Annotated in this window: 52 protein-coding genes and 2 pseudogenes (2 of these 54 cut by a window edge); 38 read left to right on the forward strand and 16 right to left on the reverse strand. The window is 37.6% G+C overall.

Features of this window, described 5'->3' with window-relative positions; all coding sequences use genetic code 11:
• On the reverse strand, nt 1-692 hold the 5' portion of the coding sequence (locus JOC86_RS09705; protein ID WP_205171389.1) for a hypothetical protein. The gene continues 58 nt to the left of window position 1, outside the view; 692 of the gene's 750 nt are visible here — the first part of the coding sequence; its start codon is at nt 690-692; the stop codon falls past the left edge of the window.
• Between the two features lie 916 nt (nt 693-1,608).
• Here JOC86_RS09705 and JOC86_RS09710 point away from each other — a divergent pair.
• Nucleotides 1,609-5,460 carry an endo-alpha-N-acetylgalactosaminidase family protein gene (locus tag JOC86_RS09710; protein WP_205171391.1) on the forward strand — a complete coding sequence of 1,284 codons (3,852 nt, stop codon included), beginning with the start codon at nt 1,609-1,611 and terminating at the stop codon, nt 5,458-5,460.
• A 464-nt stretch (nt 5,461-5,924) separates the two neighbouring features.
• Here JOC86_RS09710 and JOC86_RS09715 read toward each other — a convergent pair whose 3' ends face one another.
• The gene (locus JOC86_RS09715) at nt 5,925-6,782 is read right to left on the reverse strand and encodes a helix-turn-helix domain-containing protein (RefSeq protein WP_205173476.1); all 858 of its coding nucleotides are present in this window, start codon (nt 6,780-6,782) and stop codon (nt 5,925-5,927) included.
• Between the two features lie 447 nt (nt 6,783-7,229).
• On the opposite strand from JOC86_RS09715, the gene JOC86_RS09720 reads away from it, so the two are divergent.
• The 4 genes and pseudogenes from JOC86_RS09720 (at nt 7,230) to ppdK (ending at nt 11,911) form a co-directional block, all read left to right on the forward strand.
• On the forward strand, nt 7,230-7,658 hold the full coding sequence (locus JOC86_RS09720; RefSeq protein WP_205173477.1) for an SRPBCC family protein: 429 nt from the start codon (nt 7,230-7,232) through the stop codon (nt 7,656-7,658).
• A gap of 92 nt (nt 7,659-7,750) precedes the next feature.
• Nucleotides 7,751-7,975, forward strand: a pseudogene (locus JOC86_RS09725) (alpha/beta fold hydrolase); the annotation flags it as partial.
• A 452-nt stretch (nt 7,976-8,427) separates the two neighbouring features.
• A complete protein-coding gene (locus tag JOC86_RS09730) occupies nt 8,428-9,249 on the forward strand; it encodes a pyruvate, phosphate dikinase/phosphoenolpyruvate synthase regulator (protein ID WP_205171397.1) in 822 nt (273 codons plus the stop codon).
• Nucleotides 9,242-11,911 (forward strand): pyruvate, phosphate dikinase, encoded by a 2,670-nt coding sequence (gene ppdK, locus JOC86_RS09735; protein ID WP_205171401.1) that lies wholly within the window; start codon nt 9,242-9,244, stop codon nt 11,909-11,911. Before JOC86_RS09730 ends, ppdK begins: the two co-directional genes overlap by 8 nt.
• A 198-nt stretch (nt 11,912-12,109) precedes the next feature.
• Here the strand turns inward: ppdK and cysI are convergent, their stop codons facing one another.
• Nucleotides 12,110-13,834: an assimilatory sulfite reductase (NADPH) hemoprotein subunit gene (cysI, locus tag JOC86_RS09740; RefSeq protein ID WP_205171418.1), complete on the reverse strand. Its 1,725-nt coding sequence runs from the start codon at nt 13,832-13,834 to the stop codon at nt 12,110-12,112.
• Nucleotides 13,835-13,858: 24 nt separating this feature from the next.
• Nucleotides 13,859-15,706, reverse strand: a complete 1,848-nt coding sequence (locus JOC86_RS09745; RefSeq protein ID WP_205171427.1) for an assimilatory sulfite reductase (NADPH) flavoprotein subunit — start codon at nt 15,704-15,706, stop codon at nt 13,859-13,861.
• Nucleotides 15,707-16,664: 958 nt separating this feature from the next.
• On the opposite strand from JOC86_RS09745, the gene JOC86_RS09750 reads away from it, so the two are divergent.
• Nucleotides 16,665-17,042, forward strand: coding sequence for a YkvA family protein (locus JOC86_RS09750; protein WP_239587510.1), 378 nt, complete (start codon nt 16,665-16,667; stop codon nt 17,040-17,042).
• 105 nt (nt 17,043-17,147) lie between these two features.
• On the opposite strand, the gene tatC is transcribed toward JOC86_RS09750, so the two are convergent.
• From tatC to JOC86_RS09770, 4 genes are all read right to left on the reverse strand, one after another.
• Nucleotides 17,148-17,879, reverse strand: a complete 732-nt coding sequence (gene tatC, locus JOC86_RS09755; protein WP_205171444.1) for a twin-arginine translocase subunit TatC — start codon at nt 17,877-17,879, stop codon at nt 17,148-17,150.
• Nucleotides 17,880-18,025: 146 nt separating this feature from the next.
• Nucleotides 18,026-18,202 (reverse strand): twin-arginine translocase TatA/TatE family subunit, encoded by a 177-nt coding sequence (gene tatA, locus JOC86_RS09760; RefSeq protein ID WP_205171447.1) that lies wholly within the window; start codon nt 18,200-18,202, stop codon nt 18,026-18,028.
• Between the two features lie 28 nt (nt 18,203-18,230).
• Nucleotides 18,231-19,601 (reverse strand): peptidoglycan-binding protein, encoded by a 1,371-nt coding sequence (locus tag JOC86_RS09765; protein WP_205171450.1) that lies wholly within the window; start codon nt 19,599-19,601, stop codon nt 18,231-18,233.
• A gap of 22 nt (nt 19,602-19,623) precedes the next feature.
• On the reverse strand, nt 19,624-19,884 hold the full coding sequence (locus JOC86_RS09770) for a twin-arginine translocation signal domain-containing protein (RefSeq protein ID WP_205171458.1): 261 nt from the start codon (nt 19,882-19,884) through the stop codon (nt 19,624-19,626).
• A gap of 774 nt (nt 19,885-20,658) precedes the next feature.
• On the opposite strand from JOC86_RS09770, the gene JOC86_RS09775 reads away from it, so the two are divergent.
• The gene (locus tag JOC86_RS09775; protein ID WP_205171461.1) at nt 20,659-21,312 is read left to right on the forward strand and encodes a YdeI/OmpD-associated family protein; all 654 of its coding nucleotides are present in this window, start codon (nt 20,659-20,661) and stop codon (nt 21,310-21,312) included.
• A 181-nt stretch (nt 21,313-21,493) separates the two neighbouring features.
• Here JOC86_RS09775 and JOC86_RS24975 read toward each other — a convergent pair whose 3' ends face one another.
• Nucleotides 21,494-21,619, reverse strand: a complete 126-nt coding sequence (locus JOC86_RS24975) for a hypothetical protein (RefSeq protein WP_275583390.1) — start codon at nt 21,617-21,619, stop codon at nt 21,494-21,496.
• A gap of 344 nt (nt 21,620-21,963) precedes the next feature.
• On the opposite strand from JOC86_RS24975, the gene JOC86_RS09780 reads away from it, so the two are divergent.
• The 4 genes from JOC86_RS09780 to JOC86_RS09795 all read left to right on the forward strand — a co-directional run bounded on the left by JOC86_RS09780 (nt 21,964) and on the right by JOC86_RS09795 (nt 26,387).
• A complete protein-coding gene (locus JOC86_RS09780; protein WP_472925686.1) occupies nt 21,964-23,598 on the forward strand; it encodes an ABC transporter substrate-binding protein in 1,635 nt (544 codons plus the stop codon).
• A 26-nt stretch (nt 23,599-23,624) separates the two neighbouring features.
• Nucleotides 23,625-24,704: a M42 family metallopeptidase gene (locus JOC86_RS09785; protein ID WP_205171464.1), complete on the forward strand. Its 1,080-nt coding sequence runs from the start codon at nt 23,625-23,627 to the stop codon at nt 24,702-24,704.
• 126 nt (nt 24,705-24,830) lie between these two features.
• Nucleotides 24,831-25,688: a phosphotransferase family protein gene (locus tag JOC86_RS09790; RefSeq protein WP_205171467.1), complete on the forward strand. Its 858-nt coding sequence runs from the start codon at nt 24,831-24,833 to the stop codon at nt 25,686-25,688.
• A 168-nt stretch (nt 25,689-25,856) separates the two neighbouring features.
• Nucleotides 25,857-26,387 (forward strand): GNAT family N-acetyltransferase, encoded by a 531-nt coding sequence (locus JOC86_RS09795; RefSeq protein ID WP_205171470.1) that lies wholly within the window; start codon nt 25,857-25,859, stop codon nt 26,385-26,387.
• Nucleotides 26,388-26,580: 193 nt separating this feature from the next.
• Here JOC86_RS09795 and JOC86_RS09800 read toward each other — a convergent pair whose 3' ends face one another.
• The 4 genes from JOC86_RS09800 to JOC86_RS09815 form a co-directional block, all read right to left on the reverse strand.
• Nucleotides 26,581-27,111 (reverse strand): DinB family protein, encoded by a 531-nt coding sequence (locus JOC86_RS09800; protein ID WP_205171472.1) that lies wholly within the window; start codon nt 27,109-27,111, stop codon nt 26,581-26,583.
• 276 nt (nt 27,112-27,387) lie between these two features.
• Nucleotides 27,388-27,738: a DUF2200 domain-containing protein gene (locus JOC86_RS09805; RefSeq protein WP_205171474.1), complete on the reverse strand. Its 351-nt coding sequence runs from the start codon at nt 27,736-27,738 to the stop codon at nt 27,388-27,390.
• 124 nt (nt 27,739-27,862) lie between these two features.
• Nucleotides 27,863-28,342, reverse strand: a complete 480-nt coding sequence (locus JOC86_RS09810; protein ID WP_205171484.1) for an SRPBCC family protein — start codon at nt 28,340-28,342, stop codon at nt 27,863-27,865.
• 284 nt (nt 28,343-28,626) lie between these two features.
• Nucleotides 28,627-29,121, reverse strand: coding sequence for a DinB family protein (locus JOC86_RS09815; protein ID WP_205171487.1), 495 nt, complete (start codon nt 29,119-29,121; stop codon nt 28,627-28,629).
• A gap of 435 nt (nt 29,122-29,556) precedes the next feature.
• Here JOC86_RS09815 and JOC86_RS09820 point away from each other — a divergent pair, with 435 nt between their 5' ends.
• From JOC86_RS09820 to JOC86_RS09895, 16 genes and pseudogenes are all read left to right on the forward strand, one after another.
• Entirely contained in the window at nt 29,557-30,030 is a 474-nt protein-coding gene (locus tag JOC86_RS09820) for an SRPBCC family protein (RefSeq protein WP_205171490.1), read from the forward strand.
• Nucleotides 30,031-30,258, forward strand: a complete 228-nt coding sequence (locus JOC86_RS09825; RefSeq protein ID WP_205171493.1) for a hypothetical protein — start codon at nt 30,031-30,033, stop codon at nt 30,256-30,258.
• Between the two features lie 203 nt (nt 30,259-30,461).
• On the forward strand, nt 30,462-31,454 hold the full coding sequence (locus tag JOC86_RS09830; RefSeq protein WP_239587511.1) for an alpha/beta fold hydrolase: 993 nt from the start codon (nt 30,462-30,464) through the stop codon (nt 31,452-31,454).
• An 813-nt stretch (nt 31,455-32,267) separates the two neighbouring features.
• Entirely contained in the window at nt 32,268-32,486 is a 219-nt protein-coding gene (locus JOC86_RS09835; RefSeq protein WP_205171496.1) for a DUF1659 domain-containing protein, read from the forward strand.
• A 38-nt stretch (nt 32,487-32,524) separates the two neighbouring features.
• Complete coding sequence (locus JOC86_RS09840; protein WP_205171498.1) at nt 32,525-32,743, forward strand: DUF2922 domain-containing protein; 219 nt, start codon at nt 32,525-32,527, stop codon at nt 32,741-32,743.
• Nucleotides 32,744-32,818: 75 nt separating this feature from the next.
• Entirely contained in the window at nt 32,819-32,956 is a 138-nt protein-coding gene (locus tag JOC86_RS09845; RefSeq protein WP_205171500.1) for a YvrJ family protein, read from the forward strand.
• 834 nt (nt 32,957-33,790) lie between these two features.
• A pseudogene (locus JOC86_RS09850) lies at nt 33,791-34,977 on the forward strand (glycerate kinase family protein).
• Nucleotides 34,974-36,425, forward strand: a complete 1,452-nt coding sequence (locus JOC86_RS09855; protein ID WP_205171503.1) for an SLC13 family permease — start codon at nt 34,974-34,976, stop codon at nt 36,423-36,425. The pseudogene JOC86_RS09850 and the gene JOC86_RS09855 overlap by 4 nt, the downstream one beginning before the upstream one ends.
• A 15-nt stretch (nt 36,426-36,440) precedes the next feature.
• On the forward strand, nt 36,441-37,127 hold the full coding sequence (locus JOC86_RS09860) for a response regulator transcription factor (protein WP_275583391.1): 687 nt from the start codon (nt 36,441-36,443) through the stop codon (nt 37,125-37,127).
• 3 nt (nt 37,128-37,130) lie between these two features.
• The gene (locus tag JOC86_RS09865) at nt 37,131-38,483 is read left to right on the forward strand and encodes a sensor histidine kinase (protein WP_205171512.1); all 1,353 of its coding nucleotides are present in this window, start codon (nt 37,131-37,133) and stop codon (nt 38,481-38,483) included.
• Between the two features lies 1 nt (nt 38,484).
• Nucleotides 38,485-39,258 (forward strand): PepSY domain-containing protein, encoded by a 774-nt coding sequence (locus JOC86_RS09870; protein WP_205171527.1) that lies wholly within the window; start codon nt 38,485-38,487, stop codon nt 39,256-39,258.
• A 517-nt stretch (nt 39,259-39,775) separates the two neighbouring features.
• Nucleotides 39,776-40,531 carry an ABC transporter ATP-binding protein gene (locus JOC86_RS09875; RefSeq protein ID WP_205171529.1) on the forward strand — a complete coding sequence of 252 codons (756 nt, stop codon included), beginning with the start codon at nt 39,776-39,778 and terminating at the stop codon, nt 40,529-40,531.
• The gene (locus tag JOC86_RS09880) at nt 40,532-42,463 is read left to right on the forward strand and encodes an ABC transporter permease (RefSeq protein WP_205171531.1); all 1,932 of its coding nucleotides are present in this window, start codon (nt 40,532-40,534) and stop codon (nt 42,461-42,463) included.
• A 13-nt stretch (nt 42,464-42,476) separates the two neighbouring features.
• The gene (locus tag JOC86_RS09885; RefSeq protein WP_205171533.1) at nt 42,477-42,836 is read left to right on the forward strand and encodes a YxeA family protein; all 360 of its coding nucleotides are present in this window, start codon (nt 42,477-42,479) and stop codon (nt 42,834-42,836) included.
• A 171-nt stretch (nt 42,837-43,007) separates the two neighbouring features.
• Nucleotides 43,008-43,718, forward strand: a complete 711-nt coding sequence (locus JOC86_RS09890; protein WP_205171535.1) for a response regulator transcription factor — start codon at nt 43,008-43,010, stop codon at nt 43,716-43,718.
• A gap of 3 nt (nt 43,719-43,721) precedes the next feature.
• Nucleotides 43,722-45,134: a sensor histidine kinase gene (locus JOC86_RS09895; protein WP_205171537.1), complete on the forward strand. Its 1,413-nt coding sequence runs from the start codon at nt 43,722-43,724 to the stop codon at nt 45,132-45,134.
• A 625-nt stretch (nt 45,135-45,759) separates the two neighbouring features.
• Here the strand turns inward: JOC86_RS09895 and JOC86_RS09900 are convergent.
• Entirely contained in the window at nt 45,760-46,419 is a 660-nt protein-coding gene (locus JOC86_RS09900) for a LysE family transporter (RefSeq protein WP_205171547.1), read from the reverse strand.
• Nucleotides 46,420-46,669: 250 nt separating this feature from the next.
• Here JOC86_RS09900 and JOC86_RS09905 point away from each other — a divergent pair, with 250 nt between their 5' ends.
• From JOC86_RS09905 to JOC86_RS09940, 8 genes are all read left to right on the forward strand, one after another.
• Entirely contained in the window at nt 46,670-47,611 is a 942-nt protein-coding gene (locus JOC86_RS09905) for a nucleoside hydrolase (protein WP_239587512.1), read from the forward strand.
• Nucleotides 47,612-48,099: 488 nt separating this feature from the next.
• Nucleotides 48,100-48,717: a DUF4825 domain-containing protein gene (locus JOC86_RS09910; protein ID WP_205171550.1), complete on the forward strand. Its 618-nt coding sequence runs from the start codon at nt 48,100-48,102 to the stop codon at nt 48,715-48,717.
• Nucleotides 48,718-48,833: 116 nt separating this feature from the next.
• Nucleotides 48,834-49,325: a DinB family protein gene (locus tag JOC86_RS09915; RefSeq protein WP_205171553.1), complete on the forward strand. Its 492-nt coding sequence runs from the start codon at nt 48,834-48,836 to the stop codon at nt 49,323-49,325.
• Between the two features lie 14 nt (nt 49,326-49,339).
• Nucleotides 49,340-49,741: an NUDIX hydrolase gene (locus tag JOC86_RS09920; RefSeq protein WP_205171556.1), complete on the forward strand. Its 402-nt coding sequence runs from the start codon at nt 49,340-49,342 to the stop codon at nt 49,739-49,741.
• Nucleotides 49,742-49,881: 140 nt separating this feature from the next.
• A complete protein-coding gene (locus JOC86_RS09925; RefSeq protein ID WP_205171559.1) occupies nt 49,882-50,238 on the forward strand; it encodes a VOC family protein in 357 nt (118 codons plus the stop codon).
• A 13-nt stretch (nt 50,239-50,251) separates the two neighbouring features.
• Nucleotides 50,252-50,698, forward strand: a complete 447-nt coding sequence (locus JOC86_RS09930) for an SRPBCC domain-containing protein (RefSeq protein WP_205171561.1) — start codon at nt 50,252-50,254, stop codon at nt 50,696-50,698.
• Between the two features lie 13 nt (nt 50,699-50,711).
• A complete protein-coding gene (locus JOC86_RS09935; RefSeq protein ID WP_205171564.1) occupies nt 50,712-51,098 on the forward strand; it encodes a VOC family protein in 387 nt (128 codons plus the stop codon).
• Nucleotides 51,099-51,673: 575 nt separating this feature from the next.
• Nucleotides 51,674-52,783 carry an AI-2E family transporter gene (locus tag JOC86_RS09940; protein WP_205171567.1) on the forward strand — a complete coding sequence of 370 codons (1,110 nt, stop codon included), beginning with the start codon at nt 51,674-51,676 and terminating at the stop codon, nt 52,781-52,783.
• Nucleotides 52,784-52,941: 158 nt separating this feature from the next.
• On the opposite strand, the gene sph is transcribed toward JOC86_RS09940, so the two are convergent.
• Nucleotides 52,942-53,928: a sphingomyelin phosphodiesterase gene (gene sph / locus JOC86_RS09945; RefSeq protein ID WP_239587514.1), complete on the reverse strand. Its 987-nt coding sequence runs from the start codon at nt 53,926-53,928 to the stop codon at nt 52,942-52,944.
• A 513-nt stretch (nt 53,929-54,441) separates the two neighbouring features.
• On the opposite strand from sph, the gene JOC86_RS09950 reads away from it, so the two are divergent.
• Nucleotides 54,442-54,864: a DUF1801 domain-containing protein gene (locus tag JOC86_RS09950; protein ID WP_205171571.1), complete on the forward strand. Its 423-nt coding sequence runs from the start codon at nt 54,442-54,444 to the stop codon at nt 54,862-54,864.
• Between the two features lie 22 nt (nt 54,865-54,886).
• Nucleotides 54,887-55,327, forward strand: a complete 441-nt coding sequence (locus JOC86_RS09955; RefSeq protein ID WP_205171574.1) for an SRPBCC family protein — start codon at nt 54,887-54,889, stop codon at nt 55,325-55,327.
• Nucleotides 55,328-55,491: 164 nt separating this feature from the next.
• Here JOC86_RS09955 and JOC86_RS09960 read toward each other — a convergent pair whose 3' ends face one another.
• Nucleotides 55,492-56,040, reverse strand: coding sequence for a DUF3231 family protein (locus JOC86_RS09960; RefSeq protein ID WP_205171577.1), 549 nt, complete (start codon nt 56,038-56,040; stop codon nt 55,492-55,494).
• Nucleotides 56,041-56,228: 188 nt separating this feature from the next.
• Between JOC86_RS09960 and JOC86_RS09965 the strand changes: the two genes are divergently transcribed.
• Nucleotides 56,229-57,671: the 5' portion of a DUF6044 family protein gene (locus JOC86_RS09965; protein ID WP_205171593.1), read on the forward strand. The gene runs 258 nt beyond the window's last position; the window shows 1,443 of its 1,701 coding nt (coding positions 1-1,443); the start codon lies at nt 56,229-56,231; the stop codon falls past the right edge of the window.

Here is a 57,671-nt window from a genome sequence, read left to right on the forward strand (position 1 = left end):
TCCTCCTCTGTTTTCGGTTTTTCTTCTGATGGTTTTATCTGTTCTTTATCAGTTAGGGGATGCTGTGGTTCTATAGGTTCTTCTGGTTTTTGAGCTGATGGATCTATTGCCGCTTCCTTTTCCTGAACAGGTGGAAGGGAAGGGTCATTTATTGCTTTTTCTGTTTCACTGGCTGTGCTTTCATCCTCTATTGTCTCTGTGTTTGTGTCTGCCTTAGCAGGAGGGGGTGGCTTTACTGTAGCCTTAAGCTTTTCTTGATCCACGGAAAGGATGAAAGGCTCATCGATATAGGAGTTTAAGGCTGTTAAATCGTATTCAATTTGTTTTATAGTACAGTCGTTCTGTCGCTGACTGATTTTATTTGGGGGACTTGTAAAGCTTTCATTAGGATGTAACGTTTTACTGATTACATCTGTTCCGCCATTTTTGCTTATCAGTTCTAGACTAAAAGGAATATCGATCGTCGAGATGTTCTGGATCGTTACCGTGCTGCTTACTTGACAATTTTCCCCGTATTGAATATCCCCTTTCATCCGTAACAAATCAGAAGTCGTTGCATTTGTTATGACACCTGAAGCTGAACTCTCTGATGTGAACCAAGCATACGTACCATTCCTCGCCAAGGTGAAGGTTAAGGAAGTGAGGAAAATTAATCCAGCTATTAACGCGAATCGTAATTTTTTTTGGTTCATCTTAACTAGTCTCCTTTTGCAAGGTATAAGTCCGTTTCCCGTGAAAAGTAGTACGTCTCGATTGTAAGTAACTGAACCACACCTTTTTAGTACATGCTTAACTAAATGGTACATTAGGAACTAAATTCTGTAAATTGGGGTAATTAAAAAAAATCCGATTATTTTCGACAAAGGCACTGCCGAAACCTGTGCGCCATGCTTTTGCTAATAGGGTCTTTAGTTGGGGTTATAAAACAATGAAGAGGACAATAAAATTTCGTTGGGAGGATATATAGGTCCAACTAACTGCAATTGTGAAAGTTATCATCTACTATACATCAGATAATTTGAACTTATTTGCTTTAATACGAGTATAAACCACAACTTGTAAAAAACTCCGTTTGTATTAGGGAAAATTATTTAGTGAAATAAGACTACCAACGACAAAATTAATTCATTCTCTTCACTCTCCTTCTTTTATTAGACTTTCGCTCTTCAGCTTAAAGGTTTCTAGAATTTTCTTGTAGATCTCTCCTGTTTTCAGGGGGGATCTTTTTATGCCTACCTATTTATCGCTCTTAATGATTACTAGTTAATCTTTCAAACCTCAATAAGTCTCTTATTAACTCATATGTTTTATTGCAAAATAAACTAAAGACAATATTTCTAAAAATTATGACAATATTTTGATTGTGAAAGCGTTTTATTCAATATAGTCTTGATTATGTACTAGTACAATAACGTGTGAAAGTCCTTCCAAGGGTGTTCTGCGTGTGAAGGTTACAAGTCAAATAGCATCCAAAGCATTCTTGCTTAATAAATGTGTGACCTACGCTCCATAACCTAAGGGGGGTGGAAAGGTTGTGATTTATTACTCAATGGATTTTGTTTAACTCATGGTTTTTTAGAGTCTATTAAAATTAAAGGAGGTTAAGTCATGGGCAAAGATTATTTAAAAAGAGCATTTTCAGTTTTTCTTGTATTTATGTTAGTACTCCCATTATCACTGCCGAATTTTGTTTCGCCCTTACATGCTAAAGCAACAAAGTCCAATCCTTTGGTTAACATTGCAACAGGGGGAAACAAAATGAATGAAAGCGAAGAACTGCCAGGAAATAACGAACCTTCTGTAGACATTAATGACAATCGTCTTGAAGAAGGTGATTTTGACATTATTCAAGGGGACGGAACCCTCACATATAACGACGATGGCTCCGTCACTTATGGTGTTACTTCTAATGGAAAAAATAAAATCGTCTACAATCAGATGGAAGAGATTAAGAATGGTATTTTTGAAGCTGATATTACTTCAGATACGAACTTGAATCGCTTTGGTTTTATTTATCGTGTTCAAGATTCTTCTGCTTACACTTATGTAGGGACAGGTGATCAGAACGATCAGTATTTTGGAGAAATCTTTGGCCCTAAGAACAGTTGGACATCGATGACAACAGGTGTGCCATTAAAAGCTGATCAAACCTATCATTTACGCGTGAAATTTATTGATGATGGGGCTACATTATACATTGATGATGAAAAAATGGGTTCTTGGACACAGCCTGAAGGAGTTGACGCTCCTGGCTTACTTGGGCTAGAAAAGAGCCGTGGTGCAGCTAACATTACGATTTCAAATGTCAGAATTAATGAATACACTCCACCTGAGCCTCCTAATAAGCAACCAGTTCCAGAAACGTTAAGTTCGGACTATATGGATGTCGTGATTGATGAAGTATTTCCTCGCGTGATGGAATACCGAGTGGGAGACAAAGTCATGAATGGGCAAGTAGCTCCTGTTTACGGTTTAAAAGTAAATGGGATGCTGTACTATCCTGACGTAATCTTTGAAAAGGTTAGTGATCATAAAGCTATTTACGTATTAAGTGTTAAGGATCCATTTGAGGGGCTTGATGCTAAATTTACACTTTCTTTAAAAGTGGATAATAATAAAGTTATTTATAGCTTTGAAAAGATTCATAATGGCGGTAGTGCAACCATTGAAACGGTTGAATTTGCGGACATGAACTTTATTTCTGTAAATTCCAGTCAAACAAACGCGAAAGCCAAATTAACGAATCTTAGCAGTGATGTCACGAAGAAGGGTGATGTCGATGTAACAGTTGACTCGTCTATGGACAAGATCGGAACATCAGATAGCTATTATACGGCTTTCTTGTCAACGGATGAATTGAGTGCCGGTGTATGGTCGAGTTCAGAAGTAAATGGCTACCGTAACTTAGTCGCTAGTCGCTTTGAAAATGAAAATGGCGCGAAAGCAATGGGGATAGGCTCTAGTAAACTCTATTACCATCGGGAATTCATGCCTGAGCCATCCTCTAATCCACCTATTGTAAAAATTGCGATTGCAGAGGATTTGAATAAGGATGATAAGGTTGACTGGCAGGATGGGGCAATTGCATACCGTGATATCATGCAAGATATTCCTGGTTCAGAAGATGTCAATAATAATGTAGCCACACGTATTGCCATGAATTTTGGATCGCAAGTACAACATCCATTCCTTAAAACATTAGATAATGTGAAAAAGGTAGCCCTTGCAACAGATGGATTGGGGCAGGCTGTGTTGTTAAAAGGGTATGCCAATGAAGGTCATGATAGCGGGCACCCGGATTACGGTGATGCGGGTAAACGTATGGGCGGAGCTAAGGGTTTGAATAAGCTTGTGGAATCAGGGCATAAATTCAACGCTGAATTTGGCGTTCACATTAACGCTCAAGAAACGTACCCTGAAGCCGATTCTTTCAGTGAGAACTTAATTAACGGTCCAAATGCGAAAGGATGGGGCTGGTTAGACCAATCTTATACAATCAATAAATTAAAAGATTTATATTCAGGCTCACGTGCTAAAAGATTGGATCAATTAAAAGAAGCAGTACCAAATCTTGATTTCATCTATTTAGACGTATGGTATCAAGATCAATGGGAATCGAATCGAGTGGCAGAGCAATTGATCGATAGAGGCTGGAGAGTGACCACCGAATTTGGTACATCTATTGCCAATTATTCAACATGGCAGCATTGGGCCACAGATAAGAACTATGGGGGACCTACTCATAAAGGAATTAACTCGGAAGTTCTTCGCTTTATTAGTAATCACCAAAAGGATTCGTGGGTATTAAATTGGCCTGAAGCCGGTGGAACGGCAGACCATCCGTTACTTGGCGGATATGAATTAGCTGGTTTTGAAGGCTGGCAATCGGATAAGAATTTTGACAATTTTATCAAAATGACCTTTGATACCAACCTACCAACGAAATTCTTGCAAAAATATTATGTAACCAATTGGAATACGATTGAAGGCGATCCTCAAAAAACTAACCTGGAACAAGAAATTAAATTAGCAGATCCAACTAACGGAGATGTTGTAAAAGTCACACGGAAAAAGAATTCCAGAGAACGGATCATTACTCTTAATGATAACGTTGTCCTTGATGGACGTAAGTATTTGATTCCATGGATAGAACAGGATTTTGAATCGCCAACTCCTGATTCTAAAAAACTGTATCACTGGAATTTGGAAGGTGGAGAATCGACTTGGACCCTTCCAGATGAATACAAAGGTGTCAAAAAAGTTTATGTGTACAAAGTGACTGATCAAGGCAGATCCGATAAGAAGAAAGTGAAGGTTGTCGATAATCAAATAACATTATCAGCTGAGCCTGCAACTCCTTATGTCGTGGAAGCGGAAAAAGAAAAAGGATTGCAAATTGAGAATTGGAGCTCAGGTGCTCATGTTTACGACACTAGTTTCAATGCTGGAACAATAAAAGATAAACATACAAAGGTTAAAGGAGATAAAAAAGCTGTAAGAGTCATCAGAACAGACCAAACTGGAAGCAATCGTGATCTAAGCAGTGGTGACTACTACTTAGATATCAACAAACCATCCAAAGACACAAAAGTTACACGAAAGATTACCGATTTGAAACCAGGAAAAGATTATGTAGCAGAAGTATATGTCGAAAACAATAGCGATGTTAAAGCTTCAATTGAAGTAACCGGCGGCGTTAAGGACGTAAGCAATTACACGCTTCGCAGCCTGCAAAAGAATTATGTACAGGCAGATTCACATGCTACAAATGATGGATACAATAGTAAAATGCAAAGAATGCAAGTATCGTTTACAGCAGAATCGGATACAGCTAAAATCACTTTCAGCCGTGAAGCAGGAGAAGGAAATACGAAATTCGATGATATTCGGGTTATTCAAAAAACGTTGACAAACCATGTTTCTAAACGGGTATTTGAACAAGACTTTGAATCAGTCGTCCAAGGGATATACCCATTTGTTATTGGGAATACAGAAGGTGTATCAGACAACAGAATCCATTTGTCTGAATTGCACGCTCCTTATACACAAAAAGGTTGGGCCGGCAAAAAATTAGTCGACGATGTCCTAGGTGGCAATTGGTCGGTCAAAGTGAATACTGGTAACAAAGGTTTAGTGTATCGCACTATTCCACAACACTATCATTTTGAACCGGGCGTCACCTATAAAGTAACCTTTGACTACCAAACAACAGCCGACTCCTATCGCTTTATATCAGGAGATCAAGAAATTGATGTTCGCGAAATTAGCGATGCCAAAGGATTAAGAGCAAATGAACGACTTCCTGCCTCTAGCAATACCAATACAGCAGAGTTCACGGTAATAGGCTCTGATAACGGGCAAACGTATATTGGGATTTTCAGTGATGGCACTAGTTTGAATGGGGACACAGGCGCAGGCACATTTATATTAGACAATCTTCGGATCGAAAGACTAGATTGATGGTATGGAGTCAGACTCTGGCAGATAATTCCCCAGGAAATGATGTTAATCGACAACGTTGATGCAAAGAACTAGTCTAACATAGAGTTCCCTTTATATAATAAAAGAAAACTCGAAACCTAAGACATTACTGTTTTAGTTTTCGAGTTTTTTGTTTATAGGAAATAAGGGAATAAATGATGTTTGTTGAAACCCTGAAAAAGTGAAGCGGTAAAAATGAGGTCGTGAAAATCCAGAAAAGCGAAAATGAGGTCCTCAAAGGAGTCGTATGAGGTCGCGAAAATCCGGAAAAGAAGGAATGAGGGTCTCAAAAGGCGGTAGGACCCTGAAAAAACACAAAAATAGAACTTTAAGATGATCCAAATCTATTACCAACATTAAAGCTATGAAGGAAGAGAAAGCACCCTACCTTTATGTCCCATCTTGCCTTATGCTAATCGGGAGCATCCGCTTTTTATTCTCTTCTATTTTTTACCTCTAGCCATCAAAATTTTCTTCCTTGCTTCTTTACGGTATTGGGAGGGGGTTTGATTCGTTGTTCGTTTAAAGGCTTGTGTAAAAAAAGATTGCGAAGAGAAACCGGTAATTTCAGCAATGGCGGCAATAGTGTAATCGGTTGTATCTAAGAGAATTTTTGCTTCTTTGATCCGGACTTGGTTCAAATATTCAATAGGTGAAATGCCCATATCCTTTTTAAAGGTGTGAGCTAAGTAATATTTATTGATGTGACCCGCTTCTGCCAATGCATCCAGTGTAATCGCGTCACGATAATTTTGGTTGATATAATATTTGATGAAAGAGACCGCTCGATTAATATTTTTTGGTTCGGTTTTTTCGATGGTAAAGTTTTTTCCACGCCTCAGTTTGACAATTAGGATTTCGATAATGTTTTGGCAGATGATTTCATAATCTTCCTTATTATTCTGAACTTCATCTAGTAATTTATTAAGATAGAAAAAAATATCCTCACGATCTCCTTGGTATGTATACAACCCCATTTGTGATTCTTTTTCTTCTGCAAGCGAGAAAGAAAACCCCTCAATTCCGAGTGCAATGTATTCGAGTGAATCCTGGCTATTCGATCTCTCTGTATGCTCAACATTTGGATTGATCATCACCAAATCATTTTCTTTCACCGGAATTTCATGCGTTGGCAAAATAAATGATCCTTTTCCTTTTACAATATAAAAAAGCTCTGTAAAGTGATGGGTATGCTGTGTGCTGTGCCAGCCTTTATCATATTCTGAACGCGTTATATACAGGAGTTTAAACGGCATCTTTTTAGTAGGAAAATCTTTTACTTTATAGACTTTATAGGATATTTCTTTCACCTCCATTTTTTCAGAATATTCCTATAACAGTTATTTTATCAGGTGTTATACAAAAAGCAATATAGCTAAAAACCTAAACAAGATGTTTATTGTAAAAGCAATTACCCTAAATGTACAAAAAAGAGACATTTCATTATATTGAGTATGGAAGGATCTCTCTTAAAGGGAACCGATATTGCTAGTCTTATTGTTCATAAATTTAATGGATTCCTTTTTCGATAGTTACCTACCTCCATTCAAGCGTTTATAGCTTGAAATGGTGTAACGTAAAACACTGAATTAATCGTGTGAACCAAATCTTTAAATACTGGATTCATAACAGCACCCTTTACTATTTTCACTAACCTTGTTATGAATGTTGAAGCTCGAAATAATCGATTGAAGATTTCGATTATTACATATACTATTAAACTAAATCTAATATCCGAGGTGTTAACAATGGAAACAGGTAAGAAAGAAACAATAACCGTTGAAATAACAGTTCATGCAGCAGTTGGTAAAGTGTGGGAATATTGGACAGAACCAGCGCATATAAAGCAATGGTCTAACGCTTCTGATGATTGGCATGCGCCGATTGCAGAGAATGATTTACGTGTTGGTGGCAAATTTCTTACACGAATGGAAGCGAAGGATGGAAGCTTCGGGTTTGATTTTGCTGGCGTTTATGATGATGTGAGAAACCATGAGTATATTTCATACACGATGGGCGACGGTAGGAAAGTTGAAATTACGTTTGTTGGTCAGGATAGCGATACGAAAATAATAGAAACTTTTGAAGCTGAAGACACTAATTCCATTGAGATGCAGAAAGCAGGATGGCAGTCGATTCTAGAAAATTTTAAAAAGTATAGTGAAGCTGCTCAATAAGATTTGGATCTGTTTTGTTAAATTGCAAAAAGTTGAATAGGAGATTTACCGTAGGGAAATCTCAAGAAATCGTATTTTACTTCGTTCAGGAAGATATTGATGAGAAATTACCACCTAATATTATTTTACTGAGAGCAACATTACCGAAAAATTGGGAAGAGTATAGGGATAAAACGGCAACGATTTTTAAACAGAAAACGAGGGCTACAGTACAATTAGTTCCGAATACTACACATATGCTACATTGGGACAAACCTGAAGAAGTAGTACAAAAAATTAGGAGGAATTGGACTTGTTGTGCTTCGGTGGTCCAATGACTAAGGCTATTCGACAAACCACAGGTCATCACGGTGAACTATATTTAAGAACCTAAATGAAGAGAAACCAGTTCCTAATCTTTACAGGAACTGGTTTCTCTTTATTTATATTATGCTCTAAATCTATTAATAGTAGACAAAAGGCAACGCATATGTCCCTAAATAATACAAAAAAATGTTTACAACAACAATTAGCGACCTTGTTAATTTTATTCCATAACACAGGTCGCTTACTTTATTTACAGTTCCAAAAAATCATATGTGGGTTTACCTGTAATTTATAGTGTAGTTTTTGCACCATAACCGAAAAAAGAATTGTAACGAATCATTATTAATGGTATTATACTATTTAATTAAATAGTATGACACATATGTAAAAAATTATACTAATAGAATAACATAAATACTCATTTAAATAACACTAAATGGCCATCGAATAGGGGGATCGGTATGTGAATAAGGAAATTGTTTATGTTGTATCTGATTCGGTTGGTGAAACGGCTGAATTGATGGTAAAAGCGGTTGCAGCACAATTTAATGGGGGAGATGTTGAAATCAAGCATGTCTCTTATGTAGAGGATATTAAAGATCTTAATAATGTCTTTACTGCAGCAAAGTATAGTAATTCCATTATTGCCTATACGATCGTAATACCGCCTTTAAAGCAATATCTTGACCAGCGTGCACGAGAGGAAGGGATTATTGCTATTGATTTAATGAATCCGCTTATGAAAGCATTTATTCAAAAGTTTAATAAAGAACCCATACGGCAGCCACGTCTTATGAGGAAATTAGATGATAACTATTTTCGTAGAGTTGAAGCCATTGAGTTCGCGGTAAAATATGACGATGGACAAGATCTAAGAGGGATTAATAATGCAGATATTGTATTAATTGGGGTTTCTAGAACATCAAAGACACCGCTTTCTATGTATTTGGCCCATAAAAGATTTAAAGTGGCAAATGTACCTTTAGTACCGGAAATAACACCTCCTGATGAACTTTTTGATATTCCCAAAAATAAATGTGTAGGTTTAGTCATAACACCAGATAAATTAAATGAAATTCGCAAAGAGCGATTAAAAAATTTAGGGTTAACATCCCAAGCGAATTATTCGAGTTTGGATCGGATTCTTGAAGAATTAGATTATGCTGAAAAAATTATGAAACGAATCGGTTGTCCCATTATTAATGTCTCAAATAAAGCAATAGAAGAGACAGCGGATTTACTATTAGCCATGTTAAAAAAGAGAGGGGTCGTCTTCCATGAATAAATTTGTCTTTATGTTTGATGAGGGGAACAGTGAAAAAAAGGAGCTTTTAGGAGGTAAAGGAGCAAATCTAGCAGAAATGACCCGAATTGGTTTGCCCGTTCCGTATGGTTTTACCATTACAACAGAGGCCTGTAATTCATATTATGATGAAGGTAAATCCATTTCAACAGAGATGGACGTTCAGGTTTTAGAAGGACTTAAAAAACTTGAAGAAAAAACAGGTAAAAAACTTGGAGACCCATCAAATCCACTGCTTGTTTCCGTCCGCTCCGGCGCAGTGCATTCAATGCCAGGAATGATGGATACCGTTTTAAACCTTGGAATGAATGATGAAACAGTTGAGGGGCTGGCAAAGCTTACAAAAAATTCACGTTTTGCCTATGACTCTTACCGTAGGTTCATTCAAATGTTTAGTGATGTTGTCCTTAAAGTAGATGGCTTTTATTTTGAACAATATTTAGAGGAGACCAGGGAAGAAAAGGGATATGATTCAGATCCTGAAATGTCTGCGGAAGATTGGAAAGAGGTTATTAACGGATACAAAGATATTGTTAAGAGACATGCTAAAAGGGCTTTTCCTGAGAATCCAAAGGAGCAATTATTTCTTTCCATCAGTGCTGTTTTTGAATCGTGGAACAACCAACGTGCGATTGTATACCGACGTCTTCAAAAAATTCCTGGTCATCTTGGTACAGCAGTGAACATTCAAAGTATGGTCTTTGGAAATATGGGGAACGATTCTGGTACCGGAGTGGCATTTACACGGAACCCATCTACAGGGGAAGCCAAGCTTTATGGTGAATATTTGATCAATGCTCAAGGGGAGGATGTTGTTGCTGGAATTCGTACACCTCAACCTATTGGTACCCTCCAAGATGAAATGCCAGAAGTCTATCAGCAGTTTATCGAGACTTGCCATCTTCTCGAAAAGCACTATCAGGACATGCAGGACATTGAGTTCACAATAGAGTGTGGTGAACTATTTATTCTCCAAACAAGGACAGGTAAAAGAACAGCTCAAGCAGCCATTAGAATAGCCGTTGAATTAGTAAAAGAGCAACTTATCAGTAAGAAAGCAGCGATTTTGCGTGTAGATCCTGATCAGCTAAATCAGCTGCTTCATCGTCGAATTGATGATTCATATGAGCGGAAACCGTTAGCTAATGGTTTACCAGCTTCACCTGGAGCCGCAACAGGGCAAGTCGTATTTGATGCAGATGAAGCCGAAATATTAGCAAAAGATGGTAAAAAGGTAATTCTTGTCCGCCAAGAAACGACACCTGATGATATTCATGGAATTGTAGCTGCTCAGGCAACGATCACTAGCCGTGGGGGAATGACAAGTCATGCAGCCGTTGTTGCAAGAGGTATGGGAAAAGCTTGTGTATGTGGCTGTGAATCACTAAAAATTAATCTGAAATTAAAGCAGTTTAAAGTAGGAGATACGATTGTGAACCAAGGTGATGTGATTTCTGTGGATGGTTCAACTGGTGAAATCATCCTAGGTGAAATTCCAATGATCGAGCCACAGCTTTCGGACGAGTTTCAATTGTTGCTTACTTGGGCAGATGAGGAAAGAAAACTTGGCGTTAGAGCAAATGCCGACAATCCTGAAGATGCTAAAAAAGCTTTAGCATTTGGAGCAGGTGGAATCGGATTATGCCGTACAGAACATATGTTTATGGATGTCCATCGAATTCCAATTGTTCAGGATATGATACTGGCTGAAACATATGAGGAGCGTGAAACGGCGCTTAATAAGCTTTTACCTATGCAACAAGAGGATTTTGAGGGAATCTTTGAGGCGATGCAAGGATACCCTGTAACAATTCGTTTATTAGATCCTCCTCTTCACGAATTTTTGCCAGATAAGGAAGAACTACTGGTTGAAGTGACAAAGCTTCAGATGGCAGGTTCAAATTCTAAGGAATTAAAGGATAAAGAGCATCTTTTAAGAAAAGTACGTCAATTAGATGAATTTAACCCCATGTTAGGTCACCGTGGATGCCGATTGGGAATGGTTTTTCCAGAAATATACCTCATGCAAGCAAAAGCAATCTTCTATGCCATTGCGAAGGTAATGGAAAAGGGAGTAGAAGTAAAACCAGAAATTATGATTCCTTTGGTTGGCCATGTAAACGAGTTGAAAGAAATACGGCAATTAGTTATGAATGCTGGGGTGCAGGTTGAGGGAGAAACAGGACTGGAATTTGATTATCTTATTGGTACGATGATTGAAGTTCCGAGAGCAGCCTTAACAGCTGACCAAATTGCTGAAGAAGCGGACTTTTTCTCGTTTGGAACAAATGATTTAACCCAAACTACTTTTGGATATAGTCGTGATGATGCAGAGGGTAAATTCCTTCAAGCTTATATTGAAAACAAAGTTCTTCCAGAAAATCCATTCGTATCTCTTGATCAAGAAGGAGTAGGAAAACTTGTTGAAACTGGGGTAAAGCTTGGAAGGGAAATAAAGCCGGCGCTAAAAACAGGTATTTGTGGAGAACATGGAGGAGATAAAAATTCAATACAGTTCTGCCATGATTTAGGACTGGATTACACAAGCTGTTCACCATACCGTGTACCTATTGCACGCCTTGCAGCAGCTCAAGCTACTATTAAACGTGAACAAAAAAAGTACGAACTTCAAGCTAACGTATAAAAATGAAGTGGCTGCCTCTTTTGGCAGTTTCTTCATTTTTCGAATACATTTGTTTATTGAAATAAAAAACCCTATGACCAAGCTTTTATCCTCAAGCTTGGATTATAGGGTTTTTTGTATTGGCCGTTATCGTTAAATACATTAAATAATACAGAAATTTAGATTACTTTCCCTAATGAAAATCCCAATAGTAACGGTTTAATCATGAAAATCCAGACCGGAATGAACTTCTTTTATGATACCAACACGGATGACATAATCCCCGAAGCGTTCGCCATCTTGTCGTTCCTTTGCATACTGGGAAAGAATGGGGTGGAGTGTTTCCAAAATGTCGTTCTCGCCAATATTTTCCCGGTAAATCTTATTGAGTCGGTTTCCAGAAAAACCACCACCTAAATAAAGATTGTATTTCCCTGGTGCTTTCCCAATAAAGGCGATTTCAGCGAGAGCGGGGCGGGCGCATCCGTTAGGGCATCCTGTCATCCGAATGGTAATCTCCTCTTCATGTAAGCCGCACTCTTCCAATATGGCCTCAACTTTATCAATCAAACTTGGCAGATAACGTTCAGATTCGGCCATGGCTAATCCGCAGGTTGGAAGGGCTACACAGGCCATGGAATTCCTGCGTAATGCCGAATAGTGCTTCCCATCCGTCAGTCGGTATTTCTTCACTAACTCGACAATTTCGTCTTTTTTCTCATCGGTGACATTAGCAATGACAAGATTTTGATTAGCGCTAAGTCGGAAATCGCCGGTATGGACTTTAGAGATCTCCCGTAACCCTGTCATTAGTGGATAATCTTCTAAATCCGTAACACGACCATTCTGTATAAATAAGGTAAGATGCCAATTTCCGTTGCTTCCACGCACCCAACCGTAACGGTCACCGTTATGATCGAAATGATATGGACGTGCTTCAGCAAGCTCCCATCCTAGACGTTCGTTTAGTTCTTCTTTAATGAAATCCAAACCAAGTCTATCAACCGTATACTTAAAACGGGCATACTTTCTAATAGAACGGTTTCCATAATCCCTTTGAATGGTGATCACTTTCTCTGCCACATCGACCATTTTGTCAGGTGTACAGAAGCCGATGACTTTGGCGATTTGGGGATAGGTTTCTTTATCCCCATGCGTCATTCCCATACCACCACCGACAGCGATATTAAATCCTTTCAGTTTTCCTTCTTCTACGATCGCAATTAAGCCAAGATCCTGAGAAAAGACATCCACATCGTTGGAAGGAGGGACCGCGATACCGATTTTGAACTTCCTTGGTAAATAAAGGGCTCCGTACATAGGTTCTACCTCTTCATCTGAATGAGGACTGCCCGCTACTTTTTCTTCGTCAAGCCAGATCTCGTGATAGGCTCTCGTTCGTGGTGAAAGGTAATCGCTCAATTTTTCGGCCCAACCGTACACTTCTGAATGGATTTCCGATTGATACGGATTAGGGTTACACATCACGTTCCTGTTTACATCACCGCATGCAGCTAGCGTATCCATTAAAACGGCATCAATTTCTTGGATGCTTTTCTTCATATTCCACTTTAAAATTCCATGCATTTGAAACGACTGCCGCGTAGTTAGTTTGATCGTACCATTTCCATATTTACGGGCAATATCGTCCATGACCAACCATTGTTCTGGTGTGGTTACACCGCCGGGAGCACGAACTCTCACCATGAATTGGTAAGCAGGCTCAAGCTTCTGTCGTTGGCGTTCATTTCTCACATCCCTGTCATCTTGCAGGTAACTGCCGTGAAATTTCATCAAGCGGTTATCGTCAGAGGGAATTCCTGCACTTATAGGTTCAGTAAATGATTCTGCAATTGTTCCACGCAAATAGTTGCTTTCTTTTTTGATTCGCTCAACATCGCTCGGAGGACCTTCTTGTGTTAATGGCAAATTATTTCTGATCATATTTTTATCTCCTTTCGAACAAATTTAGTAGACATCGCGCTGATAACGTTTTTGTTGTTGCATTTCAGTAAGGTAGTCTTCTGCTTGCTCTCTATTCATCCGGCCTTCCTGTTCAATAATTGTTATTAGCGTTTCATGAACGTCATGTGCCATCCGTTTTTCATCTCCACAAATATAGACAACGGCTCCATCCTCCAACCATTGGTAAAGCTCTTGGCTATTTTCTTTCATTCGGTCTTGGACATACACTTTTTCCTCTGTATCACGTGAGAAGGCGATATCCATCTTTGTTAGTACACCATTCTTAAGCCATTGCTGCCATTCGATCTGGTAGAGGAAATCAGTAACGAAATGCTGATCACCAAAGAACAGCCATGATTTTCCTTCAGCCTCGAGCTCCTCGCGTTCTTGGATAAATGACCTAAACGGAGCAATTCCAGTACCTGGCCCGATCATAATAATGGGTGTTTCATGATTAGAAGGGAGCTTAAAGTTTTGATTGCGTTGAATAAAGACTGGCAAAAAGTCGCCTGGCTGAGCCCGTTCAGCACATTGTACAGAGCACACCCCATTCCTGTCGCGTTTATGGGCATTGTACCTTACAGCACCAATCGTCAAATGTACTTCATCAGGATTGGCTTTTAAGCTGCTTGCGATTGAATAAAGGCGGGGCGGGATTTTTCGAAGGATCGAAATAAATGTGCTCGCCGATACCTCTTTTAAGGCAAAATCCCGCACTAAATCGAGAAGGTCGCGTCCTTCTATGTAACTCCGTAGTTCTTCATTCCCTGCTGACAAAAGCCCCTTTAAATCATTATTTGAAAAAACTTCTGCTGCTTTTTCGATAAGTGGCTTTGTGAGTACAGTGATTTCGTAATGTGTAATGAGCGCATCCCGTAATGGACTCCTATCCCCCTGCTTATTCACACTAACCTTCTCATCTGGATCCCAGTTCATTTCCCAAATAAGAAGGTCTACCAAGGCTGGGTCATTTTCTGGATAGATCCCGAGACTGTCCCCCGGTTCAAATTCAAGGTTAGACCCTTCAAGTGATAGCTCCAAATGTCTCGTTTCCTTATTCGAACCACGGCCGTTAAGGTTTACACTTTCAAGAATTTCCGCTTTAAAAGGATTCGTTCTCGAATAATTGGCTTGATCAATGGATGTTCCTGTTTTACTTAATGATAGGAGAGAGGATTGCTTCTCGGTCGAATCAGTTTTCTGCGTTTCCTTCAAACTACTTAGTACATCCTCCATCCATTCAGAAGCTGGCTCATCAAAATCCAAGTCACAATCAACACGCGGGCACAGCCGTTTTCCACCAAGCTCCTCCAGACGTCGGTCAAAGTCCTTCCCAGTCTGGCAGAAAAATTCATACGAGCTGTCCCCTAAAGAAAGCACTGAGAACTGTAAATCATTTAATTGAGGTGCCCGCTTCCCGTTTAGAAACTCATAGAAGGACAAGGCATTATCCGGTGGATCTCCTTCTCCATGTGTACTAGCTAAAATGAGAAGATTTTGAACCTTTTTGATACGATTTGGCTTAAAATCGTTCATGGAAGAAAGCGTCACTTGAAACCCTTGTTGCTCCAACTTCGCAGCTAACTTATCAGCAAGTCCCTGTGCGTTGCCAGTCTGTGATCCGAAGAGTACGGTCACTTCTTTGGAAACTACTTGCTCGGTCTTTGAAGAGAGCGCTATGGGGAGTTCCTGCAGATCAGTAGCCGTTGTTCCCAAAGAAGCATTTATTTGGGAAGCGGCCAGATACCCGCTTAGCCACACCTTCTGTGAATCCGTCAACGTCGCAAAAACGCTATTAAGAAGCTTTGCCTGTTCCTCATTAAAAGGGCTGTTTATTACCTGAAGTTCCATTCATACCACCTCACAAAGAAATATAAATTCTACAAAGTCATCGTAAAAAAACACAAAAAGGTCCTTAACAATTGTTAAGGACCTTTGGTTTTTCCAATCAGTCTTTTTATATAGAGTATTTTAACTTAGTTATATTATACATAATTCCTATGTGTTTACAAGGGTTAATTTTCGGTTAAATTCAATGGATTGGATATAGTGTGTTGATTCCTTTATTTATAGGTTATAAAGCTACATAGAATATTACTAATATGAAGCGGCTTGAGGTAATTAACATATTGGTTGGTATATTGTGATTTTGTATAGATTGAAAGTTTGGGAAATATAAGATGGGTTGTGAGAAAGAGCTTTATGGTGCCGTGAAAACCGTGGGAGTAGAAACTGATGATAAGAAAAGGGCTCTATTGTGTCAATGAAAAACCTTGGAAGGGAAACTGATGATAAGAAAAAGGGCTCTATTGTGTCAATGAAAAGCCTTGGAAGAGAAAGTGATGATAAGAAAAGAGCTCTATTGTGACATGAAAAACCGAGGAAGGGAAACTGATGATAAGAAAAGGGCTCTATTGTGACATGAAAAACCGAGGAAGGGAAAATGATGATAAAAGAAGGGCTCTATGGTGCCATGAAAAACCGAGAAAGTGAAAAAAATGATAAGAAAAAGGCTCTATTGTGTCATGAAAAACCATAAAAGAGAAAATGACGGTAAGAAAGGAGCTAGCTCTATGAACCCGTAACTATACCTGGAAAGGAAAAGATCTCCAAAGAGTTGATTAATAAAGCCATGAAAAAGTGCGTAATTAGGAATGAGATCAATAAAATGAAGCCTTAAAAACTGACTGTTGCCGCTAGAATGGATCATAATCAAATATTTATTGAAAAGAAGTTCAAATATATGGGAAATTTTCAAGAGAAATAGTATAATAGACTCATTATTTTTAGAGGGGATGAGCTGGTATAAATGGATAAATTCAAGAATATGGATGGCCACTATTCAGAGAAGAATTTTTGGAGGAAATTAAAAAAATTCGCCTTGAAGGCGGGACATTCAGTAGTATATACGGCATTATTGCTATACTTCACTTTACAAAAGCCAGATCTTCCAGTTAAAGCGAAAGCCACAATCATTGGTGCTCTTGGATATTTTATTTTCCCGATGGACCTAATACCTGACATAGCTGTTGGACTCGGTTACACAGATGATTTAAGTGCCTTGGGGATTGCTTTAGTTCAAGTAGCCATGTATATCGACGAAGATGTAAAGGCAAAGGCCAAGCAAAAGTTGTATGATTGGTTTGGTAAAGATGTAGATACTTCTGATGTTGATAATAAATTATAGGTTCTTCAAAAGCCCTCAGCCATTAATTCCTTAATAGTGGCTAAGGGCTTTTTTTCGAAGTCAAACAAATGAATTTTTCTAGCAAATCTAATTTAACCTAATCTATTAGATACTAGTAAAAGCTTCTGTTTTTTGCAGCCTTTTTCGATAGATGAAGGATGATAAATTTATGCTTAGCTCATAAATTAATATGAGTGGAACTAGAACCAGTATATCCGATATAAAATCTGGTGGTGTAATTAGTACAGATGTTACTGTAATGATAAAGTAGGCAATTTTTCTGAATTTCTTTAACGATTGTGGATTTAAGATTCCAATAGCGGTTAGAAATAGAATGACAACAGGGAGTTCAAATAATAAACCAAAAGGGACTGTCAAGCTAAGTAGGAAGCTAAAATACTTCTCTGTAGTATAAAATTGTTGGAACCCATCTCCAGCTAACTCTTGCATGAATGAAAGGACAATAGGAAATACAAGAAAATACCCAAAAGATATCCCGATCATAAATAGTAGAAATAAAGCTGGTATTAGCATAAACGTTGCTTTTCTTTCATGTTTTTGAAGGGCTGGGAATACAAATCGCCAAACATGGTAAGCAGCTAGCGGGGTGGTAAGGGCAATCGAACAGACAGCTGATATTTTAAAATAGATCCATAATATATCCCCTGGTCCAAGTAAGGCAAGCTTAAATTCTAGATCTTTAACTAACCAATTATAAACATGTTCTACAAAAATAAAAGAAAAAATGAAAAAGGTCAAAAAGCTACAAAGGACATATATAATCCTTTTCCTCATTTCTTCTAAATGGGCAATTAATTCAACTTCTTCGTCAATCATTTGTTCACCTCTTAAATGGAAAGAAGGGGCTGTCCCAAAACAGGTCCAAAATCACTAATGTTAACCGTAAATAGATTTCTTCAGAGGTTCTAGAGACTTTAGTTTTGGGACGGCCTTTTAAAGACGGTCACTTTCAATCCAGTTAGTTAAGATTTTTTATCTTCCTTTTTAGAATCTGAAGACACTAGATCCTTGGTCGCGTTTTTAAATTCTTTTAAAGTGTTACCAAAAGCACGTCCAACTTCAGGAAGTTTTGAAGGTCCAAAAATAATAAGAGCAATGACTAATATAAGGATTAATCCAGGAACTCCAATGTTTGGCATTTTATCATTTCCCCTCTGTTAAATTTTTTTATGCAAAGAGCCTTTGCCATGTCGAAGGACCAGGAATGCCGTCCGCATCACTTCCTGACCACCCTTGTGCGCGTTGGAAAGCAGCACAGGCTTGACGGTCTGCCTCACTCCATTTTGGACCTGCCCCAACAGAATAATATTGACTATAGCCTTTATTAATTAATCGTTTCCCCATTGCGGTGACATACTCATTATTTGCTCCTGGGCCAAAGAAATGGCTTCCGGGAAATACCGATACATTTGGAGCGCTTCCAACAATTTCAAACAATCTTTGCCAAGTCGTCGGCCCTGGATATCCATCTGCATCGCTGCCAGTCCAGCCTTGTGCTTTTTGGAACTCCTGGCAGTTTAGGCGATCTGCTTCACTCCATGCAGGGCCCGGTCCGACAGAATAGTGGCGGCCAAATCCTGCCTTCACTAACTGAACCCCCAATAATTTTACATATTGATTAGAGGCGCCAGGCTTAAAATACTGTGTACCTGGAAATGCTGGTGGCCAATTGCTTCCGCCACTCCCGCCGCTACCATAATAAATTGTAGAAAGGCGTTCCCAAGTAGACGGACCAGGAAAACCATCTGCACCACTTCCGCTCCAGCCTTGGGCCCTTTGAAAGGCGGCGCAAGCTTGACGGTCTGTTTCTGTAAATCGAGGTCCCGCTCCTACTTGATAGTAACTACCATATCCTGCCTTGATTAGCATTTTTCCTAATAGGGTGACATAGTTATTGTAAGCTCCAATGTAGAAATACCTTGTTCCAGGGAATGAAGTAGGGTTATCCCCAGTTCCGCTGTTACCGTAAGGGGGGGGAACTGGTTTGACTGCACCACCCATTCCATCGCCACTCTCGGGATAATCCGTGTCATAATTTTCATAATAAGGAATGGCAAACCCTACTATTTTTGAATCCGAAAGGCGGCGATATCGACGAAACACTCCCTGAATATGTTCTCCTTGAGATGGGATGTATGTATTTCCTTCGACTGTAAGTACTGCTTGCTCCCCAGGATAATATTGTTCTACGATGCCAATATGCGAATCTCCACTAAAGAAAATGAGACTTCCCGTCGCCCTGGCAACTCGTTTAGAATCATTACCGATATAATTAATGAATCCTGATTTGGTAAAATATTCACCGGATTGTTCATGAAACCATCTATGCGATCTTACTGCAGCACTGTGGACAAAAAGAGGACGGCCTCCATCGAACTCCATATTCCCTGATTTTGAAGCACACCAGCTAACGAAAATCGCACACCATGGTTGATTGTTTAGACCGAACCATCGCCCATACTTATTGTCATTATTACTTCCTTCCAATGTACCAATCTGAGAAATGGCTGTATTGACCATATTTACCCGTAAAGACATAAAAGTTACCCTCCCGTATACTTCATTGATTTAATTTATAAATCGCTTCTACATCCATTAGAAGCACATTTGGGTCTTGAGGCAGTTCTAGTTCCATTTCTAAAATGGTATCCCCCCATGTACCGGGTTCTTTCGGTAAATCCTCTGGCACTGCCGTGGGTGTAGCCGTGGTTTCGCTCATTCCTGCTAGAGCTTTGACAGGTAAACTAGCGGCAGTCACCGTGACCAAACCAGCTCCTAGATACCCTAAAAACTTACGTCTGCTTAACTTTCTCTTCTCCACTTATTTCCTTCCTCCTTCATTTAACCTTTTATCAAGGTAGTAGTAAATATCTTTAGAACTTTCAAATAATTACATAATTCGACTAAAATTATACTTTTTTACATAAATAATGTAATGAGCATTTTGGGTTATCTAAGCATAGTAAATATTACGTTATTTAGTATTGAAGGAGGTAACGAATATCTGGTCTTTGAAAATTTTGTTCCTATTGATAGAGATCGTTCCCCTTAGCCTCGATTCACTGGTTTCTACGCCTATAAGCCACTACTAGTAGTACAGGGACATATTTCTATTCAATCATTAGCAAATGCTTAGTTGTTCAAGTATAGTTCAAATTACATTTAGAAAAATGCGATAAAATTTGATATTCATGTCCTTTTTAAGTTCTCTATAGCAGTGATTCAAATTGTTAATAAGGTAGAAAGACGCTATAGTGTGAAGGCTCATGTTTTTTTCCCTATTTCCATACTGTTTTTTGTGTTTAGGGATTTGCCGCATAATGAAAATAAAGGGTGGGATTAAAAAACATCCTGCCTATAAGGTTGTTACGATTTGAATGAATATGAATCATAGAAGGCAGTAATTCAAAAAATTAGAGGTGTATGTTATTGGGGCAAAGAAGGAAATGATTTTTGATATTGTTTTCTTCAAAATCTCTTTGATTCTTAGTTTTCAATATGTTTAGCTAGTCCTACAGATAACTAAACTTACAATATGGTACGATTGTGAGTGAAAATAAACGTCTTATACTAATAAATAACTAAGGAGCCGACAATGACAATCATCGATAAATTAAATCTTACTAAATACTCAAATATGGCAGTAATCAATCAACCAAGCGATTATGATGTCTTCACGGAAACAACGACTACCCTTTCTAAAGATCATGATGCTATTTTCATTTTTGTAGAGTCAATGGATGACATGGTTGAGCATACACAATTTATTCTTATTAATGAACAGGTTTTAATGGACAAAGGCTATATCTTTTTCGCATATCCGAAAAAAGGTAACACCCGCTATGACACTTTTATTCACAGAGATGAAATTTTTCCGGCAATGAATGTGGGGGAGGATGGCTATGTGGGGGATAGTGATATCAAGTTCGCACGGATGGTAAGTATGGATGATGTTTTTACGGTCGTTGGTTTAAAGCGTGAAAAAAAGAAAGCCAAAAAGACATCGGCTGCAAGTCAATGTGTGGCAGATTATGAGGACAATCTTAAGGATGTTGAAACACTGTTAGTTAACCATCCAAATGAGCTTAAGTTTTACCAAAGCTTAACACCTGGATATCAAAAAGACTGGGCACGTTATATATTCTCAGCAAAGCAACAAAAGACACGCGAAAAGCGTCAGAAACAAATGGTTGAGATCCTTTCACAAGGTTACAAAACCATCGATTTGTATCGTCGAAAGAAGAAATAGAAGGTCAGGTTAAAAGGAACTATGTCGCTCTTCTATTGGAAGTGTCTATAATAAATATAGAGGTACAAACGGAAGATTCTTATGGGGCTGTCCTGAATGTGGTTCCGGACACCTTGTTTTTGGGCAGCCCCGTTTTGCTATACAATTAGGGATGAGCCAATAAACTCAGCAAAGGATCCATTTATCTTCTCTTATTTTCCAATTTCCTTTTTTCGATTTCTTTTTTAACAGTAAACACTACTTTTTCATTAACCGCTTTCCTTACTTTTGGATCATTGAACCATTTCTTTACTTTTTCTTTAATCATTTTATAGCCTCCTGTTTTCTGCTTTTGAATGATTAATATATAAATGCGCATAAAACGCGATTAGTGTCTAAGATTTATATCCAATTCATCCTCAGATTTTATCCAAAGGGAAACTCTAACCCAATCAATTTCCTCTTATTCATTTACCCGATATATTCTTTTTTGAAACTTAAGAGTGAGAGTAGGACTTTCCAGTACAAAGGTGAAAGTAATTCTAATAAAAATAAAGTGGAATTTTTCGGAATGTATTATCTAAAAATTTGAACATTCCATCATAATATTCTTTAAATTTTGTGAATCTTCACATATAATGGTCCTTAAAACGACTTTAAGGAGGTAAAGCAGTGAAGCGAAAGATGAAACTCACCTATTATTTACTACTAGTGGCAATGCTTGTTCTTTCTGCTTGTTCAGGAGGAAACCAATCAAGTACCGAAAGTAAAGATAATCTCTCAGAGGAAGAGAAATATGGCGGTACACTTATTTTTGGAAGGGGGGCAGATTCGATTGGACTCGATCCGATTAATGTAACAGATGGTGAGTCTATTAGAGTGACCCATAATATCTTTGAAACTCTATTCGAATATGACCACAATCTAGAGCTTAAACCGAAATTGGCTACAGACTATAAAACTAGTGAAGATGGTTTAACATGGACTTTTACTTTAAGAGAAGGTGTAAAGTTTCATGATGGAACAGACTTTAATGCCAAAGCTGTCGTTTTTAATTTTGAGCGGTGGATGGATCCAAATAATCCTTACCATAAAGGTGACTTTTTTTATTATCCATTCTTATATGGCGGTTTTAAAGGAGATGAAAATCACCTGATTGAACATGTAAAAGCGACAGATGAATATACTCTTGAAATTAAACTAAAAAGAAAGACCGCACCATTCCTTAGTTATTTAGCGATTTCTATGTTTGGAATAGCAAGTCCTGCCGCTATTGAGAAATACGGCGAAAAAATAAATGAACATCCTGTAGGAACAGGTCCTTTCAAGTTTAAAGAATGGAAACGAAACGATACGATTACTCTTGAGAAAAATCCTGATTACTGGATGGAAGGAAAACCTTATTTAGATCAAGTAATCTATCAAGTTATTCCTGAAAATTCATCAAGACTGACCGCTCTTCAAAGTGGTGAAATTGATATTTTAGACGGGTTGAATCCTAGTGATACAAGGGTTGTCGAATCAACTGAGGGAATGGGATTATTAAAACGTCCTAGCTTTAACATAGGTTACATGGCGTTTAACATGGAGAAAGAACCGTTTGATCATCCTAAAGTAAGAAAAGCAATCAATATGGCGATCAATAAAAAGGAAATGGTCGATGCCTTTTATAATGGTTTAGCTGAAGTAGCAACCAGCCCGCTTCCACCGTCATTATGGGGACATCATGATGGGTTAAAGAAGTATGAATACAATGTGGAAGAAGCAAAAAAATTACTAGCGGAAGCAGGCTTTGAAGACGGTTATAAAACGACGCTTTATACGATGAGTAACCCAAGACCTTATCTTCCTGAACCAATGAAAATTGCAGAAAGCATTCAATCCGATCTATCAAAGATAGGAATTGAGGCTGAAATTGTTACATACGAATGGGCGACCTATCTTGATAAAACAAGTGCTGGAGAGCATGATATGGCATTATTCGGCTGGACAGGGGTAATGGCAGATCCTGACAACTTCTTATATCCGAACTTAAGCAAAACCAATACAGCAAAGCCGGCTAATAACCGGGCATTCTATAAAAGTGATAAATTCACTCAGCTGATTACCGAAGCTCGTGAAACGCTTGACCAAGAGAAACGAATGGAGCTTTACAAAGAAGCGCAGGAGCTATTCCAGGAAGATGCTCCATGGGCCATGCTTGCCTATACAACCACTCCTTTGGCACAAGCGAAATATGTTGAAGGATACAAGCCGCATCCAATGAGTAATGATCTGCTTACGGATGTCTATTTAACTAATAAATAGTTTTATAGCTTTGGAGGTAATTAGGGATGTATCAGCTTTTAAAAGAGTTATGTGAGAAAGTCGGCCCAAGCGGGTTTGAACAAGACATTCAACGTTATATTATCGAACAAATAAAGGATTATGCTGATGACTATCATGTAGATCCACTGGGGAATGTGATTGCAAAAGTTAGTTCGACTCAGAAGGGCTTTCCATCCGTTTTATTTGCAGCTCACTCAGATGAAATTGGTTTTATCGTAAAGAAAATCGAACCAAATGGAACACTACGTTTTGAAAAAGTCGGTGGCTTCGATGACCGGATTCTCCTGGCTCAACCTGTAGTGATCAAATCAAACAATGGTTATATACACGGCGTTATCGGTGCATTATCCGTCCATTATATGAAATGGGATGATCCGAATAGGACTGATTCACATCGAGAGCTCTATATTGACATCGGAGCTCGTTCAATCGAAGATGCGATGGAAATGGGGATTGAAGTTGGGCAACCAATCTCCTACGGTTCAGAGCTAAAATTAATAGGAAGTGAAAAACACCACAGGGTAGTAGGAAAAGCACTTGATGATCGTGCTGGTTGTGCTTTAATGATCAAGCTTTTACAAGATATAAAGAAGTCAGAGCGTGACCATGGCGATATTTATTGTGCTTTTACGGTTCAAGAAGAGGTCGGTTTACGTGGAGCATCTGTATTGACTCCATCCCTTAAACCAGACTTCGCCATCGCCGTTGATACGACCCCAACAAGTGATACCTATGATGTATTAATGAAAGGTACGAGGGTATTAGGGGATGGGCCGTGCATTAAGATTGCCGATAAGTCTCTTATTTCTCATCCATTAGTGACTGAGCATCTTAAGAAGGCAGCAAAACGAAATAATATCCCCCATCAGTTGGAAGTTTTTATGGGCATCGGAACAGATGGTGGTGCGATTCACATGACTTCAACGGGTGTTTCAACAGGAGTGATTTCGATCCCATCTCGATACACGCACAGCCCTGTAGAAGTTGTAGACCTTGCAGACATGGAAAACAGCCTTCAATTGATAAAAGAATTTACGTATACCATTAATGAACTAGCTGGTAAAAGTTTTGTGGATACGATTTAATAGGAATACACTTGCCCTTCCTTCAACAGGGCAGGTGTTTTTGTGTTGGAATCAGCTTGGAAGTAAGAAGGAAATGCTGGAAACCAAATAGAAGATTGAAAGATAAGAAAAAAATAGGTGATTGCTATGAAATTTGATCAAATTCTCTCCAAAATGGGTGTCCACTCCTACAACTCTTACGAAAGAGTATATGGTGGGAAAGACAGCGAAGTATATAAGGTTGAGGTCGGGCAAGGCATTACCTACGCATTACGCCTACTCCCTTCTCAAAGACATGACCAATTTATTCATGAAAAAAATATGATAGATAGAGCAATTGCTCATAACATACCAGTTCCTCAAATACATAAAGTAATCGTATTCGAAAAGTATTCTGGTATGTTAATGGATTGGGGATCTGGACAAACCATCTTTCAAGAATTACAAGCACATCCAGAAAACGCTAGAAAATTAGGATATGAATTTGGAAAAGTACAAGTTTCCATAAACAGTATTTCAATTCCCGCATTTTATAAAAATTCGAACTCGTGGTTATCACCAAATTTTGAAGAGCAGGAAATAGTAAATAAAATTCCACAAGACCGTTTGAAATCTAATTTAATTCATTTAGATTATCATCCTCTCAATGTTCTTACGGACGGTGAAAAAATAACAGCAGTAATAGATTGGGCCAATGCAACTATAGGAGATTATCGGTTTGACATAGCACGGACACTATCGATTTTTCAATTAGCAGGATATAAGCATTTTGAAAAGAATCTTGATGTCATTCTGGACTTTGAAAAGGGCTGGAAGCAAGGATATGGACAGGTAGTGGGTTCACTAGATTTACTGGAATCCATAGAATTGTTTAACGCATGGGCTGGCGTACGGATGAAACGAGACTTAGCAGGTGAGCTTTCTAGAATCGATTATGTGAAAATTCAAGATTGGGCAGCGAGCTGGATGAAAATATACGATGAATCAGCTGGACCTTCTTCTTGATCTAGCTTAATAGCGTGATGAGGATAAGCTTGTTGGTTTTCTTTTTCTTATAAAGCGATCTGGGTGTATTGATAAAAAAGGCTTGTAATATTATCTAACATCGTTGTTGTTTGAAAAAAGGTCTTCCTGTTAAATGGAGGAGGTAAATACTTAATAGAGGTGATTTAGTTGACTAGTGATCTGAAAATTGAGCAATTAACATCAATCGGAGATCATATTGAGGAGCTTTCAGAACTTTTGATACAGACAGTAGAAGATGGTGCATCCATTGGCTTCTTACCACCATTGAAATCATCTGAGGCTACAAAATACTGGGAGAGTGCTTTAAGCCCTGATGTGATTCTATTTGTCGCAAAAATAAATAACCAGGTTGCGGGATGTGTACAGTTGCAATTATGTACGAAGCAGAATGGTGAACATAGAGCCGAAATTGCAAAATTAATGACACACCCTAATTATCGACGTAATGGTATTGGCCGTTCTTTAATGCAAAAGGCTGAGGAAAGGGCAATGCAGGATGGCAGGACGTTATTGGTACTGGATACAAGAGAAGGCGATCCCTCTAATCATCTTTATACTTCAATCGGTTACATTCAGGCCGGACGAATTCCTCATTATGCGAAATCTGCGAATGGTGGATTAGATGCTACTATTTTTTATTATAAAAGTCTCGGTGCATTTGGAAGGATAATTCTTTAAAACAAACGGAGTTGTTAGGCTAACTAATTGAGAGTTTTTATGTATTTGATAAATTCATAAGAAATGCTCTGGCTTGTGTTAATTGACCTTAAAAAGTCATAAAAAATAAGGGGTAATACATATTATACAGGGCTAATGTATCATCCCTTTTGATTTTTGATTCATAATCGCGCCCTATAGCGGAATATACCAATTATTCTCGCTCCTTTGGCCAAGAGCCTTGTTGTTTGCGAATTAATACAATTTGCCCTATATGATATACGTTGTGTAAAATTTGACGTGCCAGAACCCCGACATGTTCCTCTTCCAGCTGACTGTCATTAACTTGTGCTAGTGATTTACGCAAATGTTCACAAATTAGGTGTGTTTCTGCCAAGACTGCCTTCCATTTTTCAGAATCTGCCGGGTCCCCGGTATCTCCAAATGTATTCTCTGCCAAGTTCCATTTAGAATCTGCCGGTTCCCCGATATCTCCAAATGTAGCCTTGTTATTAGATGCTTTTTTTCTAGGCTTTGTGTCATTGATTTGTCTAACAAGTAGGGCGTTGTAATAATTTAGATGGTTCACAGTTTGCCAAATTGTATTCCCTCCTCCAGGGGGTTGCCAGCTTGCATCTGTGGAATTTACCCCCTCAAGAGCAGATTCTAAAGGTAAAAACCAGGTCTCAGTATTCCAACTAAAGTCATATTCCATACGAAAAATATCCATCAGTTCAAGGTTCATTTGCTTTCTCCCCTCACTTCAAGTTATTAGTATCCAGATTTTGAGAATAGCTAAAACATTATCTAAGGGGCCGGTCGGTTTCTCGAAATAAGATAACGCACTTCCATCACTCCTTTATTTTTTTGATTAGGTTAATAATAAAACAACTCCCCTGACATACCCAATCAATGCAGATGTTATTCTCCAATCTGTCCCTTGAAGAAAGACGCTTTTCATATTTCAGAAAAGCGCCTGATCATTTAAGACAGCTATTTTCGGGTAATCGGAATTTAATTATTATTTCCGCAAAATCTTCTCCATCGCTTTTCCCTTTGCTAATTCATCGATCAGCTTATCCAAATAGCGAATTTCCTGCATAGTTTGTTCTTCAATGTCTTCTACTCGGACACCGCAGACTACACCTTTAATCAAAGTCCGTGAAGGATTCAGCAGGGGAGCTTCCGCAAAGAAGGTTTCAAAGTCTGTCTGTTTTTCTAGTTGCGCTTCTAACTCTTCCTGGCTATACCCTGTCAACCAACGGATGATTTCATCGACTTCTGCTTTCGTACGTCCTTTTTTCTCCGCCTTCGTAACATAATGGGGATAGACACTTGTGACACTCATTGTATAGATCTTATGTTTGGTCATGATACATCCTTCCTTTCTGTATGTTAAAGTATAAAGTTTTTTGAAGTTTCCACATGATGATCCGAATATCCAATTCGCTCCCTAATATGGAATAAGCCCCTTTATACCATACGTTTGAGAGTCTTTAACTAATTCGATCAAATGCTTCCCGATAAAATTCCCTTAACTCAGCTGAATTATCTTTCCATTCAACTGGATGTCCGTTGACTATCTGGTGAAGTACATCCAGGCATCTATGCCATCCTGCAGCAGTATACATTGCCATTTCGTTATCGTCGAAAATGTGGGTGAAGGCCATTTGGCAACCTCCATCCTCTTCTAGTAATGAGATTTGTATCAAATCATCAACCTCACGGAACTCAAAGGTATGGGGGTTTTTTAATTCAGTTATGATACCTTCATATGTCGACCCTTCACCGTCATCGAAGGCAATCTTACCTCCTGATCTAAGGTCCATTTCCCCCGTTGCGAAAGGGTACCATTGGGAGAAGTAACTAGGATTCGTAATGACACGGAAAACATCTTCGGGTTTATAAGAGAAAAAGCGTTCAAATCTTAGAGCATAACGACCATTATACTTATGTAGTGTTCCAAATTGATTCATTATATCATCCTCCCTTACTTTTATATCCTTAAAGTCTTGCTATTCATCACTAATTCAAATAAACAAATTAGGCTTAGAAAAAACTAACAATACTCATATTTGTTTTCATGCTTTTATAGTACCAAACATTTGTATGACTAAAAAACAATAATAAAATCATTTTCGTGTTCTTCAACAATCTGGCCCTTAAATGAAAAATGAGCGCTTGTCCTTGTTTCAGGATAGCGCCCGTTCTTATTGCAGTAAAGCCCTCTATGGAATAACTGTAAAGCTAATGAAGCTTTTTAAAAGCTGCGTTTCCCTGCCCAAGCTCCTTGCATTTTACTTAGGAATACAATTTGCCCAATATGATATGCGTCGTGTAATGCTAAACTCTTCAGTTCAAGCACTAATGAATTATCTTCTCCTGGGATCTGTCTATACAAATCTTCATGTTCTGATTTTGCTAGTATTTTTCCAAGTTCACGATGAACATAAAAGTATTCTTGTTTTGTTTCCTTCCAATTTTCTAACGTCTCAGTTGGTAATCGAAATGTAGATTCATTATTTTCTGCCTGTGGTTCATTCGCTGTTTCACCAAGAAATCGCAACAGAAATCTCTTTTCATAGAAAAGTAAATGACAAACTAATTCCCAAATGGAATTCATTGCCCCATCAGCTGGTTTCCAAATTGCCTGTTCAAAAGTGATATCCTCTAGTACTTTTTCAAGTGGTGGAAACCAGTCTTCTTCATCTAAACAGCTTGCCCATTGTTGTAACAAAAGTGTCTTTACATCCATTTTTTATTCCCTCCAATTTAATCCCTTTAATAGATAATCCCTTTGGTCAATTGCTGCCGTGTTGTTCTAGCATAATTTACAATTTCAAGATGAACCATCTAATTCCCTTCCTTCTTCCACAATCTGAACCGATTGTGGAAGACCACTTAATGAATAAATTGGATTTTTTCGGTAATGTTTACTGAGCTAACGGACCCGTTTTATTGAATCAATTAGTAAGGAAATTGGGCGTTTTCGATGTAATGATTAGATTATTCAAGAGAGCAATCTGAAAGAAATCAAAGCCTTATTTATTTGCTATGATTGAAAAAAGGAGTTGATCAATGAAGATTGTATAACTTACTCCTTATTTAAATATGGAAAGGAACGCAAGGGAACCTACTTATGATATAGGATTCAACAGGTCAAAGTTAAATTTATTTTGGAGGGATGGACATGAACCAAAACAACGCAACAAACAAAATCGCAACGCATGTAGGTGACCGCGAGATTGTGATCACCCGTGTAATTGATGCTCCACGCGATCTTGTGTTTGATGCTTGGACGAAAGAGGAGCACCTGTCGAAGTGGTGGGGACCTCGAGGTTTTACGACCACTTTTCAAAAGTTTGATATGAAACCGGGCGGAACATGGCAGTTTATCATGCACGGACCTGATGGCGTTGATTATCCCAACACCAACGTCTTTGACGAGGTCGTTAAACCCGAGCGAATCGTCATCAAACATGCTGTGTTTCCCCATTTTCTGGCGACCGTAACTTTTGAGGATCTGGATAGTAAGACCCAACTCACTTATAGCACAGTTTTTGAAGAAAATGCCGCAATATTCGATAAGGTGAAAACATATGCCGTCCCAGGTGCCGAACAGACCATGGATCGTCTTGAGGAGCACCTGGCAAGCATGTCTTAAATGTCCAGCCTCGTATTGATGCCTCCGCTAACAACTCACTGTTTATTTCGCGAGGATAAAATCGTATCGTTTTGTGGCTTCCGTCAAACCTGGCAAAACGTCAGGTTTTACAGCCCAAGAACGGTACAGAACACATTCCTAAAGGCTGCCAAATCGGTTGGCAGCCTTGTTGTGCTATCGCGGAAGGTTAGTGAACATCTTGGATATGATCTGGATGCAAGTAAGTAAGGTGTATCTGAAAGGTCAATTTAGACCTTTCAGATACACCTTTTTTAAACGAAATTTAACCTTTTCTCTAACCAGACCTTAACCGTCATTTCTTAGGATAGAAGATGAAGTAATTGGATGGTACTTGCTGAAAAATTTATATAAGCATTTTGACGGGAAAAGGCAGTGTTCTACAACCCTATTATTCTATAGGAAGTGAAAAAATGAAAAACAAAAAGAAGTTTAGATTTTGGGTTATTACTAGAAATATTCTATTGAGTATGGTTGGAGCACTCCTTATTGGGGCGGTTTTCCATAATGTTATGTCTATATATGAACAAAAAAAATACCCGGCATTAGGGAAATTAGTTGAAGTGGATGGTAGGAATATGCATATCTATACAAAGGGTAATGGTGAAAATACTATTGTCTTATTAAGTGGACTGGGAACGGCAGCACCTGTGTTAGATTTCGAACCTTTGATTAACGAGCTGGCAAAGACCAATAAAATTGTCGTTGTAGAGCCGTTCGGATATGGATGGAGTGACCTGACCGATAAGGAACGAACAGTGGAAAACATAGTTGAAGAATTAAGAACAGCTCTAAATAAATCAAACATAGAAGGGCCTTACATATTAATGCCTCACTCTTTGTCCGGGATCTATAGCATGTATTATGCCGATAAATATCCAGATGATATTGAAGCTATTATAGGAATCGATTTCACTTTACCGAAGGCGTTGGAGTACTTTAATGAGTCGCCTCCGTCGTTGCCCAAATATATGAGCCTGCTTTCGCTAACTGGAATGGCAAGGCTGGCCTTATCTATCAGTCCTGAAGATTTCCTGCCTATAGCGGATAAAGGAACTTATTCTGATGAAAATTTAAAGATGACCAAAATCATTACTACATGGAAAGGGTACAATAAAAATGTAGTGAATGAAGCAAATGAAATAACAAATAACATAAAAAAAACGAAGGAGATGTCGTTCCCTCCGAATATGCCTGTCATGATCTTTACTACTGACAAAGATAAAGTGAAGGAAGATGGCCCGTCCAATATAACCTTTTACCAATCGCAATTAAGTAATATGACATCTAATAAAATCGTCATATTAGAAGGTCACCATTATCTCCATTGGACGCAGTTTAAGGAAATGTCCGATTATGTTAATGAATTCATTGAAACCTTTGAAAGGGATTCATTAATAGAATAAAAGGGGGAATCAATAATGACTTTATTTGGATGATTCTTTTGGGAAACGCTATTACTTTGATTGGACTAAGTGTTTTTTTACAAGTTAAATATAATATGCATGGAAGCCAAAACAGAACCTTAATAAGTAGAAGGCGAAGAACTTGCTAGAAAAAATAGTTCACGCCATACTCATAGTCCAAATAATTCAAAAAGGGTTTTTTCTACTATGAGTTGACTCATTTTTAATTTTGTTAATCAAGCTTCTATTTTTAAAAAGATCCATGGATGTTCCCCTTTTCGGGCAGCCGCATCTTCTCTACACAATATGTTGTTCTTCAGACTAACTTTTGATGAAATGTATCATTCATCCTTTGTTTTTCCTCTAAAATCATAAGATTAACCATTCCAGCCCACTCCAATCCTAAGAATCATCATCATTTTTATTATCCTAAATGTGGTAATGCACAAGAATCTAATTTTAAGCATGAACACGACTAAGAAATGTACGAGATTTCAAATTTATGGCTATGTGGGAACGAATTAAAATGGAACCCAAACTAATCATTCAGATATTACATAAAAACAAAGGAATGTCCTAATCAAGGAATAAGGAACCATAGCTTCAATAGATAGAGAAGAAAGTCCCCGGATCATCAGGCGAACATAATCGTTCCTGATTCCTTTGCAGATCTTAGACAGGCTACTTTAATATTTTTAGTACCCCAATTTCATTGGACAATCCCCCAGCAATCCTTCATTTCACATTAATTTTTTTAGGGTGTCCTCATCCCTTCCTTACGCCTATATAAAAGGTGAAAGGAGGTGATACAAAATGGCAACAGCAGATTTAACAAGTACTAGACTTAGATTGGTCTACGATGATGGTATCGGGGAAGATGGGAAACCGAATTTTCAATATAAGTCGTACAGTAACATCAATACGGCTGCAACGGCAGACCAGATCTATAACGTGTCTCAATCAATAGCTGGCCTATCTTCAAAGGGATTGGTCAACATTGAGAAAACGGAAAACTTTGATATTAAGGCCTAACCAGAAGTGAAAAAATTACAGGAAAGGAGGAATAAATCATGGCGAAAACATTGGAATTGCAATTTACAACCCAACTTGGAAAATCCGCAAATGTTTCCGTGGATGATCCAGTTGAACCTATCGATCCAGCGAAAGTGAAGCTGGCAATGGAGAATCTTATTTCGGAAAATGTGATCCAAAGTTCAAGTGGTGCACTAGTAGCTATTAAGGGTGCACGTGTTGTTGAACGAAATGTAACAGAATACGAGATTGTTTAATAAACCTGGTGTGTCCTATTCGGAGTTACTCTGAGGGACACACCTTTTTACTAGATTAAGAGGAGGTGTGAAATAGTGGAAACCATCATACCTTTCATTTCTGAGGTTGGTTTTCCCATCGTTGTGACTCTGTATTTACTCTATAGAATTGAAACGAAGCTAGATGCAGTGATCTCGTCGATCCAAACGTTACCTCAGAAGATGAGAGAATAGCTAAATTGAAACAGGGCTGTTTGAATGTGTAAATGTTCGTTCAGTCTTGTTTTTTAATTTGTAAAAGAGAGAGGACTCCCCATTACTTTTGGATTGAAACCATTTCATAATACATAAATTTTAATTTAAAAAATATGCAAGGTGAAGCGGACATTTAAATCAAGAGTAGCCAGTTCAACCTGAATAACAGGACTATTTCAAGAATTTAATCAAACGTTTGATTAAAGTAGTAAAATGTTATCACTATACTAAAACCAAGATGAAAATCTAGTAAATTCAGAGTTATATTTCGACTCTTTTGAGATCGTCTTTTTTGCTTTTACTGTTTTGCACGGCACCCTAAATTTTTGTTACATCGTCATTGTCTTTTATCAGTTTTGGACGACACCAAGGAGCTTTTTTCATATAGTCATTTTCTCTTTTTCAGTTTTTGACGTCATCAAAGAGCCCTATTCATACCATCATTATCATATTCGAGGTTTTCCACGTCATTAAAGAGCCCTATTCATACCATCATCTTCATATTCGAGGTTTTTGACGTCATCAAAGAGCCCTATTCATACCATCATAATCATTTTCGAGGTTTTTGACGTCATCAAAAAGCTCTATTCATACCATCATTTTCATTTTTGAGGTTTTTGACGTCATCAAAAAGCCCTATTCATACCGTCATTTTCATTTTCGTGGTTTTTGACGCCACCAAAGAGCTCGGATCCCACCGTCATATAATCCTAATCCAAAACAGTCTTAATCATTTTTTAATGATTCTCTAAATATTCGTTAGTTTTTTGACGGTAGATTACAAAGTAATAAAAGACTTTGGAGGGACAGTTGATGAAAATTGTGATGGTACCGTCAGGATTTAAGGAATGTTTAGAGGCAGAGGATGTAGCATTAGCGATGGAACGAGGAGCGAGGCGCTTTGATCCGTCTGTTGATATTGATGTTATCCCGATGATGATGGGGGAGAAGGGTTTGCGAAGACGATCATTAACTTAAAAGGGGGAGAATTAATATACAAAAAAGTAACAGGACCAGTCGGGGAAAAGATCAAGAGCCATTTTGGGATATTTGTGGAGAATGACAAACGGACGGCTGTGATTGAAATGGCGGCGGTCTCCGGATTGAAGCTGGTGCCCCGTAATCAAAGAAATCCTTTAAAAACAACGACCTATGGTGTAGGAGAGTTGATTCTTTCTGCCCTTGATTTAGGAGTTGATCGTATTTTAATTGGCTGTGGCGATTCTGGGACATCAGATGGTGGTGCAGGAATGGCACAAGCATTAGGGGTCCAATTTTTTGATCAGAAACGACAAATCGTCAAAATCAATGGCGGAGAAGATTTGATGAAGGTTGATTCTATAGATACAACAAATGTAGATAAACGTTTAAATACTGTTAAGATAGATGTTGCTTGTAACTGGAAGAACCTATTATGTGGAGAAGAAGGAGTTGCACGTGTCTTTGGGCCTCAAAAAGGAGCGACGCCAATACAAGTGGAACAATTATCTTCAGCATTGGAACATTATGCTTTACTAATAAAAAAGGCAATCGGGTTGGATGTGCGATCTCTCCCAGGTAGTGGAGCCTCAGGTGGATTAGGGGCAGGACTTATTGCTTTTGCGGAAGCCACTTTACATCCACGATTTGATCTAATTTTGGACTTCATTAATATAGAGGAGAAAATCTTATCGGCAGATGTTGTGTTAACAGCGGAAGGTAGTTTAGACTTCCAAACCCCAAATGGAAAAGTCCCGTCCGAGGTGGCACAAATTGCAAAAAAACATAACATCCCGGTAATTGCCATCACGGGAACAATCGGGAAAGGAGCGGAGGTAAACTATCGAACCGGTATTGATGTATATGTAAGTATTATTCAAAAACCGACATCATTAGAAAAAGCGATGGCCAAAGCACCAAAGTGGATTGAAGAAAGTACAGAAGCGGTTTTACGGCAAGTGGCCATTGGCTTAGGGATTGCCAACAGAAAGTATCTAGAAAAAAGGGTTTATCAAAAATGATAACACGAGTAGAGAAACGCGTTCCAAAGCATAATCGAATACTTTCATTGATCAATCAAATTCCAACTAAGTCATTAGTGATCATCAGCATTCACGTCCTCATTTTATTGGTCACTGTATTGATCGAAGGGCTGGACTATCGTGCCAAGATCTCCTTATTTGCGTTCCTTTCAGCTATGACGTTATGGATCACAACGAAAATACCAGCTGGACTTGTAGCCATTGCCCTGATTGTGTTCATCGTCCTCATGAATGGAGAGGATCCGGTATTGTTATACCATTCACTGTCTGAGGAAGTGGTCTGGCTAATGGTTGGTTCCTTTATCATTGGGGATGCTGTTAAACAATCAGGTTTAGCAGAACGATTAACGGGTTTCATATTAGGTAAGTCAAATAAAAAAAGCAATGTGCTTCTCGGGATATGTTCTGTTTTATTTGCATCTGCCTTTTTTATTCCTTCTACATCTGGTCGAGCAGCGTTATCCATGCCGATTATTCATCAACTAAGTCAAAAATTTTCAGCTAAGGAACAAAGTGTATTAGCGATTATAGCACCTGTGATTATATTAATGAGTACATCAGCCACTTTAATTGGTGCAGGATCTCATATCATTGGAATAGGCTTACTTGAAAATACGGTTGACCAATCGATTACTTATATCCAATGGTTGACATGGGGCGTACCATTTGCGGTAGTTATTACACTTTTAACCCTATCTATAATAAAATGGACCATGTGGCCGAGGGATGGATTGAAGGAAATAGAAAACGTACAGACTGAAGATTCCATCATGTTAAAAAAACCGATGAATAGTAAAGAGAAACAGACAGTGATCTTGATTTTATTTTTGATTATGGGATGGGTGACAGAAAGCATCCATGGCTATGGAATAGCGTTTATTACGATGATCGGTGCGATCCTTGTTATGCTGCCGAATGTTGGAGTAATTACTTGGAAACAGGGTATGAAGTCAGTATCCTGGAATTTGATTATATTTGTTGCGGCAGCAACGGCGCTTGGAAAAGTGCTGGTTGATACCGGTGTAGTGAAATGGATTGAACAAGAAATGCTGACTGTATTGCATTTATTTGTTGATGCGCCAGAGTGGGTCATTGTACTGATCATCTTGCTTGTCAGTGTTACAAGTCATTTATATATTACATCACATACGACTCGGGCCATTATCTTTATTCCAGGTCTATTATTATTTAGTGAAACAATAGGAGTTAATCCTTCTACAGTTGTTTTTTTAAGCTTAATAGGAATGAACTATTGTGTGACGGCTCCTGTGAGTTCGAAAGCATTACTGCTCTTTTATGAGGAAGGCGAAATCTCATATGATGCTACTAATCTATTAAAAATTAGTTCCATACTAATGCCCCTCTATATTCTACTCATGATGTTATTCTATTTTTCTTATTGGAAGTGGACGGGGATGCATTTATAACCATGGGGTGAAATGATGAAAGATCGGATATTAATTATTGAAGATGATGAGAAGATTGCTCGGGTGATTCAGCTAGAATTAGAACATGAAGGTTATAGGGTAAGTATTGCACATACCGGTAAAGCGGGGCTGTCCATTTTAGAAAAAGAAGAGATTGATGTAGTCATTTTGGATGTCATGATACCCGAATTGAATGGGATGGAAGTGTTAAGGCGTATTCGTCAGGAGAATAATGAAATCATCGTCATCATGCTGACAGCACGAGGTTCTATTTACGATAAAGTAAACGGATTGGATTTGGGTGCAAATGATTATATGACAAAACCATTCGAAATTGAAGAATTGCTTGCGCGAATACGTACAAATCTTCGGTTTAAATCGAAAAGTGACTCTAAAATCGAATCAAGTGTTCATGTTATTAACTCGATTACGATTCATACCAATACGCGGGAAGTATTTAGAAAGGATTGTTTAATTGATTTAACACCGCGAGAGTATGATCTCCTGCTTTATTTAGTGATAAACAAAAATCGAGCACTTGAACGTGAACAAATTTTAAATGAAGTATGGGGATATGATTATTACGGAGATACAAATGTTATCGATGTCTATATCCGCTATTTGAGAAAAAAATTGACGGACTCGAACGACGTCCCATTCATTCATACCGTTCGGAGTGTCGGCTATATGATTAAGGATTAAGGTATGAGATTACGAAGGCGAATTCAATTATCCACAACGGTTGTTTTAATTATGTTACTCATTGCAGCCAATACATCGATTTATTTTATTTTCAAAAATACAACGATTACATCTGAAATTAATCGATTAACCAATACGTTGAATAATACGGTTTTACAGATCCATGAGAATCCAAATTCATCGATGGAGCAAGTATTGCAAGCATATTTAATCAGTGATGGCATGCTTCGCATCGTGGACCGTGATAATAACTCTACTATTCAAGTAACAAGGAATAAAGGCTATCAACATATTCAAAGGAAATATGACGATGACCAATTCGAAAAGGTCGTTCGATATAAGGATTCCATGTTCATGGTTGTCTCGATTCCGATTATTAATGAAAACGGAGCGATTGTAAATTTGCAGGTTGTTGAAAATGTGGATGTTCTTTTTGAAAATATCAATGATTTAAAATGGGTATTATTATACACGACCATCATAGTCATTATGATCTTATCTTTAACGAGTCGATTTTTAGGCCGCTGGATTTCATTTCCTATTCAACGTCTGACTGAAACGATGAGTGTGATTGAAAAAGAGGGATCATTTGAAAATATAGCGATTACACATGATACGAAGGACGAATTAACAGAAATGGCCATGACCTTTAACCGAATGATCATTAGGCTGGAAAAAAGTTATTCTAAGCAAGAACAATTTGTGTCAAATGCTTCTCATGAGCTAAAGACGCCTTTAACCGTAATTGATAGTTATGTGAAACTATTAAAACGCTGGGGAAAAGAGCGCCCTGATATATTGGAAGAGGCTATTAATACAATTTCATCTGAATCGAGCCGCATGAAATATTTAACAGAGCAGCTATTACAATTAGCTACATCCGAAGAGATCATTGAAAATGAAAAAGAAACAGTAAACATTGTTCCGATCATCGAGAAGACCATCCAAAGATTACAACAAGCCTTTCAGCATGAGATTCATTATAAAAATGAACAAAGCGAGATACATATAAACATACACGAACAAAGCTTTGTTCAATTACTCGTTATTTTGTTAGATAATGCAAAGAAATATAGCGATGATCATATTAAGGTAGAGGTGAAAGATGGCAAGGAAAGAGTAAGCATTCGTGTAATCGATAAAGGGATTGGAATCCCATTAGAAGCACAAGCGCATGTCTTTGATCGATTGTATCGTGTAGATAAAACGAGAAGTCGTAAAACTGGAGGATCCGGTCTAGGTCTATCAATTGCAAAGCGGATTGTCGAACAGCATGAGGGTGTCATTTCTTTAGAAAGTGATGAAGGAATTGGATCGACTTTTACTGTTACATTGCCGAAATTGGAGGTGAAGTAAGATGAAATTGAAAGTTGGTCTTATTATGTTTATTCTATTAGGCTTGTCCTTTACATTGTTTCATATTTTTATAAAGGATGATCCGAAGATCATTTCAAAAAAGGAAGCTGAGGCAATTGCTACAAACGTATATGGAGGTAAAGTTCTGACTGCAAAAGTAAATCAAGAGAACGATAACTTTCAACTAAGGATTGAGAATGAAAAAGGGATATATCAGATGGATGTGGATAGTGAAACGAAGAAAATGAGTAATGTAAAACTTGTTGAAAGAAAAGAAACCTTGAACACTATTGAAGATGCCAAAAAGAATATAGAGAAGGAAGTAAAGGGCCAGGTGAATCAGATTAAACAAGTCAATAAGGATGGAAAATCGTTTGTAGAAGCTACTGTTGAGAAAAATGAAAAAAAATATCGGGTTGAATATGATCTAAAAGAGAATGCGATTGTTTTTAATAAGGAAGTAAAGAGTCTTGTAGATCCATCACCGTCTATATCAGAGCAGAAAGCAAAAGAGATTGCGTTACAACAAATGAATGGCCAAGTTACAAATTTATCAATCATAACCGCTCAAAATGGGAAACACTATAAAGTGACAGTAGACGATCACTCTGAAGGTGCCCATGTGTATGTTCAAGCAAACACTGGGGAGGTATCGTCGATTTCTTTATATTCAAAGGAGCAGCCAAAGCCCCCAATTGAGGTAGAGGATGATAATGACGAAGACAATGAGGATGATTTTGATGAAGATGATCAGAGCGAAGATAGTGATGATTAATTTTTTTAGAAGTTGAGCTTGTCGAGAAAGAGCCATGTTGAACGTTGCATAGGGTGCAGCGTTTTTATTATGGTCTTTCTTTAAAAAAGAATAAGTTTAAATATCAAAAACAAGAAGTTTGTCGCGTTGTGTCGAGAAATCGATAAAAGCCAAAAGTTGAAAATTAAACCGCATAAGTTGAAAATAAGTCGATTAAACCTAAACTCATTGGCCAATAATTTACCCAAAAACAAAGAGGATTAAAGGTTTTCACCAGATAAGCAAAGTAACTGGACATAAACCATCGACTTTTTGGAGATTTTTATTCTAAAAAGTAGTTTTTCACTTTAAATTTGGCCCCATTCACGTTTGTATTCATCTTTCTTACTTCGTATGCCAAAAAGTTAATCCAAAAATATAAAACAGCAAATCCATTTCAGGGTTTGCTGTTTTTTAAGGTTTATGTAAGGTTTACATTAAAATGATGTAAGGTTCAGGGAATATAATCGTCTTTGTAGTTAAACAAGGAGGATTACAAATGAAAACCATTTTACAAGCAAAAAATGTTCAAAAAGTATTTGGTACTAAAGGAAATTTATATAAAGCGTTACAAGATATTGATCTGGAAATTAAAGAAGGTGAGTTTATTGGAATTATGGGACCTTCTGGGGCTGGTAAATCAACATTGTTGAATATTTTGTCTACTATTGATACCCCTTCATCAGGAGAGATCATGATTGCCAATCAAAATATTGTCAGAATGAGTGAAGAACAATTATCAGACTTCCGCCGAAGCAAGCTCGGGTTTATTTTTCAAGATTATAATCTGCTTGATACGTTAACGGTAAAGGAAAATATATTGCTTCCGCTTGCGTTATCACAAGTACCGGCAAATGAGATTGAAAAACGCGTAAACGAAATCGCCGGTACATTTGGAATTCGGGAAATTCTTGATAAATATCCTTATCATATTTCCGGAGGTCAGAAGCAAAGAACAGCTGCATCACGTGCCATTGCTGCAAATCCAAGCTTAATCTTAGCAGACGAGCCTACAGGAGCACTAGATTCAAAATCGGCTACAAGTTTATTAGAAAGCTTAAATGCATTAAACGAACAGAAACAATCGACGATTATGATGGTCACTCATGATGCTTACGCTGCAAGCTTCTGTAAACGGGTTTTATTTATTAAGGATGGCAGGACCTATACAGAGATTCATAAAATCCATCAATCTCGCCAGGAATTCTTTCAAAAGATTTTAGATGTCCTTGCTTCCCTTGGAGGTGGGCATTAAATGACGCTCTTTAGTATTGCTAGGAAAAATATAAAGCAAAATTTCACTAACTATTTCCTGTATTTTGCTTCAATGATTTTTAGTATCGTTATTTACTTTACCTTCGTTTCATTAAAATATGATGAAACGATTCAAGCTACTTCTAATGCGTCAACCAAAATCAGCTCGGCCTTTAGTGGGGCCGCCGTCGTCTTAATGATCTTTGTCGCTATTTTCATCTGGTATTCGAACTCCTTCTTTACAAGGAAACGTAAAAAAGAAGTTGGTCTCTATTCATTACTAGGCGTACGTAAGAAACAAATTGGCCGCATGCTTTTCTATGAAAATTTTATTATGGGGCTTCTAGCTCTTATTATTGGAATTTTACTCGGTTCCGTTTTATCAAAGTTTTTCGTATCGATTTTGATGAAGATTATGGGCTTTGAGGCGATTGGTGAATTTAACATATCATTAGCAGCCGTTGTAAACACCATTATCGTATTCTCTCTCATCACCATCCTTACATCGTTTCAAGGATACCGGCTAATTTACCGATTTAAATTAATCGAGTTATTCCAAGCGGATAAAGAGGGGGAACAAGAACCAAAATCATCGTTCATCATGGCGCTACTCTCTATTTTATTACTCGGAGTCGGTTATTGGCTTGCATTACAAAATATATTGGAATCAAATGTTTGGCAAATGATGGGCTTCATGGTAGCACCCCTTGTTATCTTAGGAACGGTTATTCTAGGGACCTATTTCTTATTCAGTACATTAACTGTTTATCTAATAAAGATGTCTAGAAAGAATAAAAAGTCCTATTGGAAAGGGGTTAACTTAGTTGGCATATCCCAGCTCCTCTATCGCATCAAAGGGAATGCTCGTACGTTAACGATGATTGCCGTGCTAAGTGCGACAACATTAACAGCCGTGGGAACAGCCTACAGTTTGTATTATAACAACAGAAGTAATGTAGAACTCGCAAATCCAAATAGCATGATGTTTATTGATCAAAACAAGATCGAAACGAATCAAGTAAAAGATATGATTTCAAACACTAAAAATCATGAGGTTATCTACCATAAGTCGATTCTAACACTGCAAATCAATGCAGATGTAACAACCTTAAAAAATAATTTATTCAGTAATGAAATGATGTATACCGTCATTTCAGTTAGTGATTTTAATAAGCTAGCAAAAGTGCAAAAAAGAACCGACAAGCTTTCCTTAAAAGGAAATGAAGCAGCTGCGCTGGATGCAGGGTACTATGAGGGGATGTCACCTGACTATGTAGGTTCAACGATTTCTTTAAAAATGAACGATCACTTCGAAAACATTACATTTAAGAGTCTGAAAAAATATAATGTCCTCAATTATTATACGGCTAGTACAACCATTGTGGTAAGTGATCAGTTGTTTACTCAATTAGGAAAAGAAACAAACAGTGTGGACATGGAAGTTTACGAGATTACTAATGAAGATGAAGCGAAGCAAGTAACAAAAGCGATTCAATCGGTTCTGCCAGATGAAGCAAGGTTCTCAAGCTTTTATGCCGATTATACGGCTGGAATGGAATCATCAGGCTTATTGATCTTTATAGGTGGATTCCTAGGATTAGTTTTCCTTGCTGCTACAGGAAGTATTATTTATTTTAAACAATTAACAGAAGCAAACTCAGACAAGGGACGTTATGAAATTCTGCACAAAATCGGCGTCAACAAAAAAGAAGTGAAGAGATCTATTTCTAAACAAGTTTTATTTGTCTTTGCTCTGCCATTAATAGTAGGAATTGCTCATTGTTCCGTTGCCCTAACGGCTTTATCAAGATTAATGCATACAAGCCTAGTGATTCCGGTTGTGATATGCATGGGGGTGTATACCTGTATTTACATCGTTTATTATTTCGTAACCGTGAATGCCTACTACAAAATTGTAACGAAATCAAAATAAAAGGAGAATAACAATGAAAAAAGTAATTATTTCATGTACGGCAATAGCAGCTATTTTAATTGGAGGTCTGGTGTTCATTCAAAACGTAAACCTAAACAGATTAGGGGCAGATCAATACTATGTCCAGATTGAAGGACAAGGAAAGAAGATTGAAGACAAATCGGACACTGGACAGAAATATGTCAGTTATGAATATGAACTACCTGCTTTTGATCAAGAGGGCAAGCCAAAAACATTGACGTTTACTGCCAATAAGCAACTCCGTGAAAAAGCATATTTAAGTCTGTTCGTAAAGGATGGAAAAGGGGTTACGTCTTATCAGGAAGTAACAAAAGAAGAACTGCCTGAGAAAGCAAAAGATAAGTTAAAGTAAAGCATACATCAGGAAAGAATCCTTTTGATAAAGGGTTCTTTTTTGAACTAAAGGAATCTTACTGATTGAAAATGACAACCAAAATGGCATTTCGCAGCCTAATTTCAATCTGGGATTCATTTTCTATATAATGGAGAAATAGCTAGAACAATTTTTGGAGGTAGAATTGGAATGTCGTTAACGAATAAAATGGTTTTAATCATAGATGATGAAGAAGACATTTTAAGGCTTATTCAAACTGTATTAATAAAAGAGGGAATAGGTCATGTTGTAACCTCTACTACAGCGAAAGATGGATTCACACAATTTCAACAAAAACAACCCGATCTTGTTTTACTAGATATCATGCTGCCAGATGGGGAAGGCTATGATGTCTGTAAACAAATAAGGAACATTTCTAATGTGCCGATTCTCTTTTTATCCGCAAAAGCTGAAGAAATTGACAGGATTTTAGGGTTCGCCATCGGTGGAGATGATTATATTACAAAGCCCTTCAGTCCTAAGGAAGTAGCCTATAGAGTGAAGGCACAATTACGAAGAGCCGATTTTTCGCAGACAGAAGAGAAAAGGGATTTTATTATTAAAGCTGGTCCCTTTAAGTTAAATGAGCAAAAAGCAGAATTAACAAAGAACGGTGAGATCATTGAACTAAAAAGAAAAGAGCTTGGATTAATGACCTATTTTCTTCAAAACCCTAATTTGGTCATTAGTAAAGAAAGGCTCTGTGATACCGTTTGGGGAGAGGACTTTATCGGCTTTGATAATACGATCATGGTACACATCCGAAGATTACGAGAAAAAATTGAAGAACAGCCTTCAAACCCCAAATATCTAATAACGGTAAAAGGCTTAGGCTACAAGCTTATCGTAAAGGACGAATAGGCTATGAAATGGAGGTTAACAGGTAGATTTCTGCTATCGGTTGTTATCGTCGTCATCCTTGTTATTTTCATAAATATTCTCACCTTTGTGGCATTGTTTATTGCCCAAGCTGCTTTTAATGTACCGATATTTCAAGACAGAGAAACCATTTCTGCTGAATCCTTTACAAGGCGTTTTCAGGAGCATATAACGTTTTCAAATAATGAAGTGGCTGTTAGCAAACAAGGAAAAAAAGAACTTATTAAGAACGAGGCATGGGTCCAAATTTTAGACGAAAACGGAAAGGAGTTATATGGCTATAGACTACCTGAAGGGATAAAGAAAAAGTATACACCACTAGAAGTTATCAATATCCATAAATATATAGAAAAGGATATATACGCAACAGTTTTCGTTAGTGGAAAAAAGGTTAATAACTACAATTATAGTTACTTCATTGGGTTTGAAAATCCTGCTATTGAAAAAATTACATTATCCTATGACTCCCGAGATCTTTTACACAATTTTAAAATAGGGAGTATTCTTTTATTAGTGATAGATGGTCTTATCGCCTTATTAATTGGCTATTTATTTAGCAAACGACTGACACGGCCGCTGCATTCATTAATTGACGGGATTAAAAGGCTGGCAAATAAGGATTATACGATCCATTATGAACCTAAAGGGATCTATAAAGATGTTTTTTATAATGTTAATCATTTATCCAATCAGCTAACCGCAAACGAAAGGGAACGAAAGAAATTGGATCAAATGAAAGAGGAGTGGATCGGTAACATCTCTCATGATATCAAAACACCACTTGCCTCTATTCAAGGTTATGCTGAAATGATGAAGGATCCAGAATATCAATTTTCATTAGATGAAATGAGAGAATACGCAGAAATCATTGAAAGAAAGTCAATATATATGAAGGACGTAATAGAAGATTTAAACTTAACGATGAGATTGAAAAACAAAGAACTAACTTTAAACAAAAAGAAGATGAATATCGTGACGCTATTGCGGAATGTCGTGATTGATATTTTAAATGATGCCAGATACTCCAATCGAAATATTGAATTTCAAGTAAATCAAGAAAATATCCTAATGGATGTTGATGAAATTCTGGTACGAAGAGCACTAACGAATTTAATTTATAATGCGATTGTTCATAATGACAGCGAAGTGAAAATAGTTGTCTGTGTTGAAAAGAAAGAACGAACACATATTACGATAAAAGATGATGGCAAAGGAATAAAGAAAGAGGAACTCGATCGAATTTTTGACCGCTATTACCGCGGAACAAATACGGGAGAGGCCCATAAAGGTTCTGGACTCGGAATGGCCATAGCCAACGATATTATTCGTGCACATAATGGAGAGATTATGATCGATAGTGTGGTGGGTTATGGAACGAGGATTGATATTGTATTGTAAGCCTTGATTAGAAGATCAGGGCGTATTTTTTGTTGATTTTAATAAACATCAATTCGGTTTTTTTCTATTTACTATGTGTCGTATGTAGTCGGGTAAGCCGTGAAAGTATAAATGACGGTGGCAAAGGGCTCTAGGGTACCGTAAAAAACCGCGAAAGGGAAAATGACGGAATGAATAGAGCTCTTTAATGACATCAAAAACCTTGAAAGCGAGAATGACGGTATGAATAGGGCTCTTTAATGACATCAAAAACCGCGAAAGGGAAAATGACGGAATGAATAGGGCTCTTTAATGACATCAAAATCTGCGAAAGTGAAAATGATGGTGTGAATAAAGTTCTTTGATGACATCAAAAACCGGGAAAGTGAAAATGACGGTATGAATAAAGCTCTTTGATGACATCAAAATCTGCGAAAGGGAAAATGACGGAATGAATAGAGCTCTTTAATGACATCAAAAACCAGGAAAGGAAAAATGACGACATCCAAAGAGATGGAATATGCAGTGAAAATGTGTCAAAGGAAAAATAGAGGTATGCAAGAAAACGGATCATGCCATGAAAATGATAGGAAACGAAAAATGACACACTAAAAGAGTGGAATGAAGACACGTAAGAAGAAAAAAACTACAAAAGCAAAAACGACTTTTTCAATAACCGATATAAATGATAAACAAAGCTAACCGCAAATCCTGCCAAACAGATACCTGCCAAAAAAGTAATGCATCGCATGAAGTTTTCACTCATTAATTTCTTTGAAAAATGGGAGGTGAACGCTAAATTAATGTTCCAGAGAAATAAACCGATGATAATTCCAAAGCTGCAGAGGAGGGAGCCAAGTAAAGAATAGGCGTCCATTAATTCCTTAAGAGAAGTACCGAAAACGCCAAACCAAAAAAATAAACTCAGCGGATTGGCTACTGAGATGATAAACCCTGTTAAGTAAGCATTTTTACCTTGTTTCTTTTTTTCTTCTAGCATGAATAAATAAGGATCCTTGGAAAATGCTGATTTTATACTAGATATCCCTAAAGATCCGAGCATCACAATGCCTATTATATACATCAGCACTTGAACACTGATTAATTGAATAAAAGAATGGAATCCAAAGTAAATCGTAAGGAGAATAATACAGTCACCCGTTAACCCGCCGAGTCCTACAAACCATGCTTGAAAAAAACCATTAGTCAACCCTCGTTTAATCACTTCTAGATTCATTGGACCTATCGGAGCGGCAAGGCTTATCCCCAATACAATATAATGGATAAAAGTAAATAGAAATTCCATATAAATTCCCCCAGAACTCTTGTCCCTCTTCCATCATATGTGTAACTTCAACACTCATTCATATTTTTTAAGTAGGCAATTCTAGAATAGAATGAATGGAACCCAACTTTTTGATGCTTTTTTATTTACTTAAAGTTCCGAAATGTAGGAACAAACATTTCGGAAAAAAAATGAATTTCATCTTAAAACGGATATTTCTCTTAATTAGCAGGCATATACTTCCATATGGTTCTTTTGAGGGGGATAGCTGATGGTTAAGAAGAAAATGGCTAAGAAAGTTCTTTTATTTTGTGACCCTGGCATTGATGACTCTCTTGCTATTATGTATGCCCTTATGGATCCCGAGCTCGAACTCGTGGGCGTTGTTACGAGTTATGGGAATGTTACTAAAGCTACTGCTACTGCCAATGCTGCATATTTGTTAAGATTAGGTGGAAAACCAAATGTTCCAATCATTCCAGGAGCAGTCCAGCCAGTTACGGAGGAAGAAGTGACCTTCTATCCTGAAATTCACGGAGAAGAAGGAATAGGTCCTATCCATCCTCCTAGTGATCTGCAGTATCAGCTGTATCCATTTGACATGATCCGGAAAATTGTTGAGTTTTATAAAGAAGAGCTCAACATCGTAGATACAGGGCGGTCAACGACTTTGGCGATGGCGTTTATTTTGTATAAAGAACAAATGCAAATGGTGGGGGCCTTCTATTTGATGGGAGGGGCTTTCTTTGTGCCAGGGAATGTGACTCCATTGGCCGAGGCTAATTTTTATGGAGACCCTACCTCCTCTAATTACCTTCTTAAAAATGCCCATAATCTAACGATCACTCCTTTGAATGTAACAAACTATGCTTATCTCACCCCAGATGTAGTCGAATCCCTTTCTGAAAGCACGGCCAATCCATATGCATTCATGATTAAACCCATCTTCAATTATTATTACAAGGCTTATAAAACCTTTGTTCCAGGAATCATTGGGGCGCCGATTCACGATCTGGTGACATTAATGGTAGTGAAAAATGAAAATATCGTGGATTATATCTATTACGATGCAAATGTAGTGGAAGAAATCGAGGCAAGGGGTCTGTCCTATATTGATCTTAGACCAACTGGTAAGCCAGGTGAAACACGAATCGCCATAAAACTGCATCATGAAGCGTTTATCAATGAGTTTCAAAAGGTTATGATGGGTTAACTGCTTTGTTACAAAATTAACTGAGTGCTGACAAAAGGGGCAATCTCGGATGAGAGACCTCCTTAATCGTTTCACCGGGAAACATGAACATAGTAAAAGAGGTTTACGATTTTTGCAGTAGTTTGTCGAGCGGTCAATATATAGGAGAGTTTGGACAAATTACTTGCCATTTCGGACAAATTAATAACAGAAATGGACAAATTATTGCTCGTAACGGACAAATTAATTGATCTCGGCCTTGAATCAACCCCAATTTGGTTGTGTCTATTATCATAATTTCCCATTCCGACAGATTAATAGGAACTTTATTCAGTATCCAATTGAAAGAGGGAGGAATGTTAAATAAAAAGTAGAAATAAATAACAGTGGGATATTTTACCTTAATGGGGAATGAGTAATAGAAATTAGATGATGAACTATTCTACGCCCATAGGAAACAGAATCTCAGGGGGATTTTTTCTATTCTAAAGATATTTCTAGGAGTGAATATGAAACTAGTAAAAGTATTGTTAATAGCACTAACCACTATTTTGTTTACGTATGGATGTTCAAAAGAGGACGAAGTACAAATGAAATCAATAGAAGATATTGAGTTCGAAACCCTTAATGAGTATATCGGAACGTATGTTGGCGGGAACAGAGTATCAGCAATAATTGGGGATTTACCAGGGGGAGAGTCTTTTAGAGAATTAGATTTAACGGGTGAAAAGATTAAAGTAACATATGGGTTCAATGGAGGGGATTTCTCACAAAACTACATATCAGAATACTGGTTTGATGGGAACGATACTCTAGAGAAGAACTTCCTTTATAACGCTATTTTATTAACAATCCTTGTACCCAATTCATTAGAATATCATTTTAAAATTGATAATAGTTCCTTTTCCGTATCTAGAGGAAATATGGTTGAAATACTTACAGAGAATCTAAACTATTTCCCAATGGATAAAGCTGTTTTAAAAAATGAAGCAATGGCTATGTTCCATGATGAGAACAAAAAAGCTACAGAAAAACTTCTAAAAGAAAATATGGAAACCTTTGAAGAATTAGTGTTATCTGCTGAATTTCGTAATCAATTTTTTGAAAAGTTTCCAATTAAGGATTAAGTACATGTAAAAAAGAAGTATTTTGAAAAAATTCCACTAATTCTTCTTGATTATAGGTTCAGATGTTTCTAGCAGAAATCAAATTGAAACTAGAATTAAAGCAAGGTGGTTTTAAAGTGATAGAACTATTCTATTACAACTGGCAAGTAAGAGAAGATTGGTTTAAATGGTGTGAGAAGCGATTTGCGGAAGAATTAGTTAAAGAACGTGCTGGCGGAATGGGAAGTATTTTAAAGACACTTTTTCATGTGATTGATTGTGAACAAATTTGGATAAATCAAATGAAAAGGACTAGTGTAACTCAAATCGATATAAACTCCATTTCGACTCTCCAAGAAGTGATCGAGTACTCAAATTTTACAAAAAAACAAACCGAACAATTTATGAGAGAGTGGAATTCGAATACTGAGAAAAAAATCCTGGAGATTAAAAGAAGGAACGGTCATCTATCTTCTTTTTCGTATGGGAAAATCGTTAAACATATCATCACCCATGAAGTTCATCACATAGGTCAATTATCCGTATGGTCTCGGCAGTTAGGTGAAAAACCTGTATCGAGTGATTTAATCTATAGAGAGTTTTTATCTCAATCATTTGAAACAATCTAAAAAGGGGATATCTTATGCCTAAAGTAGGTGTTTTTGCATCAGTTATCGATGAAGAAGATAGGATATTATGCGTAAAGATAAATTATGGTTCTGGAAATTGGACTTTGCCTGGAGGTCATTTGGAAAAGAATGAATCCCCCATTGATGGAGTGAAAAGGGAAGTCTATGAGGAAACAGGATTCTTAGTAGAAATTGATTATCTAATATCCCTATATTCAGCTCCAGAAAAGGATGACTTGGTGCTTTTATTCAAAGCAAGGATCATTCAAAAGGCAGAATTTGTTCCTAATGGTGAAATCGAACAAATAGCATTTTTTGATAAAGGGGATCTACCTAAGGAAATGCATCCATGGAACATGAAAAGAATTTATGATGCTTTTAACGATAAGGTGAGTAACTTGCATATTTTTAAGTGATCAAAAAAATTTTAATACTACATATTGTTTATAGGAATAGAGATACTCACCCAAATTATTATTTGAAAAAGATGAACATAAAGCAAAGTAGAAGAAATTTTTTATCTTACACTTTCCATATAAACAAGGGAGGTCATAAGATGTTAAATAAAGTATGTGTAATAACCGTTAAAGTCGACCGAATGTCTGCAGCTATTGATTTTTATACAAAGGTACTGGATTTTAAAATTTCAAAGCATTATGGCGAAAGGATTGTTAGCTTAGTACATAATGAAATACCGATAGTTTTAGAGGAAACAGAGCTAAACAATGTAGGGAAACAAAATGTATTAATAGGAATTCATTCAAATGATCTTGATAAAGATTTTGATCTATTGAAGAAAAAAGGTGCAAAGATCCTCTTTGATGAACCTAAACCTTGTCCGCCGGGGCGTTATATCATCATCGAAGACCCTGCAGGAAACCAAATCGAACTTGTGGAGTTTTCTGATGAATAGAGGAGGTGCGCTTGTGCCTGAGATAAGACATCAGATGTACATTAAAGTTGAACCTAAAAAGGTTTATCAAACGTTAATACATGAAGATGAATGGAATGCATGGTTTACAGACTATACAACCATTGATTTAAATCATGATGGCACTGGAAATATTCAATTTCGATGGAAAAGTAGCGATGATCATGAAATCGAAGACGGTGGGAGAATAATAGAAGCGATTCCTTTTAAAACTTTTACTTTTCAATGGAATCCTGGTGAAAATAATACGACTGTAACCTTTCAATTGAAACCTTATAAAGAAGGAACATTAGTCGTTTTAGAAGAACGAGGATATTCAAACTCAGATAAAGACCTGACTGCGTGTATTGGATGTGCTGTTGGTTGGGGAGAGGCTTTGACTTTATTAAAAATTTATTTGGAGCATGGGATCGTGTATAAGGATGATTTATTATTAACTTAGGGTGGTAGTTAAAATGATATATGAAGTGACGATCCAAATTCGTGTAAAGGATATGGCAGAAGGTCAGAGGTGGTACCGAACCTTATTAAATAGAGAACCCGATTTTGTTCCTCATGAAGGTTTTGCAGAGTGGGAACTCATTCCAAGGTGCTGGCTGCAAGTGGCAGAAGGAGTACCATCAGAGGCAAGTGGTCCCCTTAGGTTAGGTGTACCGAATATTATTACGACAAGGGATCGGTTAATGAAGGAGCTCGAAATGGAAGACTTTGAGATTCATGAAAGACCAGAAGTCCCAGTGAAGTGGGGAACCTTTACGGATCCTTGGGGGAATCGGGTTGGACTCTTTGAATATTTAAGTGAAGAAGAAAAGAATATAAAAATGAATGCTATTCACAAATAATGAATAAGGCTAGTTTAGTAAAAAGACGAGGCTGTCCCATAAGGGGTCCGGAACCACTATGATTGCCCGTATATAGAAGGTGTCTTGTAGGTATCTTCTATATGTTGAAGTTGTGGTTCCTGACTCCTTGGTTTTGGGGAAGCCCGTTTTTATTTGTTCTTTTAGCTAGGCTCTTTTCTAAAAGTTTGTTGCTTTTAACAATATTGAAAACGAAGAGTGGATTGGAGCGGAAGGCATTTGACTCCTGCAGGATGCAGAGGAAAAGTCTAGACCCCGCAGGCGGAACGTCGAGGAGGCTTGACTTCCTCCCCGCGGAAAGCAACGGTCAAATGTTTATTCTCAATAAACAACAATCTCTACGAAAAGAGCCTTTAGCTAAAACCATCAGACCCTTTTCGAAAAACTTTCTTACTAGATAGCAGTTTTAATGCTTTAACTACGTATCAATTGTTAGAACCAACCCTACACTATATAATAAATGAAAATAGGTAAAACTTTGGAAGTTTACAAACCTTTTGAGTAGGAAATAAAAAATGTGTGCTAACTGAGATCAAAGAAGAAAAGAGGATGAAAATTTGTTTAAATCGTCAAAGTTGCATTTCTGGACACTTGAAATTTTGCTCATTGCACTGATTTTGTATGTATCAACGAAAATAACTTTCTTGTTTGAACCCTTGGTTGTCTTTGGAACGACTCTATTTTTTCCCATTATTATTTCAGGGTTTCTCTATTTTCTATTAAACCCCATTGTTAATAAAATTCAAATGCTAAAGGTTCCTAGAACAGTGGCGATTCTTTTAATCTATTTATTGATGATCGGGTTAATCACCCTAGTAATCCTTTTAATTGCCCCTATTTTTACAAAACAAGTGACGCAGTTAGTCGAGGACATTCCTACATATGCTAAACAGACGAAGGAACTTATTGACGAGGTGTCTACAACCGAGGAATACAAATGGGTCGTTAAACAGGATTATGTAACGATTGATGATATAGAGAAGGCGGTTTCCGATATTGCCAATACACTTCCCGATCGTCTTACAAACGGTATTTCTACTGTAATCGGTTGGGTAACCAGTACGACGATTACGATTGTTACTGTGCCATTCCTTTTATTCTACATGTTCAAGGATGGTCATCGATTTCCACATGCCTTGGCTCGTTTTATCCCCTCAAAGTATAAACAAGAGGGGCTTAAAATCATCAAGGATACGAATAAAACCTTGGCCGCCTATATCCAAGGACAGGTGATTGTGGCAACATTTGTCGGGACACTTGCTTATATCGGTTATTTGATCATTGATCTCCCTTATGCTTTGATAATGGCGATGATTGTCGTTGTCACCAATATTATTCCTTATGTTGGCCCGATCTTAGGTGGAGCTCCAGCGGTTATTATCGCCCTGTTCAATTCACCTACCCAAGCCTTTTTGGTTATTGTCGTAATTACCATTGCCCAGCAAATTGAAGGGAATGTATTATCACCGCTTATCCTAGGAAAAACTTTGGATACACACCCAGCTACTATCATCATTTTGTTGCTTGTAGCAGGTAATCTTGCTGGAGTCCTAGGAATGATCTTAGCTATTCCAGTCTATGCTGTATTGAAAACGCTTGTTTTAAATGTAGTGAGATTCCTTAAAGTAAGAAAGAGCTATTTGGATAAAGAGGAGATAGAGGTTTAGAAGGTGGTGTTACCTTTAAGCTAGGAACAAAATCAATAAGAGTAATTTTGAATTCAGTGCTGAAGAGTGATTGATAACAACAGTCTTTTTAATAAAAAAAAGCTGACTTTTATGGTCAGCTTTTGTTGTTGGATAGGTTTACTTTGTTCGAACAAAAATTACGGTACTGAGTAACCAGCAACAGGATAATGATCCGAGTACTCATTATAGGTATACGTTTTTCCAAATGATGTCACCGACCATTCTGGTGACTTGATATTCATAGCGTTAATATACCAGTTACTCGGTTGTTTATGACTTTTTTCGACAAAAATATAATCTAAATATTGCGGTTCGAGCTGTGGATAGTTATAACCTGCAATCCCATTCGTGTCAGGATCCCATGTGGATGTGAAACCAGTGTAGGCAGTAGGGGCATTCACATTTAGATCCTTAAGCATTGAAGAATACTCTGGAGTTCCCTTGATCACATTTAGATCTCCACCAATGTAAACCACTTCACTTGCAGGAATGTCTTTTTGATCGATAAATCCGCTTATTTCATCCATTTGGGCTTTACGCACGGATGCGGCTTCTCCATCCGAACAGCGTTCATCCTCTGATTGCATATGAGTTCCGATTACATGGTAGAAATGCCCGTTTTTATTGATTTTTACATAAACAAATCCTTTGTTAGCCAACCAATCTGCTCCGCACCCATCTTTATATACGTATTGAATCTTTTCAACGATTGGCCACTTGCTGACGATCGCCGCTCCGCCATCTTCGGGGGTCGTGTATGAATAGCTTCCGAGAGTCTCATCCCAGTTACTAGTACTGCGCCCGAGTACAGGTGTTTGGTAAGGATAGTCATTCTCTAATCCATTCAACAACTTGTTCGAGGCTTCATTATCGAACACTTCGTTTAAGATGACTACATCTTGTCCTTTTATGTAATCTGCATTGGAAATGAGGTCGGCTCGTTGTACTTGTCCCCAATTCGGATAAAGGCTTTGCGATAGCATGTACACATTATGCGCCATTAGTTTAAAATCATTTGGGTAATCGCTCTCCTCTGCAGACACAGTGGAAGAAAAAACGATTACTGGTAAAACAAGAGCAGCTACCACCAGGAATTTCGTAAGGTTTATCATCTTTTCGATCATGTTATCTCCCTCTTTTCATTTATATCAACTATCATCATACAGGAATGACGAAGAAATGAGCTCGAATTTACAAAAGATTTGTAATTGTTAACATCTTCTTGAAGATCGTTAACATTCTAATCATCATCTAACTACAAATAGTCGTCTTATTGCATGATTAGAAGTTTTACAATCCTTGAGAAATAGGGACTAAATCTAAAAATCAAATGGAATGACACATTTATATAAAATGTGCATAAATTTTAAATCTTGTGCCATTACTCCAAATTTTCGTGCGAAAAATTAGATTCTTGTGCATTTACTGGCCATTCTTGTGCAATAAAATCAAAAAGTTGTGCACTCCCACATACAAGTCAAGGAGATTAGGCTTCTCCTTTTGTATGGAGTGAGCTGTTTAAACAAATCCTTCGAAGGTTAATAATGTTTATTAAATATTTGTACGTTGTAGTAGGAAATAAGCCTTTCATGTAGAAAATTTTAGAATAGCCTTATTCCAAAGGAGAGATTTCAACTATGTACGAATTAAAAACCAAAGAAACTGAAAACAGTGTCATTGAGTTTATTGAAAATGTTGAAAGCCCTAAAAAACGTGAAGACGCTTATAAGTTGTTAGATATTTTTACTGAAACAAGCGGGTTTAAAGCCAAGATGTGGGGGCCGAGTATCATTGGATTTGGTTCTTACCATTATAAATATGCATCCGGTCATGAAGGTGATGCACCACTAGTGGGTTTTTCACCTCGGAAAGCCAAGATCAGTTTATACTTTGCAACTGGTGACACGAAGCGTGAGGAATTGTTAAAGGACTTTGGAAAACATACATCAGGTAAAGCATGTGTGTACATCAATAAAGTAGCAGATATTAATGTCGATGTATTAAAAGCATTAATTCAGCAATCAATAAAGTTTTTACAGGAAACCTATCTGAACGAATAAAGCAAAAGGGAGTTGATTTATAATGGAAGATCTTCAAGTTACTACGAAAGTGAAACTATTAAAGCCCACTCATGAAGTATTCGAAGCCATCGTAAATCCTGAAGAAATGGCTCATTATTGGTTTTCATCGGGATCTGGGAGGTTAGAAGAAGGCAAAACCGTTACATGGAGATATGAGGAATATGGGGCAGAAGTGGATATCCATGTACTGGAACTACAGAAAAATAAAAAAATTGTCTATCAGTGGCCAGCTGGTGAAGGAACAGTAGTAACGATTACGCTAAAAGAAGTAGATCACACAAGTACCATTATTGAAGTGGTGGAAAAAGGTTGGAAAGAAAATGATGAGGATTTGATGAATATATTGTTAGGACAAAAAGAAGGCTGGGTTTATATGTTGACTTGTTTAAAAGGCTATTTGGAGCATAATGTTTCTACTTTGAGAGCTTCATTGGTGTTTTGACTGTACTAAACGTTTCAAGGGACGCTTCCTATATGGGGTTTGCGTCTTTTTACTTTAGGTAACAAAATTAATTACCAATATTAGTAAAAAAGAGGATTGACAACAGATTATTATAATGGCCAAAAAAGCCACCCGAAACTTTTTTCAATCCTCTTTTTTCATAACTACTGTTTAGGTAATCCCGGCGGATAATAATAGGGAGGGACTTTAATCCATCCTCTTTTTCGCATTAAATCTTTTAACGATGATCCAAACTTCATTTTTTCTAACATACATTGAGTGAATAAAGCTGCAACATCATTTCGAACACTTTGACTTGCTGCGGAAGCACAGGTCGTGACGGCTGCAACGGTCTTCATACTAAGACCATTCATAATCTCATCATCAGTAAGCTTGACGCCTAAGGGGACGCCATTAGGCTCAGAGTTTGGACGTTGCTCACTTGTTGGAGGCAAAGAAACCCCTTCCTTCTTCATGAAATCTTTAAATCTTTTACCTTGTGTATCGCATTGATTCAAGCTTTCCTTCAAAATCTTTAAAACATCATCATCTGTGGATGTATTAAGGCCAATCTGAATATAGACAGTTGCTTCGTCCATTAATGTTTGATATAACCAGCAGCTCATTACTTCCCCAACGTGTAATGGATTTTTTGGTTCATTATCTAATGATATTTGCAAGAAGTCCTTTACTGCTTCAAAAACGGTTGTCACCTGAAATCACTCCTGTTTTCCAGCTTCTTTATGTTTAGTTTTTTACTAAAGACAAGAAATTACTCCCCTTTTTCTCACTGCCCTCAGGAAGTCTTATTTAATTGCTAGGGTGGGGGAAATTGGAATATTATTTTTCCATTAGCGCACCCTTAAAACTGTACTTATCTTTATCATCTGAGGTGTAAAGTTTGTTTTCAAAACTGACGAAAAAAGAACAAAGACTGCTTATATTCGCCTTTCTTGCATTGGTTATTTTTGTAACGCCGTTATTTGTTTTGGGAGAAAACGCCCATATCCGTGTCCATGATAATTTGGACTCCAATCTTGCCTGGTATAGAGTCCTTGCAGATAGTGGGGAAATTGCTGGGGCAACGAATGCTGTAATCCTCCAGGTGATCAATGGGAATTTGTCGCGAAATGCTTTTGGCACTGAATTTAGCTTAATCGTTTGGCTATACGCGCTTTTTCCGACGATGATTGCCTATGCATTGAGCCAAACTATCACGAGATTTGTGGCATTTATCGGAATGTATTTACTGTTAAAAAAACATTTTCTTAAGGGAGAAGGATGGGCGGTTGTCAATATTGGCACAGCCTTAGCATTGGCCTTTACCCCCTTTTGGCCTTCCGGAATGTTAAGCACACTCGGAATGCCGCTTGCACTTTGGGCTTTCTTGAATATCCGCAATGGGGAGAGGTCGTGGAAGAATGTTCTTGTTCTAACTCTCCTCCCTTTCTATTCCAGTATTGTACTAGGGTTCTTCTTTTTCCTAAGTGCGATGGGAATCTTCTGGTTGAGTGATGTGATAAGGGGAAAAGGGTGGAATGGGCGATTCTTTTTATCCATTGCCTATATGACAATCGTTTATTTCCTTGTTGAATATCGGCTTGTTTATTCGTTTTTGTTTGATGATGAACCAAACAGCAGGGATGAATATTTCCATGCGAGGTTAACCTTTGGACATTCAACCCGGCTGACCTTTAAAAATTTCATTCTAGGGCATCATCATGACATGACAGTACATACTTTTGTCATATTGCCGGTTATGCTTATCGCCTTTTATGTGGTTTTTAGGAAAAAACTTTGGAAGCAGGAAAAGGTGTTTGTCTTTTTATTTGCATTGAATTTTGCCTTATCTGCCTGGTATGCCTTTTGGTTTTACAAGGGCTGGCTGCCGCTTACAGAACGTTTTCACTTTCTTGACACCTTTAACTTTGCCCGTTACCACTTTTTAAGACCACTTGTCGTTTATTTGATTTTTGCCCTATCGTTAAAAATCCTTTGGTTCAAGGGTCGATTCTGGAAAATGGCCGTTCCCATTCTTGTCGCTGCCCAGGTTTTGGTCGTTTCCTTTTTTAACGAAGAGATTATTTTTCATAATAAACCCACTGTCAAACAATTTTATGCAGAGGAACAATTTCGTGAGATCAAAGAATACATTGGTCAGCCGCAAGAAACATACAGGGTTGCAAGCATCGGATTGCATCCCGCGATTGCTCAATATAACGGATTTTTCACCCTGGATACTTACAATAATTTCTATCCTCTAAGCTACAAATATCAGTTTAGAAAAATTATTGCAAAGGAATTAGCTAAAAATAAGAGGATACGCATTTATTTTGATGAATGG

The sequence above is a fragment of the Rossellomorea pakistanensis genome, assembly GCF_016908495.1.
Taxonomy (GTDB): domain Bacteria; phylum Bacillota; class Bacilli; order Bacillales; family Bacillaceae_B; genus Rossellomorea; species Rossellomorea pakistanensis.

Bases quoted from the DNA above. Each gene is read 5' to 3' on its own strand.
- JOC86_RS09710 (WP_205171391.1), top strand. From the start codon at position 1,609: ATGGGCAAAGATTATTTAAAAAGAGCATTTTCAGTTTTTCTTGTATTT.
- JOC86_RS09720 (WP_205173477.1), top strand. From the start codon at position 7,230: ATGGAAACAGGTAAGAAAGAAACAATAACCGTTGAAATAACAGTTCAT.
- ppdK (WP_205171401.1), top strand. From the start codon at position 9,242: ATGAATAAATTTGTCTTTATGTTTGATGAGGGGAACAGTGAAAAAAAG.
- cysI (WP_205171418.1), bottom strand. From the start codon at position 13,834: ATGATCAGAAATAATTTGCCATTAACACAAGAAGGTCCTCCGAGCGAT.
- JOC86_RS09745 (WP_205171427.1), bottom strand. From the start codon at position 15,706: ATGGAACTTCAGGTAATAAACAGCCCTTTTAATGAGGAACAGGCAAAG.
- JOC86_RS09750 (WP_239587510.1), top strand. From the start codon at position 16,665: ATGGATAAATTCAAGAATATGGATGGCCACTATTCAGAGAAGAATTTT.
- tatC (WP_205171444.1), bottom strand. From the start codon at position 17,879: ATGATTGACGAAGAAGTTGAATTAATTGCCCATTTAGAAGAAATGAGG.
- tatA (WP_205171447.1), bottom strand. From the start codon at position 18,202: ATGCCAAACATTGGAGTTCCTGGATTAATCCTTATATTAGTCATTGCT.
- JOC86_RS09765 (WP_205171450.1), bottom strand. From the start codon at position 19,601: ATGTCTTTACGGGTAAATATGGTCAATACAGCCATTTCTCAGATTGGT.
- JOC86_RS09775 (WP_205171461.1), top strand. From the start codon at position 20,659: ATGACAATCATCGATAAATTAAATCTTACTAAATACTCAAATATGGCA.
- JOC86_RS24975 (WP_275583390.1), bottom strand. From the start codon at position 21,619: ATGATTAAAGAAAAAGTAAAGAAATGGTTCAATGATCCAAAAGTAAGG.
- JOC86_RS09785 (WP_205171464.1), top strand. From the start codon at position 23,625: ATGTATCAGCTTTTAAAAGAGTTATGTGAGAAAGTCGGCCCAAGCGGG.
- JOC86_RS09790 (WP_205171467.1), top strand. From the start codon at position 24,831: ATGAAATTTGATCAAATTCTCTCCAAAATGGGTGTCCACTCCTACAAC.
- JOC86_RS09800 (WP_205171472.1), bottom strand. From the start codon at position 27,111: ATGAACCTTGAACTGATGGATATTTTTCGTATGGAATATGACTTTAGT.
- JOC86_RS09805 (WP_205171474.1), bottom strand. From the start codon at position 27,738: ATGACCAAACATAAGATCTATACAATGAGTGTCACAAGTGTCTATCCC.
- JOC86_RS09810 (WP_205171484.1), bottom strand. From the start codon at position 28,342: ATGAATCAATTTGGAACACTACATAAGTATAATGGTCGTTATGCTCTA.
- JOC86_RS09815 (WP_205171487.1), bottom strand. From the start codon at position 29,121: ATGGATGTAAAGACACTTTTGTTACAACAATGGGCAAGCTGTTTAGAT.
- JOC86_RS09820 (WP_205171490.1), top strand. From the start codon at position 29,557: ATGAACCAAAACAACGCAACAAACAAAATCGCAACGCATGTAGGTGAC.
- JOC86_RS09825 (WP_205171493.1), top strand. From the start codon at position 30,031: ATGTCCAGCCTCGTATTGATGCCTCCGCTAACAACTCACTGTTTATTT.
- JOC86_RS09830 (WP_239587511.1), top strand. From the start codon at position 30,462: ATGAAAAACAAAAAGAAGTTTAGATTTTGGGTTATTACTAGAAATATT.
- JOC86_RS09835 (WP_205171496.1), top strand. From the start codon at position 32,268: ATGGCAACAGCAGATTTAACAAGTACTAGACTTAGATTGGTCTACGAT.
- JOC86_RS09840 (WP_205171498.1), top strand. From the start codon at position 32,525: ATGGCGAAAACATTGGAATTGCAATTTACAACCCAACTTGGAAAATCC.
- JOC86_RS09855 (WP_205171503.1), top strand. From the start codon at position 34,974: ATGATAACACGAGTAGAGAAACGCGTTCCAAAGCATAATCGAATACTT.
- JOC86_RS09860 (WP_275583391.1), top strand. From the start codon at position 36,441: ATGAAAGATCGGATATTAATTATTGAAGATGATGAGAAGATTGCTCGG.
- JOC86_RS09865 (WP_205171512.1), top strand. From the start codon at position 37,131: ATGAGATTACGAAGGCGAATTCAATTATCCACAACGGTTGTTTTAATT.
- JOC86_RS09870 (WP_205171527.1), top strand. From the start codon at position 38,485: ATGAAATTGAAAGTTGGTCTTATTATGTTTATTCTATTAGGCTTGTCC.
- JOC86_RS09875 (WP_205171529.1), top strand. From the start codon at position 39,776: ATGAAAACCATTTTACAAGCAAAAAATGTTCAAAAAGTATTTGGTACT.
- JOC86_RS09880 (WP_205171531.1), top strand. From the start codon at position 40,532: ATGACGCTCTTTAGTATTGCTAGGAAAAATATAAAGCAAAATTTCACT.
- JOC86_RS09885 (WP_205171533.1), top strand. From the start codon at position 42,477: ATGAAAAAAGTAATTATTTCATGTACGGCAATAGCAGCTATTTTAATT.
- JOC86_RS09890 (WP_205171535.1), top strand. From the start codon at position 43,008: ATGTCGTTAACGAATAAAATGGTTTTAATCATAGATGATGAAGAAGAC.
- JOC86_RS09895 (WP_205171537.1), top strand. From the start codon at position 43,722: ATGAAATGGAGGTTAACAGGTAGATTTCTGCTATCGGTTGTTATCGTC.
- JOC86_RS09900 (WP_205171547.1), bottom strand. From the start codon at position 46,419: ATGGAATTTCTATTTACTTTTATCCATTATATTGTATTGGGGATAAGC.
- JOC86_RS09905 (WP_239587512.1), top strand. From the start codon at position 46,670: ATGGTTAAGAAGAAAATGGCTAAGAAAGTTCTTTTATTTTGTGACCCT.
- JOC86_RS09910 (WP_205171550.1), top strand. From the start codon at position 48,100: ATGAAACTAGTAAAAGTATTGTTAATAGCACTAACCACTATTTTGTTT.
- JOC86_RS09920 (WP_205171556.1), top strand. From the start codon at position 49,340: ATGCCTAAAGTAGGTGTTTTTGCATCAGTTATCGATGAAGAAGATAGG.
- JOC86_RS09925 (WP_205171559.1), top strand. From the start codon at position 49,882: ATGTTAAATAAAGTATGTGTAATAACCGTTAAAGTCGACCGAATGTCT.
- JOC86_RS09935 (WP_205171564.1), top strand. From the start codon at position 50,712: ATGATATATGAAGTGACGATCCAAATTCGTGTAAAGGATATGGCAGAA.
- sph (WP_239587514.1), bottom strand. From the start codon at position 53,928: ATGATCGAAAAGATGATAAACCTTACGAAATTCCTGGTGGTAGCTGCT.
- JOC86_RS09950 (WP_205171571.1), top strand. From the start codon at position 54,442: ATGTACGAATTAAAAACCAAAGAAACTGAAAACAGTGTCATTGAGTTT.
- JOC86_RS09955 (WP_205171574.1), top strand. From the start codon at position 54,887: ATGGAAGATCTTCAAGTTACTACGAAAGTGAAACTATTAAAGCCCACT.